Origin of the sequence: Nesterenkonia marinintestina (genome assembly GCF_025420485.1) — a bacterium.
GTDB lineage: Bacteria > Actinomycetota > Actinomycetes > Actinomycetales > Micrococcaceae > Nesterenkonia > Nesterenkonia marinintestina.
In genome coordinates, this window is record NZ_JAOEFD010000012.1 from 1 (window position 1) to 56850 (window position 56850).

Here is a 56850-nt window from a genome sequence, read left to right on the forward strand (position 1 = left end):
CAACGTGCGTTAGTGAGGATCCGGGCCTCGTCCGCGGTTGGTTCGGCTTCGAGCCAGTTGAGTTTGCGGGTGCGTTCGGCCACGTTCATCCCACCATCGACGTGCTCTGCCCGGCACACCAGTGAAGGTTCCTCGCCAGCGTTGGTGTCGGCGATCTGTTCGGTGATGCGTTCGAACATCGAGGCCGCCCACCGGGATTCTTTAATGTTCGAGGCAAACGCCACTGCCCGCTGCATCGGACGCACCGTCTTACTGCCGTTGCTGAGGCCACGGTGGGATAGCCCGTTCCAGCAGCCGACCACTTTGGCCACATCTGGGATCCTCAGCGCGCTTTCCTCGTCGGTGAGCAGACCTTGCCAGCGCTTATTGATCGCGGCTTCATCGACTGCTAACACCAACACCTTGTAATCGGTCAGCAGACCTTTTTCAACAGCTTCTCCGAAGCCCAGCCGGTGAAACTCGGGGCCATAGAGCCGCTGATCATCCATAGAGGCGACCACCACCGAATTCTCATCGGCCTTCTTCTTAGTGCTCTCATCGAAGACCCTGGGCGTGGCAGTCATATACAACCGTTTCGCCCCGGCAACGAAGGAATCGTCGTGGATCTTGGTGAACGCTGACTCATCTTCACCGGCCACGGTGGCACCGGTGGTGCGGTGGGCCTCATCGCAGATGATCAGATCAAACTCGCCGAACCCGAGCTGCTGGGCCTGGTTGAGCACATCAATTGACTGATACGTCGAGAACACCACCGTCCGGCCCTCATAGCTTTGGGCCAGGCGGCGCCGGTTGACCAACTTATCCGGATCCGTGGTTGCCGGCACGATCAGCTCAGTAGTGGAAATATCCTCGGCCGTGTTCTTCCCGACCTTCACATCTGAGCAGACCGCCAAGGCCCGGAACGGTTCATCAGCGTCTGCCTTCCACTCCCTCAAGGTCTGGTCCAACAACGCGATAGAGGGCACCATGAACAGCACGTTGCCAGTGGGTGGTGTCTGTTCCTGCATGATCTGCAGCGACGTATAGGTTTTGCCCGTGCCGCAGGCCATAATCATCTTTCCCCGGTCCGAGACCTCGAACCCGGCAGCGACCTCGGCCATGGCTGCACGTTGATACGGGAACGGCGACTTCCCCAGACCCTTATGCCGCACCACCCGATCCGGGGTCTCGATGGCGAACTCCGACCAGGCGATATCAGCCCGATCCATCTGCGGTAAATCGATGACCTGGACATCGTTGTCCTCAAGAGTCCGCTGAGCCGTGGGCCCAAGCTTCAAAGCAGTATGCGCCAGAATCCGGCGAGAGAACTCTTTCGGGTGAGCTGCAGAGATGAACGAGTCAATGCCTGCTTTATCAACGGTGGACTCAGGGTCTACAAACTTCGTCTGAATCGCTGTCAGTTCCCCGGTGAACCGGTCCCTGGCCACCAGATCCACACCGGTATCTACCCGGCCCTCACGTCCGGGATACTCGTTCCACAACCACACATCAGAGAACTCACGAGCCCACACCGGATCCACAGTCAGATACGACCGCATCAGCCGTTCAAACTTATCGCCCTGATCCCGTGTGCCATCCGAACCGTGATAATAGGTCTCCAGCAGGTGCCCCAGCGTGATCTCTTCAGTCCCCATAGAGACATTGTCTAAGACGACGGCCCAAGGGACACCATCGACACCGTCCTGTGTGTCACAAAGGAGCAAGGCGGCGGATTCGGTTTTCATAGCGACCACACCATGAACCTCACGCCCTCAGGAAGGCTGGAGGCACTCTGGAGCTACTGTGAAACGACCTCACCACGGCAGCAGTGCAACCGGAAGTCCGCGAGCTATGGTCTTGTAATGAGCAGCTCAGCATCCTCCGACACATCATTGTGGGTTCTGCCGCCCGAGTCGTACGCCCAGGTTTGGCGCTACATGACCCTCCCGAAATATTTATCCCTGCTTCAAACGGGATCACTGTATTTTGGGCGCCTGGATCTGATGGAAGATGCGTGGGAGGGCGCGCCTCATATGGGAGGGCTTGAAGCCGAAGTCCGCAACCTCGGGACGGCCCGGGACGATGTTAGAGCCGTTGCACGACAGTCACTGCTCAACTTGGCAGCGTTTCAACGTCGATCCACGTACGTCAGCTGCTGGCATATGGCAGAAGAGGAGTCCGCCGCGATGTGGTCCTTGTACCAACAGGACAACGCGGGAATCGCCATTCAGACTGATTGGCATGCACTCAACAGCTCTCTGGACCCTTGGATTCCTTTCCTGGAGGCTCAGGTTGTTTACGGATCGCATTTTGAAGGCGGCGGTAACCATTTCAATTTGCCAGCTTCCCTGTGCACGAAACGCCGGAGTTTCGCTCATGAGCGCGAGGCCCGCATCATCTATCTCGACGCACAAAAAGAGTTCAAAACAGACATGGACTACTTCAAGTATCAGGGAACGAAGATCGCTCGGCCTCGTGACCACGCTCTGGAGGCGCGATTGGCCGAACTTCCATCCGGCATTCCAATGAAAGCTGATATAGAGAGGCTCGTTGGACGCGTGGTTTTGGCTCCGTATATGCCTCCCTGGGTAGAGGAGGCTGTTCGCGAGACGACGGCCCGGTTCGGCTTCGAGTTTCCTGTAGGAAGATCAGCGTTAGATACGGATTTCCCTGGCTGGCGGTCTTAGGGCTTCGTCGTCCAGGCTCCGCTGAGGGGGGACCGCTGAGCTCTGCGTGCCATCCGCTGAGCTAGGAAAGTCATCTCGCTGGGGGACGGTTGCCATGAATACGTCTTTGCCCATGGGACCAGGACTCCAGATACAGGTCGCAGCGCAATCTGTTCAATGCGGCCTGACCTGGCCCTTTACAAGGTCGCAGGAAGATCTCCGGTGAAACTGTACGATAATTCATTGCACGATTACCCCTAGATGGACTGCATCTGAGCGCAGACAAACGAAACCAAACAGCACTATTTTGCGGATTCAATCTACGTATATTGACCCAGAACGGGCGCTGGCGTTGCACGAATGAATGCATCATATCTGGAGTCCTGGGGACCGAGCGCAATCGAGTACGTAGCTCCCACTGGCACGTTGAAGCGGCCCTCCGGGTCGAGTTCGAAGGCGCCGTTCTTCTCTTAGACAGTGGAGCGACTTCAGCCACGGTCGGTGGGGCGGGTCCATGTGTTTGAGACGGTTAGGTGCGGGGCGTTTCTATTCGAACGCGGTGCCCGTCGTCGTTCTTGACCCATAGGAGCCTGCGGTCATCTGATAAGCGAGTGGCGATGTCATCACTCTCCTGGGCACGTTCGAACACAGCATCTGGGTCCCCGTAGACGTGGAGGATTGGGCCGTTCTCAGTGGGCGGCGGCTTCGTGGCACTGGCTTGGGTGATCATCAGGTTTCCTGCCAGCCGGATGTGGCTCTCGCTGTACTCACCGGGAAGTTGGAGAACTTTCTCGTAGAAGGATCTGGTGGCGCTTAAGTCGGCTACTTTGATCTCCACGAGGGTCAGATTAGAGGGTGTCACCGTCTGGACCTCACGGGTGTCGGACGCCCTCGAGAGGGGCTGTCCTCGGCTAGCTGCGGCGGCGTCCGCCTCCAGGTCGATGGTGAGAGTCTGGCCGTCTTCAGTCGTTGCCACGATACGGCTGACCTGCTTCTTTCTCGACGCCGAAAGGAGGGAGTGGCGCTCGAGGTTGATCGTGCGTCCATCGGGCAGCACATCGGTGTTGGCGCTCTGGAAGAGCTCTTCGGACCAACCTTGCAGAGCTTTCCGGTCCACCGGCATGTCTTTGCGAGGTTGAACGGTCGCATCCGTGGAGAGAAGTTCCGCCCCCAACCACGAGATGTACTGGCTGTCTTGGACGTATTCATCCAATGAAGCCAACCAGTAGGTCCCGTGCACCGTTCCCCAGAGGCTGCCTGCCATGGAGGCGAGGGCGTCGGTATCGGCGCCGGTGAGGTAAGCGGCCTGAACCAGGCCGCTAGCGGGACTGCTCGCGTATTTGGTTGCCAGGTAGAGACTGGCCAGAGCACTGACCGTGCCTGCCCCGCTGATCGTGTTGTCGAAGGCACCCAAGACGTTCAGGACGCTGTGGTCATTCTCCGTGCTGCCGTTATCGAGGTGGGCTTTGATCGTCTGTAGGCTCGCGTCGATTTCTTCGACCGTTTCTCGCCAGCTGGTGGCGATGTCCGTCCATTCGTGGGAGTACTGATCGGCTGTGCGCTGGTGATTGAATATCCAGGTGTCGTCGACGTTTTCGAAGAGCACATCGATAGGCCGCCAGCTGGTCTCATCTGCGATGGCATCGATGAGTTCTCCGTGCTCCAGGGTGGCCGGGTCGTGGTGGGCGTAGCACAGAGCTATCGCGTGGATGAGGGCTCCGAGTATGGCCCGCGGGTGACCGTGGGTCGCGATGCTATCGCGCACCACTCGCCCGGCGAGGTTCGGGATATCCGCCACCCCACGGGTCTTCAGGACGTGGGGAACGATCCTCGTGGCTGCGCTGTTTCCACCGGCGCTGAAGTAGCCGGTGGCATGTGTTTTCTTCTTTTTGGTCTTCGCGAGGCTCCAGGGAGGTTTCCCAGCCTGCCAGCTGCGCGCAGCCCGCAGCACAGCACCCCCGCCTTCCCGCTGGTAGAGGGTCCACTGCGGCAACTCAACCTCGGTCAACCATGGGTACCAGTCGCCGTCTCTGAGGCAGGCACGGCCGACGGCAAGCAGCAATTGGGTGTGGTCGCTGTATCCTCCGGCCGAGACTGGCTCCTGGTAGCGGGCAGAACCCTCTCGTCTGCGACGTGTCCAGGACTGGAAACCCAGTACCCTACTCTCCTGCCGCCTGCGGTTGCCTCTAATGTTTCGGCTTCGGCGTGCCTGGGGCCAGCCCAAAGCATCACCCACAGCAGCTCCCAGCATAGAACCGGCAACGTGGTCACCCCGGCCACCAGGAGTCTGGACACCGCCCATCAGCCATTCCCTCTTACAACGTTCTTCACCACTAGATGGTGCCGTCGCCCGACGAAGATTCCGCCTCGATGGTGGTGCCTAGCTCTGTTCTGGCTGTGAGGCGGAACGCAGGCCATGACCGTCATTGGCCGGTACTGCGGCGGGAGACGATACGGGTAATCGTGTTCTCATTGACTCCCCAGTCTTTAGCGAGCCGATACTTCGATAGACCCTCGTCGTAGGAAACCAGTATCCGCTCATCTCGCGCTGCTCGCAGCGTGAGCAGGTGAGCCTCTGTTTCAGTGATCTGTTGTGCCAGCTGTTCGTTACCCAGACTTGAGGGGATAGTGGTTGGTCCTGTGCTGGGTGTCTCGTCAGTCAAGGGGGTCTCCTTCATGGCCGCAGGCGAGGGCTATTTGTTCATAGCCTAGATGTCACCGCCTATGTCTACGACGAAGGCGGGCTTCAGCAAAGTCACATGACTTGAGAGCTTGTGGTCCTTGGCGAGGTACGCGATTGGTGGCGGAATATACGCCTTCATCTGAGACCTAGATGTTGCTGATCGGTCTGAAAGGATCATTCTTGGGCTTTCCAGCAAGGGAGTTAGTGAGGCAGACACTAGTTTGCCTGCATTGAGCGACGCTCCGCCCGGCCTGGCTTTACAGGTTGGGACGAACACGCGCGTCGGCGAGTTCCCTACCCAGTGTCCATTGCCGATGACTGGCACCTCTTTGCTGGTGCCTGACCCAAGACTTTGAAGTCGGCAATGTCGCCTGAATCCTGGTTCTTTGATACCGCATGAATGATGAATTTGCGCCATTCAGGGGTGTCTGATGCGCCCGGGGCGAGGGCCATCGCCGCATTGAGTTCGTCTTCAACGGTCCAGTTCAGGGTCTCAAGCTCGCCGGTCGAGGGGTGACGTGAGTCCCGAGATCGGGAGGGCATTGCGGTCTCTCTTCAGGGTGGGGTCCATGTTTCAGGCTCGGCGCATTGTTCAGTTAGGGCGCGGTGAATGAGCTGTCTTTTCCAAGTCGAGGGCTCTTCAGGAAGAACGTTTGTCGCCCGGAGGTCTCCCCAGGCCATGGGGGTGTACCGAGGGCTCGCTTGCGTGAAGTGACACCAGGTCCATAGTCTTTCGGGATCGGAGAAGGAAGCCTTGAGGCTTAATCCCTGTGCCAGTAGGTCTACTTGAGCGGGGCTGGACAGAGCACGCCGTCGTGACGCGTAGTCAATCGTCGATGGATCATGGGTAAGCCGGTCAGAGGCCCTCAGGATTGCTTGGCGAAGTGTCGGCCACCCTGTTTGTTTGCAGAGGCGCTTCCAGGTGCCGGTGATCCTTGCAGCAGCATGCTTAGGTGCTCCCAGCCTCTCGGCCGCGGAGGCTACGGAGATGCTCCGGCCCACGCAGATAACGGCGATGCTGATCGCGAATTGTGCTCTTTCGTCGTCGGTGAGGTCGAAACCCGGCAGGCCAAGGGGATACCACAGTTGTGGTACCGCAGAGAATGGTGCGGGCCTTATCTTCCAGTCGAGAGCGTACTTCGGGGTGGGAGTGTTTCGGTGACGAAGTTCATGAGGTGCTCGCGGCAAGGACGAGCCGGCGCGGAACGCCAACTGGGTTGTAGGCGGAAGCCGGTTCTGGAGGCTCTGGAGACGAATGGCGTGCAGAAGAGGCTCCAGAGGGCGTGAGCGAATATTGTGCGCCGGCCCTATCGGCGCTAAACGCCCATGGACTCGTAAGAGGTCGAAGTGATCGGCCATGGCCCCAGCTTCCTCCAGCGAAGGCTGGTTCAGAACGATGAAAGCACTCTGCGGAGCTCTACCGACCTGCAGTGCAGTTACGGGGAGTCTCTTGCCCCTGGGGGTATGGAGAGCTTCGTACGTCAGAAGAGTAAGTGCCCGGCTGGCTTCGGCGTTCGTGATCTCTCGTCCGGCCCACTTCTTCGATCCGCCGTTCTCGTGGAACGTCTGGAGCGCTTCGGTTGCTCGGAGGAGGGTAGTTGTCGCAGGCTCAGCCGAGATTGCTGACAGATTTGTAAAGCAACCGGTTCGGCGACTGCGATCAAGCTGGCTAGGCTCACCAACATATTCGGTGCAAGTGGCTGGATGTCTATCTCGACGTGCCCAAGCGATGGTGCTGAACGGTCGAGATTCACAACCTGGGCAAATGTCCCTCAGGACTCGACTGTGCTGAAGGCAGACCAAAGTTAGAGGGTCCCGCCATTCCGGACGCCATATCTGATGTTCGTGGATACATTCAGGACAAAACCTTGAACCTTTCAGAAGTGGAAAGGGACGGAAAACGTCGAATCGGTGGAGAACACTCACCGGCGCTCCCATAATTCGCTGTTGGCGAGAAAATGCTTCGGCGCGTTCTGAGTCGCTTACTCCGGTGCGTTCACTAAGGTCGTTTCGTGGACGTGCCAGTCGCTGATTGACTCCCGTCGGCGAGTAGGAACGAACGTGCATGTTCAGCTCACGGAACACCCCGGCTGGCGTGACCTCATATCGGTGAGCAAGTCGGGCCCACCAACTGACTAGCGTTTCGTCCTTACGAAGCTCAACGTGTATAGGCCAGCGGTCCAGATCATGTCCTCCCGGGATCCCCCTCAGCTTGGGGGCGACCGAGTGGGTGGGGTTAGGGGCTGAAGATGCTAGTTTCGGCTGCATTGTCGACCGTCACGGCGTTGAGAATTTCGGCATCAATAGTCTCCCTGCCTGATCGAATCGCGAATTGGCATGCGCGGTCCAACAAATTCGTCAAGGATCCAATGTTTCCTTGAGTTCTGCGGAAGATCTCCTTTGCTTGCTCTACAAGCATGCCGCGCTCCTTGTTGAGGAGAAGGAGATGGTCCTCGAATCGAGCGAGGAGGTCACACCAGGCTCTCATCCCCGGTCCTGTCGAGACGGTGAATGGGTCTACGGGCACGCGGGTTGCCCTTCGCGATGTTTGAGCGAAAGAGGCATCCTCACCGTATAACCCTTCGTCAAAGAATTTCTTAGCTTTGAGTTGGACGCCGACGTAGATGAAGGTCGCCGGCATTTCGTTGGCCAGGCCTTTGAGGTGATTACTGACCTCCTGACCGCGTCGGTGCTTGAAGTCAACGAAGTGAAGATCATCGATGATGATCAACTTGGTTTGGCAGCTCCTGACACAGTCGACGGCTAGTGAGGCCAGTCTCGAGGTCGTCGCTCGGTGGGCTCCGGGGTGCCCGTAGAAGCTGAGAATCTTTTGATTGAGACCCTTCAATGTCACGCCGGAGTCGAGCGGGACGAAGGCGACGGGTATCCGTTGGTGCCCTTCCTCAGTCTTAAGGCCTGAGCGCCGGAGCGCCCTCCGATGAAAATCGCGGGCATAACGAGTGGCGATGGTCGTCTTACCTAATGCTGGGGCAGCGTCGATGACCGCTGATCCTCGAAGACGGTCACCGTCTCGATAGCTGGAGGCCATGACCTGGTCGAGAATGCTGAACCCCCGGACGAGTTGTGCTGTCTTCATCGCTGGAGGGTTGGCGTTCCACACGGCGCGGGAGTCGTTATAATCCTCGAGCTCTTCTTCGGTGAAAGCTCTGAATTCTGAAGCGGATACTGGGGGTAGCGGTTGTCGTGGTGCCGACTCAGCAAAAGCGTGCCAGCCACCCTTGGTCGCCAAATTGAAGTTGCGGATGTTGTTGGATGCAAGCCAATGACCGAACCGGTTAGTCATTCGTCGAACACTTCTATCGCTCCCTCGGGGTTGGTGATGTGGAAATCGCGAAAGACATCGAGATCAGCAAAGGGCTCCTCGCGCTGCTTCTTCGCTTTTGCCGCGTTGAAGTCCAGTACCGCAGGGGTCGATGCTGGATTGTGGTCGTTGATAGTTGCGTCGATTGGGAGGGCCGTTGCTGATCTCTTGGCGCTAAGGCGTCGGGCCAAAGACTTCTCCCGGCGAGACATCACTGTTTCCTGGCTCCAGTCGCGGAGAAGATCGTGAATAGCCTGGCCGGGGTCGACGTGTCGGTCTTCTCGAAGAGCAATTCTCTTGGTGTACTCAGCTGCTTCCTTGGAGAAGGGCCCTTCCAGCCCGGCTGCGTGCTCCCACTCCAAGGGCTCGAAGGACCCCGTTTCAAGGTCTTGGAACCATACGCGGCGGACATCGTGGGCGTCTGTAAAGATCGGCCACTTCGCTCGGTGGCGACCCGTGTATGGCGACTGGGTGTTTCGGTGCATGTTCAACGTTGGCCCGTCATAGCGGCGCCCGTTGATTTCCACGCCGTAGTGCTGGATGGTGCGCCACTCCACTTCCAGGAAAGAGAATGCTAGGTCGTCTGAGGCAGGTAGCCTGAGCCCTCCACACTTGGCCAGTCCGATTTCGAACATCTCCGCAGGTGAGAACGAAGCCCCCGGGACTTCTGGAACGCAGAGACCGCTGTGTTTGGTTCGGTGGTAGATCTGGCCCACCCACTCTCGAATTATCTGCTCCAGCTCGCTGAGGTAGTAGAACGCCTGGCTTTCCACGTTCTGGCCCCGGTTGTAGACGTCCGGTCCTTTATAGCCAGGAAGATGCTGGAGGCAACCTTGGCGCAGGGTCCTGAAAAACCTTTCAATTGTTGGTTTGTCGGTGGGCTTATAAGGGATGGAGGGTTGAACAGAAATTCCTAAGCGGGCACAGGATGAGATGACGTGGTCAGAGAGGTAGATCTTGCCGCGATCGACCATGATCGACTCGGGCAGGCACGCCGGCAAGCCTCCAGTGGGCATCTCGGATGTATCTTCGATAGTTTCTGGGCCCACCAGAACGTTTTGTGGAACTCCATGAAAAGGCCAGGCCCCATCATCGTCCTTGCGCGGCATTGGAGTAACTGCCTGATAAAGGACATTGGCCACGTCTGCTGAATTTGTTGACACGGGAGAGAGTCGCAGTCCCAAGATGCACCGTGTGAAAAGGTCCTGAGCCACCGTCAGCTCAACTGGTACCCAGCGCAACGTCACCGGTTCCATCGCGAAAACATCCAGAGGCGTGGTATCCAGGATGACGTGCTCCCCAGGCCGAGTAGCGCTGAGCCGGCCATATGGTCCGTCGGGGCGCTGTGCCACGGATCTTCGCTGCTTGGCGCTGCCGAAAGCGTGTCTGCCTTTCGAGAGCTCTTTGAGCCGCCGGTACTGCGTTGCACGGGACGGGATGAGAACTTCACCGGCGCCGTACTCATCTTCCAGGCGTTGCTTCGTCTGTTGCAGCACGACATCTGCAGTGGGAGTCGATGCCTGAACGTAGCAATTTAACACGGCTCGGCAAGCCGCTTCCCAGCGTTCGTCAACCCCTGAACTTCTTCGACCGACAGTCCTGCTATCGGCGAGGGCTGCCGGCCCGCCTTCAATGTACGACCGTATCCAGCGGCGGAGCGTTCGCCCCGAGACGCCTTGTTCCTGCGCACACTGCTGGATCCACTCGTCATCGGTGCCACTATGAGATTTTGGAGGTGCCTGGGCGAGACGCACCGCCAGGGAGCGCTCTTCGACTTTGGCGCGCTGGCTCTCGGGCAGATTCTTCAGCAGCACATCCACAGGTGCGGGCGAACCTGGGTTCTTCTCACGCTGATCCAGTTCGTCCAGAACCTTGCATGAGGCCACCAAATAGGAGGTTTGAACCCGCTTGAAGGTCTCGCCAGAGGACAGCAGCGTGCTCCCCGCCCCCAGTTCAAGGACCGTCCAGACTCCTCCATCTAGCCAGACGTTGCAGCTGACTCGAAGCTCGACCTGGTTAGAGTTCACAGCGATTACCTCACGAGACTGTTTCGGTTAAATGGCACATCAAGTTCGACTGGGTGCTCACCTGACCACACTGCTTGGAGAGCATCATGGAGGGACTCCACCGTCGTGTCCCCGGGAGATGGTGGTGATTCATGCCGCAGTGGTGCATTTGGGTACCTACGGCGCGCGAAGGCGGAAAATTTGATGTTTTCCAGAATGATGGGGTCCCCGCCGTGCCACACCTCGTAACCCCACCCGCGTGCCGAGCACAGGGCTTGAGTCCACGCGAAGACTGCGGCAGCTTTAGGGTGCCGCGCGAACTCTCGTGGTTTGACGTCCACTACGGTCAGCGTTCCGTCCGTATGGGTGAGGAGGAAGTCTGGCACGTGGCGGCGTGACGCCTCTCCATCGTTTCCCGAGAGTCGCATCGGTTGTGCGGAGATCCATGACACTGTCGGGTCGAAATCTGCGAACCACAAGCGATCCATTTCCAGTCGACTTTCGTATGGAACGTGGTCACCTGTCGTTGCAGACCAAAAGAGACCGGAATAATGCCGCTGGCGAGCATGGGCATGGAACTTCCGCACTGGAAGAGCAGTGGAGAGTCGCCCTTCGTCGACCGCGCCCAGAGTTGTCGAGATCTCTTCCCCATCTGCGGTCACATACCGGAGGTCTGCTCTGAGGTGCGCGGTGGCGGCGCTCATAGTTCCAGTATGTGACCTATGACACGTCTGTGAGACTAATGACACGCCTATGACAAGTTCTTGAGACTATGACAAGTTCGATGAGATCCGACAGGCGACACTGGGGATGGAGACCGTCACCACCGGAATAGACGGGCGCGATCCAAAGTTGAGCATGAATGACTCAAGTTTTGAACTCGGGCCATCACCCACCCGAGACGGAAAGGACACGCACCCATGGACGTCCAGCTCACCACCAAGTCGCAGGAGGCGATGTCCGCGGCCTCCGCCCACGCGAACACGACGGGCAGCCCGAGGATCGAGCCCGCCCACCTGCTCAAGGCGCTGATGGACCAGCGCGACTCCGTCGCCGTCGCCCTGCTCAAGGCCGCCGGCGCCGACGCCGAGGCCGTCTCCACCCGCGCGTCCGCACTGATCCGGCAGCTTCCCAAGACATCAGGCTCCAGCGTCTCCCAGCCCCAGCTCGCGCAGCCGACGCTCGCCGCGCTGCGCACCGCACAGGCCGAGGCCGAAGAGTTCGGCGACGAGTACATCTCCACCGAACACGTCCTGCTCGGCCTCTCCGCCGACAACGGCCCAGTCGGCCGCGCCCTGGCCGACAACGGCGCCTCCCACGACGCCCTGAAGGCCGAACTTCCCGGCATCCGTGGTGACAAGAAGGTCACCAGCCCGGACCCGGAGAACAGCTTCCAGGCCCTGGAGAAGTACGGCACCGACCTCACCGAGGTGGCCCGTTCGGGCAAGCTGGACCCCATCATCGGCCGCGACTCCGAGGTGCGCCGCGTCGTCCAGGTCCTCTCCCGCCGCACCAAGAACAACCCGGTGCTCATCGGTGAGCCCGGCGTCGGCAAGACCGCCGTCGTCGAGGGCCTCGCCCAGCGCATCGTCGCCGGCGACGTCCCCGAGTCCCTGCGCAATCGGACACTGATCTCCCTCGACCTCGGCGCCATGATCGCCGGGGCGAAGTACCGCGGCGAGTTCGAGGAGCGGCTGAAGTCCGTGCTCGACGAGATCAAGGGATCCGAGGGTGAGATCATCACCTTCATCGATGAGATCCACACCGTCGTCGGCGCGGGCGCCTCAGAGGGCTCCATGGATGCGGGCAACATGCTCAAGCCCATGCTCGCCCGCGGTGAGCTGCGTCTGATCGGGGCCACCACCCTGGACGAGTACCGCGAGAACGTCGAGACCGACGCGGCCCTGGAGCGCCGCTTCCAGCAGGTCTGGGTCGGCGAGCCCTCGGTCGAGGACACCGTGGCCATCCTGCGCGGTATCAAGGAGCGTTACGAGGCCCACCACAAGGTGGCCATCTCCGACGGCGCACTGGTCGCCGCCGCCACCCTCTCCGACCGCTACATCACCGACCGGCAGCTGCCCGACAAGGCCATCGACCTCATCGACGAGGCCGCCTCCCGGCTGCGCATGGAGATCGACTCCGCGCCGGTGGAGATCGACGAGCTGCGCCGTCAGGTCGACCGACTGACCATGCAGGAGATGGCGCTCTCCGGCGAAGCCGACGCCGGCTCTCAGGAGCGGCTCGAGACGCTGCGGGCCGACCTCGCCGACAAGAAGGAGTCGCTGGCCGCGCTCACCGCACGGTGGGAGGCCGAGAAGGGCGAGCTCAACCGTGCCGGTGACCTCCGCGTGCAGATCGACGAGCTGCGCTCGGCCGCCGAGAAGGCACAGCGCGAGGGTGACCTCGGGGAGGCCGCCCGGCTGCTCTACGGCGAGATCCCGCAGGTCGAGCGGCAGCTCGCAGAGGTCGAAGAGGAGGAGGACGCCGAGCGTGAGGCCGGAGAGCCCAAGATGGTCTCCGACGAGGTCGACGACGACGGCATCGCCGAGGTCATCTCCGCCTGGACCGGGATCCCCGCCGGACGCATGCTGCAGGGAGAGACCGAGAAGCTGCTCCAGATGGAGACGCTCATCGGCTCACGGCTGATCGGTCAGGACAAGGCTGTCACCGCAGTGGCCGACGCGGTCCGCCGGGCGCGCACCGGCGTCGCCGACCCGGACCGGCCCACCGGTTCGTTCCTCTTCCTGGGTCCGACCGGTGTCGGCAAGACCGAGCTGGCGAAGTCTCTGGCGGAGTTCCTCTTCGACGACGAGCGCTCGATGGTCCGCGTCGACATGTCCGAGTACTCCGAGAAGCACTCCGTGGCCCGGCTGGTGGGCGCCCCGCCCGGCTACGTGGGCCACGAGGAGGGCGGTCAGCTCACCGAGGCTGTGCGGCGCCGCCCCTACTCGGTGGTGCTGCTCGACGAGGTGGAGAAGGCCCACCCGGAGGTGTTCGACATCCTGCTGCAGGTCCTCGACGACGGCCGCCTGACCGACGGGCAGGGCCGGACCGTGGACTTCCGCAACGTGGTGCTCATCCTCACCTCCAACCTCGGTTCCCAGTTCCTGGTGGACCAGACCCTGGACCAGCAGGCCAAGCACAAGGCCGTGATGGATACGGTGCACGCCTCCTTCAAGCCCGAGTTCCTCAACCGGCTCGACGACGTCGTGATGTTCGACCCGCTGTCCATGGAGCAGCTCGGGTCGATCGTGGACCTGCAGATCGACTCGCTGCAGCGCCGCCTGGCCGCCCGGCGTCTGACCCTGGAGGTCTCCGACGCCGCCCGCGACTGGCTGGCGTTCACCGGGTACGACCCGGCCTTCGGCGCCCGTCCGCTGCGCCGTCTGGTCCAGCGCGAGATCGGGGACCAGCTGGCCAAGGAGCTCCTCGCCGGCACCGTGGAGGACGGGGACACCGTGCTCGTCGACCGTGAGGAGCCCCGCCTCGAACCCGGTGCGGAGGGAGACGACCTCACCGCCCCGAGCCATGGGTTGACGGTGTCCCGCGCGGAGTGAGGGGCGTCGGATCGGCTGACGAGGCTCAGATCTCGACGCCCTCGGCGCGCAGCAGCTGCCGCTTGGTCTCGGTGCCGTAGTACAGGTAGCCGCCGAGGGATCCGTCGGCTCGGATGACCCGGTGGCAGGGCACGGCGAAGGCCACCAGGTTGTTCGCGCAGGCGCTCGCCGCGGCACGGTGGGCCTGCGGGCGTCCGGCCATCTGGGCGAGCTCCGCGTAGGAGACGGTCTCCCCGGCGGGCACCTCCCGCAGCGCCGCCCATACCTTCTGCCGGTACTCGGAACCGGGCTGGGAGATCGCGACGTCGTCGAAGGCGGTGCTGTCACCTGAGGCGTAGGCGGCGACGGCCTCGGCCACCGGGCCGCGGTCGGTGGGCAGCGGGTTCATCTCTCGGTCCGCGGTCGTGGGGTCGACGTCCCAGAGGATGTCCATCAAATGCTCGAGCATCCGCCCGATGGCTGCGACTTCGGGCTCCCCGCCCTCGGCTCGGGCGAGTCCGCAGGCACGAAGCGTCTCGTCGTCGGGGGAGTGGATCGCCACCACGGTGCCCAGGTCGCCGAGGGAGGCGGAGGACCAGCGGAGTTCGGGCAGGAAGTCGGTCATCACTGGTCCTCGGTCTCCTCATCGGTGGGTTCGTCGGCAGGCTCGTCGGTGTCCTCGTCGTCTTCAGCGTCGTCGGCGTCGCCATCCTCGGTCTGGTCGTCGCCCTCGTCCTCGGCGTCCTCAGGGTCCAGGACGTAGGAGCCGGAGAAGTCGCCGCCGTCGGCGCGCTCGATGGTGCAGGTGACCCGTCGGTCACCGTCACCCCACGAGCTCTGGGTCGGATGGGACATCCGCACCTCCAGGGAGTGCTCCGACTCGTCCACCGCGTCCTGGTCCACCAGATCGGCGGCCTCGCAGGCGGCCTGGGTCTCGCGCAGCACCTCGTCGTCGCCCGGGTAGGGCCCGTCCTCGAGGGTCTCGGTGTGTAGCACCTGAGCATTGTGCTCCTGGTCGCACTCCACCACAGTCGCTCCGGCGTCCTCGGCCACCGGGTCGAAGTCGGTGAGGCAGTCGGCGGTCTCCCAGTGGCTGGGCGGCGCATCGGCCAGGATCACACCGTCGGCGCCGGGATCCTCGTCCCGCTCCCCGACGAACTCCTCGTCGTCGCGCACGAACCACATGGTCACGACGCCGACGACCACCAGCACGACCAGCCCCACGGCGATCGGCACCACCGGGATCGCGCGCAGCACCCGGCCGACGGGGCCCCGAGCGGCCTCACGGCGCGCTTCACGCTTCTTCCGCTCCTCGCGACGGGACCGCTGGCTGAGCGGGACTGCGTGGGAACCGGGGTTCTCGGCGTCTGGGCGGTCCTCCACGGTGGGCAGCTCCTGGCGGGGGTGGACGTCTTGCTGGGGCACGGTGCTCGGGCGCGGTCCGGTGGGCGCCGGTCCGACGAGGGACTCGGCGCGTCTTCGCCGTGGGCGCAATCGACGACGTGATCTCGCCACTCATGTTAACCTAGGGAGCACGAAACACGTGATGGAACAGTTGCTCCTGCGGTCGTCGCATGCCCGGCGCCGTGAGGACCGGAGAGAAGACAGAGGGGGTCTCGCTCATGGGGCGCGGCCGTCAGAAGGCGAAAGCAACGAAGCAGGCCCGGGAGATCAAGTACTTCACCCCGGACACCGACCTGACCGCACTGCAGCGTGAGCTTGCTCAGAAGCGCGACGATTCCGTCGGCGAGCCGTCTTCCTCCGACGACGGGCACGACGACTACGACGACGTCGCCGAGCGCTACGGAAGCTGAGCCCCTTGACCTCATCGGGGTCCCAGGAGACCCCTCGGGCGCAGACCCGGTACACGGACTCCCCACTGTTCACCGCCTCCGTCGCCGACGCCCACCGCGCCGCGCTGAGGTCGATCGCGCGCGTGGTGGAGGACACCGCTGAGCCCCAGTCCGCGGAGACCGCCCGCGAGGGGATCCTCGATCTCCTACGGGCCGGAGACGTGTTGTGTGTGACCGGCGCGGGAGTCTCCACCGCCTCCGGAATCCCCGACTACCGCGGCCCCCGCGGATCCCTGCATCGGCACCGTCCGATGACCTACCAGGAGTTCCAGCACGACGCCGGCGCGCGTCAGCGATACTGGGCGCGCAGCTTCGTCGGCTGGCGCCGTATGCGGGGCGCGGCACCCAACCCAGCGCACCACCTGCTCGCCGACTGGCAGCGCCGCGGGGTGCTGAGCACCCTGGTCACACAGAACGTGGACGGCCTCCACCGTGCGGCCGGCTCGGAGCCGCTGGTCGCCCTGCACGGAGACCTCGACCGCGTGATCTGCCTCGACTGCGGCTGCACCGAGGACCGCTCCGGCCTCGACCAGCGGCTCGAGGAGGCCAACCCCGGCTACGCCGAGCAGGCTTCGGCCGCGGCCGAGAACGTGAACCCCGACGGTGACGTCGAACTCGACGAGACCTGGGTGGCCCGCTTCCGCATGGTGCCCTGTCTGGTCTGCGGCTCGCTGCGGCTGAAACCCGACGTCGTCTACTTCGGCGAAGGCGTGCCGCCGGAGCGCAAGGCCGCTGTGGAGGAAGCCGTGGCCGCGGCCTCCTCGCTGCTGGTGGTCGGCTCCTCGATGGCCGTGATGAGCGGGTTCCGCATCGCACTGCAGATGGGCCGGGCGTCCAAACCGATCGGCATCATCAACGGCGGACCGTCGCGGGCGGACGCCAAGGCGCAGTGGCGCTGGCGCAGCGACATCATCGAGTCGCTGGAGACCCTGGAGAGCCGTCTGACCAGCGGGTGATTGCCTCGACGAGTCGGCGTCGCTGCTCCGGATCGAAGCTGCCCGGAAGTGCGGCCCCGTACATCCAGAGTCCGTCGGCGGCCAGCCGTGCCAGGAACGGCCGCAGATCGGCCTCCGACGCCGCCCCCTCCGCCTCCGGGAGTTCCGGGGCCCACCGCCGGTAGGCGTCGTCCCAGATCTCCCGGGCCCGGGGGTCCTCGGCAGACTCGAGTAGCAGCATCAGCTCGGCGCGGTCGGGATCGCAGGAGGCGGCGATGTAGGCCCGCAGCCGCTGACCGGCGTCGAGGTCCTCCCGTCGTGCTCCGGCGGCCTGCTCCATGGCCGACTCCCACTGCTGGGCCACGTGGGCGTGGAGCTCCAGCACCAGGTCCTCGCGGGTCGAGAAGTGGTAGAGGATCCCGCCCTTCGTCAGCCCCGTCTCCTTCGCCAGCGCCTCATAGGTGAGCAGGCGTACCCCGTCGCGCTGGACGACGGCGCGCGCGGCCTCGAGGATCTCGGTGCGGCGGGACTGTCTCATCGGGGCATCCTCAGGGTCGGGTCGGCGGTTCTCGGGGCGGTGGTTCTCGGGTCGGTGATCATCGGGTCAGTGGTTGTCCGGGTAGGCCTGGGACGGTGTGCCGGGAGTGTATCGGCGCAGCAGCAGGGCGGTCAGTGCGGCGGCCGCGGCGAGGAACACCACCACGGTGACGAGGACGATGAGGAAGGCGCCGTCGAGGGCTTCGGCGCCCGCGGCGACCACGGCAGGGTCATCGGCCTGCAGCGCCTCGGCGGGAGCCTCCGCACGGAGGTGCTCGGCGCCGGCCGGCGGGACGAACAGGTGCAGGTAGGCGAAGTTGAGCAGCGTGCCGAGCACCGCGACGCCGACCAGTCCGCCGAACTCGTAGGACACCTCCTCCAGAGAGGCGGCCATCCCCGCCCGGCGCGGGGGGACGTTGCCCATGATGGAGGTGGAGGCGACCGACATCGCCGCTCCGAGTCCGGCGCCGACGACCAGCAGACCGATGATCAGCAGCGCGAAGGAGTCCTGCCACGCGGCGAACGCCGAGACGACGGACCCTGAGGTGGAGAGTCCGATCCCTCCCGCGATCAGCACCAGAAGTCCCGTCCGGTGCAGCACCGCGCCGCCGAGCAGGGACATCGGCAGGGCGCCGACGGCCAGGGCGGAGACCAGCAGGCCGGCCTGCAGCGGGGAGAACCCCTCGACCAGCTGGTAGCGCTGGGTGCCGGCGAGCTGGATGCCCATGATCGTGAAGATGCTGATCCCCGCGGCGATCACCCCGGCGGTGAAGGCGCGGTTCCGGAAGACGGCGAAGTCGATCAGCGGTTCCTCCAGGCCGCCGCCGGGCCCGCGCATCAGCCGCAGCTGCCGACGGGCGAACAGCGTCAGCGCGACGGCGGCGACGACTCCCGCGACGATCACCGTGACCCAGCTGACCTCGGGCTCTGCCAGCGACTTCAGGGCGAGCACCGCGGCCGAGAGGCCGACCATGATCTGTGCGGAGGAGACCCAGTCCCAGCGGCGCGCGGGGTCGGCGACGTTGGCCGGACCGGCCAGGAGGATGGCCGCCGAGGCGGCGATCACGATGGGCACGTTGATCAGGAACACCGACCCCCACCAGAAGAACTCGAGCAGCAGCCCGCCCACGATGGGTCCCGCCGCCATCCCGACCAGGGAGACGGCGGCCCAGGTGGCGATGGCGACGTTGCGCTCGCGTTCGATCGGGAAGCTGATGCGGATCAGGGCGAGGGTCGCCGGCATCATCGCCGCCGCTCCGACGGCGAGTCCCACCCGCGCGGCGATGAGCACCTCGGAGGTGGGGGAGAAGGCGGCCAGCAGTGAGGCCACGCCGAAGATGACCAGTCCGTACTGGAAGATGCGCTGGTGCCCGAGACGTTCGCCGAGCGCACCGGAGCCGGGAAGCAGGCCGGCGATCACCAGCGGATACGCGTTGATGATCCACAGCGCGTCCGAGGGCGTGGCGTCGAGGTCCTCGGTCAGCCGCGGCAGGGCCGTGTAGAGGACGGTGTTGTCGAGGGTGATCAGCAGCAGCGCCGAGGACACGATGGCGAGCACGCTCCACCGCTGGGCCGGGCTGAGGTCGGCCGGAGCGGTCGTGGAGCGGCGTCGCCGTCGGGAGGTCTCGGTCATCACCCGGGAAACTGTACCAGACGTATAGTGCAGTTTGCCGTGCGGGGATCCTCGCCTCGAGGTCACCTTCGGGGCGGTCCGCTCACCGCCGGGACATGTAGACCTCGAAGGCCTTCGTCAGCAGCGGGTTGACCGGGTAGTCCCACTCGCCGTGGGTCTGGACGACGTCGGCGCCCATCGTGGTCTTGAACCGGGTCAGCCCGGCCAGCTCGTACTCCGGGTCCAACGAGGGGCTCAGCCCGCCGAGGTCGTACCACCGGCACCCGGCCGCCAGGGCGTCCTCGATCTGGCGCAGCTGCAGTGCCCGCGGGGCATATCGCTTGCGCTCCTCCGAGGACGAGGCGCCGTACACGTACCACGCGAACCCGCCCTGCCTGACGTAGATCGCCGCCGCCAGGGGAACGTCCTCCAAGTGGGCGAAGTAGAGCGTGCACTCGGTGTCCGAGGCTGCGTTGAGCTCCCGATACATCCGCTGGAAGTAGGACAGGGGCCGTCCGGTGAAGTCGTCGCGCTCTGCGGTCTCCTCGTAGAGCTTCTGCCATTCCGGCAGGTCGGCCTCGGTCCCGACGCTGATCGTCAGCTCCGACCGGGTGGACTTCCGCGTCTGGCGGCGGGAGGTCTGATCCATCCGGGCCAGCACGGCCTCGACGTCGAGAGCGTTCCCGCCGTCGTCGACCAGCGGGATCCGCGCCTGGTACTGCGGCTGCCCGGCCTCGAACTCCTCCGAGGACTTCGGAGGGTTCCAGCCGAGCCGACGAAGCTCCATGTGCAGCTCGGGGGCGTCGGCGTCCTCCTCCACCGGGGTGAGCTCATGCATGCTGGTCTCCTCACCCTTGGAGAGGCCCCGGCGGACGTCCTCGGCGGCCCAGCGCCGCACCACTCCGGGAAGGCCCATGCGGATCAGGAACGCCCCACGGGTCTTCAGGTGCTCGACCAGCATCGGCAGCAGGGTGTCGAGGGAGACCCGCTGGGCATCGAAGACCGGTCCCTCGGCCAGATACGCCAGGGACTTCGACCCCAGCACCGGCAGCTTCACCGGCAGCGGCCGGTAGAGGACCAGGGAGGCCGCGACCAGCTCATCTCCGTCGAAGGCGCCCACGGACTCTCCGCGCCAGTCGGTCTTGACCTGCGGCCACCGGGGGTTCTGCAGGAAGGACGCCGTCGGGTGGCCGGCGAGGAACGCGGCGTGCTCCGACTCGGTCAGGGTGCGGATGGTCAGCGGCTGCGCCCGCTCGGGCTGGACTCGGGTGTTCACGGTGCTGATTCTACTGATCGGCCCTCGGGCGACGACGACGGCGCGGCGAGGTTCCGCCCGCCGCGCCGTCGTCAGCCGTCGTCAGCCGTCAGCCGACGAGTCACTGCGCCGCCGGCTGAGGGGTTCCCAGACTGTGGGTCAGCACGCCGCCGTCCTCGGTGACCGTGATCCGCACCAGGGTGGGGTCGGCCCCCACTCCGTGGAGGCGGCCGTCCTCGGCGGTGACCACCAGGTCGTACTCGCCGGCCGGCAGCCCCTCGACCGTGAATCGGTCGGCCCCCGTCGCACCCGAGGCGAGCGGCTCACCCGACCCGCCCGGGCCGTACTCGTCGACGACCTCCCACCGGTGGCCGACCGTCTGCCCCCGGTACTCGTCGTCGCCTCCCACGTGCACCGCCAGACCCTCTGCGGCGTCCTCGCCGGTGATGTCGGTGGTGGTGGACAGCGGGGCGAATGACCCGTCCGGGGCGTACTCGCCGTCGGCGAAGGCGTCGTAGAACATCACGCGTTCGTCGACCCGCGAGTCGGTGACGGAGTAGACCATTCCGTCCTCCGACCCTTCGGCGGTGAACCGCAGTTCGGCCGCCTCGCCGCCGGGGCCGTCCTGCCGGGGGTCGTCGGCGCTGATCGTGAACACGTAGTCCCCGGCCGGCAGATGGTCGAGGTGCAGGGGGTCGTCGTCGACGTGTCCCGAGTCGACGACGTCGTCGCCGGAGGTCAGGCTCCAGCTGTAGCCGGAGACCTCGGCCTCGCTCCAGAGACGCCCGTCCGGCCCCAGCGGCGGCGTCCAGCTCACGGTGAGTCCGTCGGCGTCGTAGGCGATCGCCAGGTTCTGCGGGTAGGGGACGGGCTCCACGTCCAGATCCAGGTCTCCGTCCTGGACGCCCTCCCCGGCGGCCGTGCCCGTGCTCCCGGGGGCCGACCCGCCCGGTGCGTCCGCCCCGGCGTCGGGCTGCGTCGTCGAGGAGCCGCCTCCTCCTCCGGCCTCCGGGTCTGCCGGCGGCGGCGCGCATGCGACGCCGAAGATGAGTGCGGCCGACGCCGCGGTGATGATGAGGGCTTCGCCCGCCCTGTGCTGGTCGAACATCGTTCCTCCCCCGTCCGGGGTCCGTTCCGGTGCCGGAGGCACCGCCCCGTGGATGGTCGCCTGTCGGTATGAGGCGTTCGGAGAATCTCTCCGACATGAGGGAACGCTATGCCTGACCGCGAGAGACGGTCCAGGATCCGCGCCTTACGATTTGGTAACGCAAATATAGTGAAAATTGCGAATATCTGGTCGGGTGTCACCGGTGCGGTCTAGAGTCGCGGTGAGACTCAGAGAAAGGGGTCGGACATGAGGATCGACCTGACCAGTGTGTTCGTCGACGACCAGGAGAAGGCGCGCCGCTTCTACACCGAAGTCCTGGGCTTCCGAGTATTCCGAGACGTCCCGATGGGAGACGGCGTCTCCTGGTTGACCGTCGTCTCGCCCGACTCCCCGTCCGGACCCGAGCTGCTGCTGGAGCCGGCCGGCCACCCGGCGGTGAAGCCCTATCGGGATGCGCTGAACGCCGACGGCATCCCGCTGGCGCAGTTCTCGGTCGACGACGTCGCCGCCGAGCACGAACGGCTCCTCGGTCATGGGGTGCGGTTCACCCAGGAGCCGGTGGACATCGGCCCGGCCGTCTTCGCAGTGTTCGACGACACCTGCGGAAACCTGATCCAGATCATCCGGGAGAAGAGCCGGCCGGCCGCTCCGGACGGGTGAGGTTTGAGTGCGGCGCACAGCGCTCGGCCGCGGTGACGCCTCAGCCGTCTGCCGCCCGGCGCTCGCCGGCGGCGATCCGCTCATCCAGGCTCAGACGGACCGTCGGCCACTCGGCCTCGATGATCGAGAAGACCACCGTGTCCCGGGGGACGCCGGCGAACATCTGGTGGTGCCGCAGGACGCCGTCCTGCTTGGCGCCCAGACGGGCCAGCGCATCCCGCGACTGATGGTTGTGGAAGTGGGTGCGGAACTCCACCGCCAGACAGCCGAGGTCGTCGAACGCCCGCCCCAGCACCAGTCGCTTGGTGTGGGCGTTGATCCCGCTCCGTTGGGCGCTGCGCAGCAGCCAGGTCGAGCCGACCTCCACGCGAGGGGTCACCGCGTCGATGTTCATATACGTGGTCATCCCCACCGGGAGGTCGGTCGCCGCATCGAAGATCGTCCACGGCGCCATCGAACCGGCCGCCTGCAGGTCCAGTCGGCGGGTGATCTCCTCCTCGACGCGGTCCGGCGCCGGCACGATCGTGTACCAGGTACGCCACAGGTCGTCCCGACTCAGGGCCTCCGACAGTGCGGGAGCATGGTCGAGTTCGAGCTGACGGAGCACGACCCGCGCCGAGCGCAGCGTCACCGCCTCGGTGATGTCGGGCCGCGGCCGGGAGGACGTCACTGTGCGTACTCTCCGGTGAGCAGGACCCCGCCGCCGTCGACTCCCTTGGCGCCCTGGACGAAGTCGTCCCCGGCTCCGGCGACGTCATCCTCGCGGTAGGGGGCCACGGTGCCCATGATCCACGCGGTCTCGCCCGCGTCCTGCAGCAGCCGCACGGCCCGATCCGCCCGGTCGGCGGCGACCACCGCGACCATGCCCACCCCGAGGTTCAGGGTGCGTTCCAGGTCCGCCTGCGGCACCCGGCCCAGCTCGGCGACGGTGCGGAACACCTGAGGCCAGGCCCATGTGGTGCGGTCCACGGTCGCCATCAGCCCGGCGGGCAGCACCCGGGCGAGGTTCGCCGCGAGTCCGCCCCCGGTGACATGGCTGAACCCGCGCACCGGTGCCTCCGGCGAGACCCCGGCCGAGGCGGGGTCCCCGTTGAGCTCCTCCACCAGCCGGAGGCAGGGTGAGGTGTAGAGCCTGGTCGGCTCCAGCAGCTCCTCGCCCAGGGTGCGGCCGAATTCGGCGACGTCGCGGTCGTAGGTCCAGCCGGCCTGGGCCACCACGCGGCGCACGAGCGAATAGCCGTTGGAGTGGATCCCGGAGGAGGCCATGCCGACGACGACGTCGCCGGCCCGTACCCGCTCCGGACCGAGCACGGCCGAGGCGTCCACCACTCCGGTGGCGGCTCCGGCCACGTCGTACTCGTGCTCACCCAGCAGGCCGGGGTGCTCGGCGGTCTCGCCGCCGATCAGAGCGGTGCCCGTCTCGGCGCAGGCCCGTGCGATGCCGGAGACGATGCCGGCGATGCGGGTCGGCTCGACCTTCCCGCAGGCGATGTAGTCGGTCATGAACAGCGGCTTCGCCCCGGTGACGACGATGTCGTCGACGACCATCCCGACCAGGTCGAAGCCGATGGTGTCGTGGACGCCCATGGCCTGGGCGATCGCGACCTTCGTGCCGACCCCGTCGGTGGAGGTCGCCAGCAGAGGCTTCGGCAGGCGGGCGAGCTCAGAGGCGTCGAACAGGCCGGCGAAGGACCCGAACCCGCCCAGGACCTTCGACGAGTGGGTGGCCTGGACGTGGGACTTCATCAGCTCCACCGCGCGGTCGCCGGCGTCGACGTCGACACCGGCGGAGGCGTAGGTGATCGGGGTCTGCCCGACGTTCGGGGTGCTCAACGCTCGGCCTCCGCCAGGGTCTTCTCGGTCGTCTCCGCGGCCTCGGTCCGGTCGGCCGGCTGCGCCGCATCGGGGCGGTCCGTCTCCAGCAGCAGCTTTCCGCGCTGCTCCTCCGGCGGCAGCTCGATCGGGTACACCCCCGAGAAGCACGCCGTGCACAGGGTCGACCGCGGCTGCTTCGTCGCCTCGATCATCCCCTCCTCGGAGATGTAGGCCAGGGAGTCCGCACCCACCGACCGGGCGATCTCGTCCATCGTGGCCCCGTTGGCGATCAGCTCGGCGCGGGAGGCGAAGTCGATGCCGTAGAAGCACGGCCACTGCACCGGCGGCGAGGAGATCTTCACGTGGATCTCCCGCGCCCCCGCCTCACGGAGCATGCCCACGATCGCCCGCTGGGTGTTGCCGCGGACGATCGAGTCGTCGACCACGACGACCTTCCTGTCCCGGACCACATGCTCCTGGACGTTGAGCTTCAGCCGGATCCCCAGCTGACGCAGCGTCTGCGAGGGCTGGATGAAGGTCCGTCCCACATAGGCGTTCTTGATGAACCCCTGCGCGAAGGGCAGGCCGGAGGCCTCCGCGTAGCCCACCGCGGCCGGGGTGCCGGACTCGGGGACGGGGATGACGATGTCGGCGTCGTGGGTGTCCTCGCGTGCCAGCTGGCGCCCCATCTCCACCCGCGACTCGTAGACCGAGCGGCCGTTGATGTGCGCATCCGGGCGGGACAGGTACACGTACTCGAACACGCAGCGGGCGGGCTTCGTCTCTGCGAAGCTGCGGGAGCGGATCCCGGTGGAGTCGATGGCGATCAGCTCCCCGGGCTCGATCTCCCGGATGACGGTCGCCCCCACGGTGGCCAGGGCGGACTGTTCGGAGGCGACCACCCAGCCGCTGGCCAGCCGGCCGAGCACCAGGGGACGCACCCCCTGCGGATCGCGCGCCGCGTAGAGGGTGTGCTCGGACATGAAGACGAAGCAGAACGCGCCCTTCAGGGTGGGGAGCAGGGCCATGGCCTGCTCCTCGATGTCCTCACCCTCCTGCTCACGGAGCAGTGCGGTGACCAGGGCGGTGTCGGTGGTGTTGCCCTGACGCATCTCCCCGTGGCGGGTGGAGCCGTGGATCGCGGTGACCCGGTCCAGCAGCTCGGCGGAGTTGGTCAGGTTGCCGTTGTGGCCCAGGGCGACCGTGCCGTGGGGGGTGTCTCCGAGCGTGGGCTGCGCATTGGCCCAGTTGTTCCCGCCGGTGGTGGAGTAGCGGCAGTGGGCCACCGCGATGTGCCCTCCGAGGGTGGTCAGCGTGGACTCGTCGAAGACCTGGGAGACCAGGCCGACGTCCTTGTAGACCTGGATGCGGTCACCGTCGGAGGTGGCGATGCCGGCGGCCTCCTGGCCGCGGTGCTGCAGCGCATAGAGCCCGTAGTAGGAGAGCTTGGCGACCTCTTCGCCCGGGGCCCAGACTCCGAACACCCCGCATTCGTCCTGCGGGGACGGGTCCTCGTCGAGGAGCGAATGGGACAGGCGGCTGCGGTCAGCCATGCTCAGCGGTCCTCTCCGTGGTGATCGGGTCGGTCGGCGTCCCGACCCCGGTCCTCCACGCGGCGGGCGGTGACCTCGCGGCCGCGGCCGCGCGAGCGTCGCTCGAGCAGCAGCCATGCCACCGCGCCGAGGGTCAGTCCGGGCAGGGACAGCACGAAGGTCACATAGCCGATGGATGCGGCCATCGAGTAGTCCTCCGAGCGTCCGGTGCTCAGCACGACGATCACGGCGACGACGAACGCCGCTCCGACGCCCGCCGCCAGGAACGGGACGAGTCGTGGCATGGGACGCACCGTGAGCTGACGGTTCTGCTCGGGGGAGGGCATGGGCTCCAGTCTACTGCTCCGGAGGGGCCGGAAGCTCCCGCCCGGTCAGCCGTCGGTAGGCGTCGAGGTAGCGTTCGCGGGTGGCGGCGACGACCTCGTCGGGCAGCGGTGGCGGGGCGACGTCGTCCGACCGCTTCCACCCCGACTCCGGGGAGGTCAGCCAGTCACGGACGAACTGCTTGTCGAAGGAGGCCTGGGCCCGTCCCGGTTCCCACTGCTCGGCCGGCCAGAACCGGGAGGAGTCCGGGGTCAGCACCTCGTCGGCCAGGACCACGGAACCGTCGGCGTCGACCCCGAACTCCAGCTTGGTGTCGGCCAGGATCACTCCGGCCTCGCGGCATCGGGCCTCGGCGATCCCGTAGATCCGCAGGGTGGCCGCGCGCAGCGCCTCAGCCTGCTCGGGGCCGACCCGGTCGGCCAGCTCGGCGAAGCTGATGTTCTCGTCGTGGCTCCCCTGCCGGGCCTTCGAGGACGGGGTGAAGATCGGCTCGGGGAGACGGGATCCGTCGGTCAGTCCCGCAGGAAGCCTGATCCCCGTCACGCCGCCGGACTGCTGGTACTCGGCCAGGACCGATCCGGTCAGGTGGCCGCGGGCGATGCACTCGGCCTCGATCATCTCCAGGTCCCGGCAGATCACCGCACGCCCGGCCACCGGCTCAGGCACCTCGGTGGAGACCACATGGTTGACGACGCCGGCCTCGGCGAGCGTCTCGAACCACCACAGGCTCAGCTGGGTCAGCACGCGACCCTTGTCCGGGATGGGGGTGGTCAGCACATGGTCATAGGCGCTGATCCTGTCGGTGGCGACCATCAGCAGGACCTCTTCGCCCTCCCATGCGGACCCGGGAGCGGGGCGGTACAGCTCGCGGACCTTCCCCGAGGCCGCGTGCCGCCATCCGGGCAGCTGCGGGGCGACCCGGATCCGTCCGGCGACCGCCGCGGCGGCGACGTCCGTGCGGTGCTGGGCCCCGTCGAAGGCGATCCGCTCCACCCCTGCGTAGGCACGGTCGGTGGCAGCGGCCAAGGTCGGTCCCGTGCCGACGACGGCGAGCACGCGGCCCCCAGCGGTGACGATCTCGTCGTCCTCCTTGGCGGGGTTCGCCAGCGAGGTCCCGGCGTGGAGCACCGAGACTCCGTCGAGGGACTCCGCCTCCTCGGTCCCGGTGATGCGGTCGCCTTTCCGAGGTGCGTCCGGGTAGTCCTTGGCAGCCATCACCACGTCGACGGCGTAGCCGTCCGTCCAGTCGAGTCGGCGGTCGGCGCCCAGTGCGCCCGTGGAGCAGTCGTGGAGCAGTCCGCCCAGCGGGGTGTCGAGCCGCTGCAGCACGGCTTGGGTCTCGGGGTCCCCGAAGCGGGCGTTGAACTCGATCACCCGCACCCCGAGGGAGGTGACGGCGAGTCCGCAGTAGAGCACCCCCACGAAGGGCGTGCCGCGGCGGGTCATCTCCTCGAGGGTGGGTCTGGCGACGCGGTCCACCACGGTCTGCGTGAAGTCTCGGGTGACGCCGTCGTCGTGGGTCTCGGTGTAGTCGTCCAGCCAGTCCAGCGGCGTGTAGGCGCCCATGCCGCCGGTGTTGGGGCCGGCGTCGCCGTCGGAGAGGCGCTTGAAGTCCTGGGCGGGGCTCAGCGGCACCAAGTCGTGCCCGTCGGAGAGGACGAACAGGGAGACCTCGGGTCCGTCGAGGAACTCCTCGACGACGACGCTGCCGCCGGCGTCGATGCAGGCCTGCGCGTGGGCCACGGCGGCGTCCCGGTCCGAGGTGACGACGACCCCTTTGCCGGCGGCGAGCCCGTCGTCCTTGACCACATGCGGGGCGCCGAAGCGGTCCAGGGCCTCAGACGCGGTCTCGAGGTCTGCGGCGTGCACCGCGCCGGCGGTGGGAACGCCGGCGGCCTCCATGACCTCCTTGGCGAAGGCCTTCGAGGACTCCAGCCGTGCGGCCGCGCGGGACGGGCCGAAGACGGGGACCCCGGCCTCGCGGACCGCGTCGGCGACCCCGGCGGCCAGCGGCGCCTCGGGCCCGATGACCACGAGGTCGTAGCTCTGTTCGCGGACCAGGGCGACCACGGCGTCGGTGTCCTGGGCCTCGACCCTGCGGCAGACGACCTCCCGGGAGATCCCGGCGTTGCCGGGTGCGGCCTCGACGCAGGTGACGGACTCATCGCGCAGCAGGGCGCGGACGACGGCGTGCTCTCGGCCTCCGGGGCCCACCACAAGTACCTTCACGGTGGTCCAGACTACCGGGCACGACGCGGCCCTGACTCTCCCTCATCCGTTGGGCGTTCCGCGTCGCTCAGAGGACCCCTGAGGGGTCCTTCGGCGACGCGGAACGCCCAACCGACGTCAGGTGCGCACCATCCTGACCTCACGGATGCCCTCGGCGTCGTCCTCCGCATGGGTCCACGGTATCCCTCCACATAGACTGGGAGCATGAGCGCAGACCGTCAGGGACCCACCGTGCACACCGCTTCAGCCGCCGACTCTGCGGAGCTGGCCTGGGTGACCCGTGCCGGCGTCGTCGAGTCACGACACATCGGCTCGATGGTCATGGTGGCCCCCGACGGACGGGTGCTGGAGTCCTTCGGCGCCCCGGAGCGGTCGATCTTCCCCCGCTCCACGCTGAAGCCCTTCCAGGCCGTCGCCTCGCTGCGCGCCGGGGCGCTGATCTCTCCGGAGGCGGTCGCGCTGGCCTGCGGATCCCACATCGGCACGCCCCGCCACCAGGAGCTCGCCGCCTCGGTGCTCGAGGCGGAGAAGCTCGACGTGTCGCACCTGAAGTGCCCGGAAGCCTACCCGCAGAGGGAGAAGGACAGGGTCGAGCACATCGCGGCGGGCCGGGAGAAGACGAAGCTCGCCTTCAACTGCTCCGGCAAGCACGCCGCCTTCCTCGCCGCCACCCGCACCCAGGGGTGGCGGCTGGCGACCTACGCCGAGCAGCACCACCCGCTGCAGCGCATCGTGCTGCAGGTCATCGAGGAGTACTGCGAGGAGACCCCGCAGGTCGTCGGCGTCGACGGCTGCGGCGCACCGGCCCCGGCGGTGAGTCTGACCGGACTGGCCCGCGGATTCTCGAAGATCGCCTCGGCGACCTCCCGCCGCGACGCCGAGGTCCACGCCTTCACCGTGAACCAGGCGATGCTGGACTACTCCTGGGCCGTCCACGGCCGCGGTGAGGCGAACACCGTGGTCATGGAGGACCTCGGTGTGCTCGCCAAGCTCGGTGCCGAGGGCGTGCTGATCCTCGGCGCCCAAGACGGGACCACGGTGGCGGTGAAGATCCTCGACGGCTCCGGCCGGGCTGCGAACCTCGTGGCTCTCAGCCTGCTCGCCGCCCGGGAGGTCGTCGACGTGGAGGACCTCGCCCCAGTGCTGAAGAAGATCGTCCACCCCATCACCGGCGGCTCCGACGGCGCCCAGGTCGGATCGCTGCGCCTGGCCCAGGACCTCCTGGACCGGCTCTAGGGCGAGGGGGACGCAGCGGTGGCACGACGACGGATCACCCCCGCCGACGGCCGCGCTGCGGTCGAGGCCTGGGCCGTGACCGCACACCCGGACCGCCGCACCACGGCGACCGCCGTGCGTCACCTCTTGGAGGAGCTCGCCGATCGCGCCCCGGGGAACTCGGTGGAGGTGCGGGTGCCGCCCTTCGGCGTCACCCAATGCGTGGAGGGCCCGTCGCACACGCGGGGCACACCGCCGAACGTGGTGGAGGTCGATCCGGCCACCTGGTTGGGCCTCGCCGTCGGGCGGGAGTCTTGGGACTCCGCGCTCGCCGGCGGCCGGATCGCCGCCTCGGGGGTCCGCGCGGACCTCAGCGAACACCTGCCGCTGATGAGACTCACAGGCCACTCCGGCGCCTAGCTCCGCATCGTCTCCTCCCAGGCGCGGTGCAGCCGGGCGTAGTAACCGTCCCCGACGGCGAGCTCCTCGGGCGGGCCGTCCTCGATGATGCGGCCGTCGTCGACCACCAGCACGCGGTCGGCCACGGCCACGGTGGAGAGCCGGTGGGCGATGATCAGCGCCGTCCGCCGTCCCAGCAGCCGGTGCAGGCCGTGCTGGACGAGCTGCTCGCTGGGCAGATCCAGGGATGAGGTCGCCTCATCCAGGATCAGCACAGTGGGGTCGGCCAGGAACGCCCGGGCGAAGGACACCAGCTGGCGCTGCCCGGCCGAGAGGCGTCCGCCGCGCTTGTTGACGTCGGTGTCGTAGCCCTCGGGCAGCGCCTCGACGAACCGGTCGGCCCCGACCGCTCGGGCCGCGGCGGCGATCTCCTCGGCGGAGGCCTCGGGGCGTCCCAGCGCGATGTTCTCGGCGATGGTCCCGGAGAACATGAACGCCTCCTGGGTGACCATGGCGATGTGTCGGTTCCGATCCGTCTGTGCGAGCTCGCGCAGGTCGACTCCGTCGAGGCGCACCGCACCCTCGGTGACGTCGTAGAACCGTGCCAGCAGCTTCACCAGCGTCGACTTTCCGGCCCCCGTGCGTCCGACCACGGCCACCGTCTGACCGGCCGGGATGTGCAGGTCGGTACGGTGCAGCACCTCCGGCGACTCCGGGGTGTAGCGGAAGGTGACGCCCTCGAGGTCCACGCGTCCCGACCCCTCCGGCAGCGGCGTCGGCTCGGCGGGCTCGGTCACGGTCGGCTCCTCCTCGAGGAGTCCGGAGACCTTCTCCAGTGCGGCGGTGGCCGACTGGAACGCGTTGTAGAACATCGCCATCATCTCGACGGGCTGGAACACCCGGCGCGTGGCCAGCACGAGCGCCACCAGCACACCCACTTCGAGGGCGCCGTCGAGCACGCGGAACCCTCCCCACACCAGCACGGCGACCATCGTGACGTTTCCGATGGCCATCAGGGCCGGCTGCAGCACGCCGAACAGGCTCACCGAGGCGACGGTGTCCCGGCGGTAGTCCTCGGTCAGCCGCCGGTACCGCGCCGACCGCGAATGCTCCCGTCGGAACGCCTGCACCGCACGGATGCCGGTCATGGTCTCCATGAAGTGCACGATCATCCGCGCCGAGGAGATCCGGGTCCGTCGGTAGGCGACCTCGGAACGGCGCTGGTACCAGCGCACCACCATCGCGATCGGCACTGCCGCGGCGGCGAGCAGGAGTCCGGACCGCCAGTCGAGGATGACGATGGAGGCCGCGGTGAAGGACATGAACATCAGCCCGGAGACCAGTGAGTTGACCCCCTGGTCGAGGAGCTCGCGCAGCGACTCCAGATCCGAGGTCTGCCGGGAGATGACCCGCCCCGAGGTGTAGTCCTCATGGAACTCGAGGCTCAGCCGCTGGGTCTTGCGGAACACGCGGCGGCGCAGGGTGAACAGCATCTGCTGTGAGACCTCGGCGGTGGTGCGCGTGTAGACCCAGGTCAGCACCCCGGCGGCCAGCGCGCACAGCACGTAGGTCAGCCCGGGCAGCCACATGCCGGAGGCGTAGCCGTCGGTCGCCCGCGGCAGCCCCCAGTCGATGGCCCAGGCGATGATCAGAGGAGTGGCCGCCTGCGCCGCCTGGGCGACGGTCACGCACAGTGCGGTCACCAGCAGCTTCAGCCGCACTCCGACGGAGAGCTCGACGAGCAGCCGCCACGACCGTCGGCGCATGAACCGCCGCTCGGGCTTCTCCAGGTCCACCTGCTCCTCACCGGCCGTGCCGCGCAGGTGGTCGAAGCGGTGCTCGTCCGGCTCGGCCTCCCGGTGCGGGCGCCGCGGCCGTCCGCCGCGCGGCTGTCCTGCGGTCCATGGAGTCACAGCCGGTCGCCTCCCCACAGGCTCTCGGCGGTCGGCTCGGGGCTCATCACCGCACGGTAGGTCTCGCTGCGGGCCAGCAGCTCCGCATGGGTGCCGACGTCGACGATGCGTCCTTCGTGGAGCATCGCGACCCGGTCGGCCAGTGCGACGGTGGAGGGCCGGTGGGCCACCAGCAGCGTGGTGGTGTCGGTCAGCACCTCGCGCAGCCGCCCGGTGACCCGCTCCTCGGTGCGGACGTCCAGCGCGGAGAGCGGATCGTCGAGCAGCAGCACCGACGGTCGGGCCGCGATGGCGCGGGCCAGGGCCAGCCGCTGTCGCTGCCCTCCGGAGAGGCTCAGGCCCTCCTCGCCCACGGCGGTGTCCTCACGTGCGGGCAGTGCGGCGACGAACTCGGCGTCGGCGACCCGAAGGGCCTCACGGAGCCTGGCCTCGTACTCCTCGTCCGTGTCCGTCCCGCGCGGCGGATGCCGGGGGTCGTCGGGCTCCCGACCCCACCCGGTGCCCAGCAGCACGTTCTCGCGGACCGAGGCGGAGAACAGCGTGGGGTCCTCGAAGGCCACGGCCACGCGGGAGCGGAGGTCGGCGAGGTCGAAGTCCCGGACGTCGATCCCGTCGACGCGGACCGAGCCGGAGACGACGTCGTAGAGACGGGGCACCAGATTCAGCAGGGTGGAGGTCCCGCCGCCGGTCTCCGAGACCAGGGCCAGGGTCTCGCCCCGCTCCACGGTGAGGCTGAGCCCCCGGAGCAGCGGAGCGGACTCCTCCGACGACCCGGGGAAGCGGAAGACGACGTCGTCGAACTCCACCGTCCCCCGCTCCGGGGCGGTGCGGGGCTCCTCGGGGGAGACGATCTCCGGCTCGAGGTCGACCACATCGATGTGGCGGTCGATGGCCGTCTTGGACATGAAGGTCATCCCCAGCAGCATCCCGAGGCCCTCCAGCGGAGCCTTGAGCACGGCCGCCGTGGCGAAGAACGCGGCCAGGGCTCCGACGGTGAGGTCGCCCCCGGCGGCGACCTGCTGCAGGCCGATGAGCAGGCACACCCCCAGGGCCAGTTCGGGCAGCCCGATCATGATCAGCTGGAAGCGGGCCAGAGTGTGGGCCTTGGCGATCTCACGGCCCCTCAACGACTGCGCCTGCCCGACGAACGAGCCGAGGGCATACTCCTCACGGCCGAAGGCCTTGAGCACGCGGATGCCGTGCACCGACTCCTCCACCGCTGTGGCCACCTCGCCGGCCTGGTCCTGGGCCGAGCGGGAGAGCCGCATGTACTCCCGGCGGAACCGCGGACCGGCCAGCAGGAGGGGAACCGCGGCGACGACGAAGACGGACGTCAGCAGAGGTGAGAGCGAGAGCATCAGCCCGAAGCCGACGAGCAGCGAGACCGCCGAGGTCACCAGCATCACCGAGCCGAAGGCGAACCAGCGGCGGATCACGTTGAGGTCGCTGATCGCACGGGACTGCAGCTGGCCGGCTCCCCACGAGGCGTGGAACGAGGCCGGCAGATCCTGCAGCACGTCGAAGAGCCGATTCCGCATCGCGGTCTCCGCGCCGGAGGCCGGGGGGAGGATGAAGAACCGACGCAGGTAGATGAGTCCGGCCTGGGCGAGGCCCATGACCAGCATCACCCCGCCGGCGATCCACACTGCAGAGGCCGCCGCCCCGGGATCCAGGAGGGCGTCGACCAGCAGCTGCAGCACCTGGGGGATGACCAGGGCGAGCACGGCGGCGAGCACGGCGCTCACCAGTCCGGCGACCCATCGGGTGCGGATCCCCTCGAGATAGATGTCGAGCCGGGCCAGCGCCTCACGCAGGGTGCGCGCCGGGGACCCGGAGTCTCGTGGGGCGATGGACGCGGTGCGGATGGCTGAGGTGCTCCTCGATGCGGACTGTCGGCGGCGGAGTCCCATTCTACGCCTCCGGCCGATTCTGTTCACAGGTGCAACAGGGCATTCCCGGCACGGGCGGGCACGAGGTCGATGACGCAGGCTTCGGGCGGACAGTTCAGACGGAACGGGGCCCGGACGACGGTCCCGACGCCCGCCGAGACGTGCAGCGCGACGCTCCGTCCGTCGCCGGCGGTCACCGTCGAGACACCCTTGGCCTGCCGTCGGGGCAGGTCGCAGTTCGTGGTCAGGGCGACCTCTCCGGGCAGGCACACCTGACCCCCGTGGGTGTGGCCGGCCAGGACGAGGTCCGCGCCCGTGTCGGAGAACTGCGACAGCACCCGGCCCATCGGAGCGTGTGCGACACCGATGCGCAGGGCGTCGCCCTGGGCCGCGTCGGCGGGCCAGCCGGCGAACCGGTCGCGTCCGATGTGGGGGTCGTCGACGCCGGAGAGCTGCACCGGTCGCCCGCCGACCGTCATCTGCAGAGACCTGTTGGTCAGATCGCTCCACCCCGAGTCCGTCAGGTGGGCGAAGAACGAGCGCCACGGCAGCTGCGGCGGATCGGCGGCCAACCTCGACGGCCTCCACAGGTAGGCCAGCGGGTTCCTGCGCCGGGCGATGTAGTAGTCGTTCGACCCGGGGACGAACACTCCGGGGAACCGCCGCAGCGGCTCCAGGGCCTCCAGGACCTCCGGGACCGACTCCGGGTAGGCGAGGTTGTCCCCGGTGTTCACGACCAGATCCGGGTCCGTCTCGGCCAGGGAGCGCAGCCATCGAGCCTTGTGCCGCTGCCCGGGCACATAGTGGATGTCGGAGACGTGGAGGATGCGCAACGGAGGCGAGCCGGCAGGCAGCACCTCGATCTCATGGTGTCGGAGGCGGAACCGCTGGGCGGCGACGCTCCGTCCGTAGGCGACCATGCCGAGGCCGATCCCGGCCGTCGCAGTCAGGCCGATGCCGAGGATCAGCGGAGTCGACGGGGCCGCGGCGGGGCGGCCCGACGTCATGGCGTGCCGCCGTCGGCGTCTCCCTCGGGCATACCGCCTTCGCCGCCGTCCTCACCGGCGTCGTCACCGCTGCCGTCGTCGGCCTGCGCGTTCTCCGGGGTGTTGCCCCCTTCGCGCCCGTTGCCGCCCATGTAGCGGTCGGTCGAGTCCGGGTTCTGGAACGGTGAGTCGTCCGGACTGCGGAAGTCGTCGGTGCTGTAGTCGCCGGCGATCCGGTTCATGTAGTCCACCCACATCGGCATCGCGATGGTGGAGCCGTAGACCTCGTCATGGACCTGCCCGTTGATGGGTCGGTTGTTCAGGCTGGTCATGTCCGCGTAGGAGCCGACCCAGCTTGCCGTGGACAGACCCTTCGAGTAGCCGATGAACCAGGTGGAGGACTGCTCGTTGTTCGTGCCGGTCTTGCCGCCCACGGGGAAGTCGAAGCTGCTGCCGGAGTCCTGAGCGTTGTAGTCGGCGATGTTGGTCATCGTCTCGTTGAGCTGAGCGACCGAGTCAGCCTCCATGGCCTCCTCGCACTGCGGGCCCGAGACGTCGTACTCGTTGCCGTTGGCGTCGGTGACCTCCGAGATGGCCCGGGGACGGCAGTACTCGCCGTCGGCGGCGAACGCCGCGTACGCGCTGGCCTGGGTCATCGGGGAGAGGTTCTCGGAGCCGAGCACGAACGAGGGGTTCTGCGGATTCAGCTCGGCGCCGTCGCCGGCCTGCTTCACACCGAGGCGGGTGGTGAGGTCGGCGATGTCGCAGAGGTCCAGCTCGTAGGCCATGTTGACCGTGGCGGTGTTCACCGACCAGAACAGGCCGAAGTCCGCCGTCATCGGACGCTTGGAGTTGTCCATGACGTTGTTGATGGACCAGCCGCCGTCGTCGAGGACGGTGGCGGCACCGTTGGGCAGGCAGGAGGCCTGGAACTGCGACCCCTGGGCGAACTCGTCCCGGCCGGCGTCGACGATCTCGTACATGGAGTGCCCGGACTCGAGCCAGGCGGCGGCCACGTACGGCTTGAGCGTCGAGCCTCCCTGGAAGCCGTTGCCTCCGCCGAAGGCGGCGTCGACGTTGAAGTTCAGCTCCGTCCGTCCCTCACCCTCCTCGGGCGAGTACTCGGTGTTCTGCGCCATGGCCTTGATGTCGCCGCTGCCGGGCTCCACCGTGACCAGGGTCGCGGCCGCACCCGAGACGCTGCCCGGGGCCATGGTGTCCTCGACCTCGCTCTGCGCGGCGTCCTGCAGCTCCGGATCCAGGGTGGTGGTGATCTCCAGGCCGCCGCGGTTGAGCAGCTGGTCCCGGGACTCCTGATCGGGCCCGAAGGTGTCGTCGGCGAGGATCGCCCGGCGCACGTAGTCGCAGAAGTACGGCGCCGATTCGGCCGCCACGCAGCCGGAGGGCTCCGGCTGGACGTCGAGGTCCAGCGAGGAGTCGATCGCCTCGTCGTACTCCTCCTGGGAGAGGTAGTCGTTGCGGAGCATCGCGCCGAGCACCACGTCGCGGCGGGACTCTGCGCTCTCCGGGTTGTTCTCCGGGTTGTAGCCGTTCGGGTTCTGCACCATGCCGGCCAGGGTGGCCGACTGGGCGGGGTTCAGCTCGGAGGCCGGGATGCCCCAGTAGTACTGGGCGGCGGCCTCGACGCCGTAGTTGCGCCCGCCGAAGAGGACGATGTTCAGGTAGCCCTCGAGGATCTCGTCCTTGGTCATGTCCTCCTCTGCGGCGACGGCGAGCTTCATCTCGCGCAGCTTGTCCGCGTAGGTCTTCGACCCCGAGATCGTCAGGCGGTCCTCCCCACGGAGGAAGTCGGCGTTGATCATCACGTTGTTCACGTACTGCTGGGTGATCGTGGAGGCGCCCTGCTGGGAGTCTGAGGTGACGTTGTGGACCACGGCGCGGCCCAGGCCGCGGGCGTCGACTCCGCCGTGCTCGTAGAACCGCTCATCCTCGATCGCGATGATCGCGTTGGTCATGTTGTCCGAGATCTCGTCGATGTCGACCGGAGTCCGGTTCTCCGCGTAGAACGTGGCGAGTTCGTTGCCCTCCTGGTCGTATACGTGGGAGGGCACGCTCAGCGGCTCCTCGCGCAGCTCGGAGGGGAGCTCCTCGAGGATCTCGGTGCCTGCGGCGGCCGTGGCTCCCCCGGTGGCGGCCAGCGGGAAGATCAGCCCGGCCGCGAGCACCCCGCACAGCGCGCTCACGCCGAGGAAGGACATGATCTTCCCGACGGTGGTCGCGGTGTCGAAGAGGGGAGACTTGGATGACGCCATGGGCTACATCGTACCGGCCCGGGTCAACCGGAGCCCGGTGATCGCCACGGTGATGCGCACAGGCGACCGGAGCGGGGCTATGGTGGGGGCATGACTGAATCCGTGAGCCAGTGGGAGTACGCCACCATCCCGCTCATCATCCACAACACCAAGGCCATCCTCGACCAGTGGGGCGAGGACGGCTGGGAGCTCGTCACCGTGCTCCCCGGACCGGACGGAAACGCCCCGGTCGCCTACCTGAAGCGTCCGAAGGCCTGAGGAGAGCACCCAGATGACCGCCCACGAATCGTCGCGCCCGGTCGGGGCGGCAGGATCCGACGTCGAGTCCCGACTGGCCGAGCTGGGTCTGGCCGTGCCCGAGGTCGTCCCCCCGGTGGCCGCCTACCAGCCGGTGGTCGTGGCCGACGGCGTGGTGTACACCGCCGGGCAGCTCCCGCTGATCCAGGGCGAGCTGCCCCTGACCGGCAAGGTCGGTGCCGAGGTCACCGAGGAGCAGGCCGTGGAGCTCGCGCGCCAGTGCGCCCTGAACTGCCTGGCCGCGCTGAAGCACGCCGTCGGTGACCTGGACAGGATCGCCCGGATCGCCAAGGTCGGCGGCTTCGTCGCCTCCGACCCAGGGTTCTTCGGTCAGCCGAAGGTCCTCAACGGAGCCTCCGAGCTGTTCGGGCACGCGTTCGGGGACCTCGGAGCGCACGCCCGCTCGGCGGTCGGCGTCGCGGCCCTGCCGCTCAACGCCCCGGTCGAGGTCGACGTGATCGCCCACGTCGCCTGAGCCGCTCGACCACACTGACCGTCGAACCGCCTGCTGAGGGGACGATGAGCGCTGACTTCATCCCGGTGATCGTCGGGACCGACATCAACACCTACCTGACCGGCGTCTGCTTCCATGAGGAGTACGGCGTCCGTCCGTACCTGCTGGGTCGCGAGGGTATGGGCGTGACCCGGTACAGCTCGCTCTTCGAGCGCACCCGCTTCGACGCCGACATCGAGGACGCCGACGGACTGGTCGCCGCCCTGCGCTCGTACGCCGAGGAGATCCCGCATGAGGGTCGGCCGCTCGTGCTGGTCGGGACCTCGGACAAGTACGTGCGCCTGATCGTGGAGAACCGCGAGCGGCTCGAGGACCTCTACCGGATGAATGTGCCGCCGGCCGAGGTCAACGCCGCGCTGCAGGACAAGCGGCGCTTCTATGCCCTGGCCGCCGAGCACGGGCTGCCGATCCCCGAGACGCACTTCCACCAGGTGGGGGAGCCGATCACGATGCAGATCTCCCGATACCCGGTGATCATCAAGCCCAGCAACGGCATCGAGTACTTCCGCCACGAGTTCCCCGGCCGGGAGAAGGTCTACCGGGTCGACGACGAGCAGCAGCTCCACGAGGTCGTCTCCCGGATCGAGGCGGGCGGCTACCGGGACCAGCTCATCGTCCAGGACTTCATCCCCGGAGACGACACCTGCATCTGGGACTCGGTGCTCTACCTGAACTCCGCCGGACGGGGGGAGTTCGTCACCTTCGGACAGGTGGCGCTGCAGGAGCACACCGCCACCGCCGTGGGGAACTACACCGCCGTCGTCTCGAGGTACGACCGGCCGATGATGGAGCAGCTGGTCCGGTTCCTGGAGACGATCGGATACACCGGCTTCGCCAATGCGGACCTGAAGTGGGACCACCGGGACGGGCAGTACAAAGTCCTCGAGTTCAACACGCGCCAGGGCCGATCGAGCTATTACGCCACCCAGCTGGGCCACAACCTGGCCCGTCACCTCGTCGACGACGTCGTCCACGGGCGACGGGGGGAGCTCACCTACGCCGAGGGCGAGGTGCTGTTCACCGTGGTGCCGCGCTACATCCTGCGCCGCTACGTGCAGAACCCGAGGATGGCCGCCGATGTGCGGCGGCTGATCCGGTCCGGTCGGTGGTCGAACCCGCTGTGGTACCGCGGGGACTGGCACCTGAAGCGTCGGGCGTTCCTGCTCATGCGCGGCTACCGGTACGCCAAGAAGTACCGGGAGTCGACGTGGATCCGCGACGGCGACGCCGCGGTGCCTGCTCAGGCCGACTGAGGCCGACTCAGGCCCGGCCGCGGGCTCAGCGGGAGCGCTGGCGGATGCGCTGGATGTCGAGGATGACCACCGCGCGGGCCTCCAGGCGCAGCCAGCCGCGCTGGACGAACTCGGCCAGTGCCTTGTTCACGGTCTCGCGGGAGGCGCCGACCAGCTGGGCCAGCTCCTCCTGGGTGAGCTCGTGAGCGACGAGCACACCGTCCGGGGCGGGGCGGCCGAATCGGTCGGCCAGGTCCAGCAGCGCCTTGGCCACGCGGCCCGGCACGTCGGAGAAGACCAGATCGGCCAGCGACTCATTGGTGCGCGTCAGCCGCTGGGCCAGTGCCTGCAGCAGCTGCACGGAGACCTCCGGGCTGGAGGAGATGACCTGCCGGAGGCTCTCGTGCTTCAGACCGGCCAGGCGGGTCTCGGACACCGCAGTGGCGGTCGCAGTGCGGGGAGCGGGGTTGAAGAGCGCCATCTCGCCGAAGATCTCACCCGGTCCGAGCACGGCCAGCAGGTTCTCGCGGCCGTCGGGGGTGCTGCGTCCGAGCTTGATCTTGCCGGAGACGATGAAGTAGAGCTGATCGCCCTGGTCGCCCTCATGGAAGATCGAGGCGCCGCGGGACAGGTCCACCTCGGTCAGCTCACCGGTCAGCGCGGCGAAGACGTCATCGTCGACGGTCGCGAACAGCGGGGCGCGACGCAGAACTTCAAGATCCATGGTCTACCGTTAAATCCTCTCCGCGAGAACGATGGCGCTCGCTGATCTCGAAAATATCAGCTCAGATGTGATCCAGGAAACGTTCAGCCCCGTCGTGGGGGAATGTGCGATCCTGGAGCATCCCCGACCTGCGTGCCTCAGGCCGCGCATGACCTGAGAGGACGTGTCCATGGACTTCCCCGTGCTCGACGTCATCCTGGTCCTGCTCCTCATCGTCTTCTTCGTCGCCGGCGCTCGGATGGGCCTGTGGGTGACCGTCGGAAGCATCATCGGATTCGTGCTCGGGGCGGCCGCGGCGTTCTTCGCGATGCCGATCGTCGGCTCCTGGGTGGAGGACCCCATGTGGCGGGTGATCGCCGTGCTCGGCGCGGCCCTCGTCCTCGTGCTCACCGGCCAGGGGGTCGGAGCCGCCGTCGGCCGGGAGATCACCCGGCTGTTCCGCTCCCCGGCGCTGCAGACGCTGGGCGCCCTGATCGGCGGGGCGGTCAACGCGGCGGTCGCGGCGGTCGTGATCCTCGCCCTCTCCTTCTCGGTGAGCGCGCTCGGAAGCCCGACGCTGAACCAGCAGACCCAGGAGTCCAGGGTCCTCGACGGCATCAGCGCCGTCGTCCCGGACCCGGCCGAAGCATGGTTCGCGCAGCTGCGCTCGGTGGTCACACAGGTCGACATCCCGGAGCTGGCGGAGCCGCTGGTCCCGCACGCCGACTCGACGCCCGCCGACCACGACCTCACACCGGCCGCCGAGGTCTCGGCCGAGTCGGTGGCCAGGATCACCGGTGTGGCCGAGCAGTGCGATCAGACCCAGTCGGGATCCGGGTTCCTGATCTCCCCCACCCGCGTGGTGACCAACGCGCATGTGATCGCCGGAGTCGAGTCCCCGACCGTCGAGCTGCCCTCGGGGGAGCGCGCCACCGGACGTGTGGTGCACTTCGACGCCGATCGGGACCTGGCGCTGCTGGCCGTGGACGAGGTCTCCGGCGCGCCGCTCGAGGTCGGGGATCCGCTGGATCCCGGGGATGAGGCCTTCGTGATGGGGTATCCCGCCGGCGGTCCCTTCGCGGCGGGCCCCGCCGAGGTCCAGGCCCGCGGGCAGTCCTCCCTCAACGACATCTACGGCGGCACCGCCGCCGCCCATGAGATCTACCAGCTCAGCGCCGACGTGCGACAGGGCAACTCGGGTGGGCCGGTCGTGGACCCCGACGGCGACGTCGTCGGGGTGGTCTTCGCCAAGGCGATGGAGGGCGACGACGTCGGGTTCGCGCTGACCGCCGACGAGGCCGGCGAGGTGCTCACCGCACCCGGGGCGTTCGGCGAGACGGTGACGCCGGGGGAGTGCGTGACCCGCTGACCGTCGCGCTCAGAGGTCAGTCCGCGCACAGCCGGTCGGCCAGCAGGTCGATCGCGTAGCGATAGCCGCTGATCCCGGCACCGGCGAAGACGGCGACCGCGTGCGGTGAGACGTAGGAGTGGTGCCTGAAGGCCTCCCGGGCGTGGACGTTGGACAGGTGCACCTCGACCACGGGCAGCCCCACCGCCCTCAGTGCGTCGGCGACGGCGACGGAGGTGTGGGTGTAGGCGGCGGGGTTGATGACTATCGCGTCGGCGGTGTCCGCGGCGGCCTGGATCGCGTCGACGAGCACGCCCTCGTGGTTGGACTGCATCACCTCGACCTCGACGCCGTGCGCCGCGCCGCTGCGGCGGCACAGGGCGACGAGGTCGTCGTAGGTGTCCGCACCGTAGACGCCCGGCTCGCGGCTCCCCAGCAGGTTGAGGTTGGGGCCGTTGACCACCAGCACCCGTCGCTGCGCCTGCGCCATGTCCGGTCCTCCTCGCTCTGGGCGTCCTCCCGACTCACCCTATCGGGGGAGCGGCAGGTGGCCGTCCCGGGCGTCAGGACTGGCCGTGCTTGGCCCGCATGTCCTCGGCGATCTGCTGCATCACGGTCGGGTCCGCCAGGGTCGAGGCGTCGCCCGCCTCGCGGCCCTCGGCGACGTCCTTGAGCAGGCGGCGCATGATCTTGCCGGACCGGGTCTTCGGCAGCTCCGGGACCACCAGCACGTTGCGCGGCTTCGCGATCGCGCCGATGTCCTTGCCCACGTGGTCGCGCAGCTCCTTCTCCGTCTCGTCGGAGTCGGCGTCCTCGGCCTCGCCGGTGAGGATGACGAACGCGACCACGGCCTCACCGGTGGTGGCGTCCTTCGCGCCGACGACGGCGGCCTCGGCGACCTTCGGATGCGCCACCAGGGAGGACTCGATCTCAGTGGTGGACAGTCGGTGCCCGGAGACGTTCATGACGTCGTCGACACGGCCCATCAGCCAGATGTCGCCGTCGTCGTCGGTCCGCGCACCGTCTCCGGCGAAGTACATGTCGCCGAAGCGGGACCAGTACGTGTCCTTGTAGCGCTCCGGGTCCCTCCAGATGCCGCGCAGCATCGCCGGCCACGGCTCCAGCACGACCAGGAGGCCGGCCTCACCGTCCTCGAGCCGCTTGCCCATCTCGTCGACGACGCCGATGTCGATCCCCGGCACCGCCTTCTGGGCGGATCCCGGCTTCAGATGCGTCACGCCGGGCAGCGGGGTGATCATGTGCGCACCGGTCTCGGTCTGCCACCAGGTGTCGACGATCGGGGCCGGGTGCTCCTTCGGGTCGTTGCCCGGCCCGTCGTTGGCGCCGATGACCTCGCGGTACCACATCCACGCCTCGGGGTTGATGGCCTCGCCCACGGTGCCGAGCACGCGCAGGCTGGAGAGGTCGTACTCATCGGGGATCTCGCGGCCCCACTTCATGCACGTCCGGATCAGCGTGGGTGCGGTGTAGAACTGGGTGACGCCATAGCGCTGCACCATCTCCCAGAGCCTCCCCTTGTGCGGGGAGTCCGGGGTGCCCTCGTAGACGACCTGGGTCGCCCCGTTCACCATCGGACCGTAGACGATGTAGGAGTGGCCGGTGACCCAGCCGACGTCGGCGGTGCACCAGAAGACGTCCGACTCCGGCTTGAGGTCGAAGCTGTCCCGGTGGGTGACGGCCGTCTGGGTGAGGTAGCCGCCGGTGGTGTGCAGGATGCCCTTCGGCCTGCCGGTGGTGCCGGAGGTGTAGAGGATGAACAGCGGGTGCTCGGAGTCGTGGGCCTCGTAGGCGTGCTCGGCCGACTGCTGGGGTACCAGGTCGTGCCACCACGTGTCGATGTCGTTGACCGGGACGTCCTCGCCGTTGCGCTGCACGACGACGACGTTCTCCACGGTGTGGCCCGGCTCCGACAGCGCCTCGTCGACCTGAGGCTTCAGCGGTGAGGGCTTGCCGCGGCGGTAGGAACCGTCGGCGGTGACCACGAGCTTGGCCTCTGCGTCGTCGATGCGGGAGCGCAGCGCGTCGGAGGAGAAGCCGCCGAAGACCACAGAGTGGACTGCGCCGATCCGGGCGCAGGCGAGCATGGTCACGATGGTCTCGGGGATCATGGGCATGTACACGGCCACCCGGTCGCCCTTGGCCACGCCGAGGGACTCGAAGGCGTTGGCCGCCCGGGCCACCTCGTCGGCCATGTCCTGGTAGGTCAGGGTGCGGGTGTCGCCGGGCTCACCCTCGAAGTGGATCGCCACCCGGTCGCCGTGGCCGGCCTCGACGTGACGGTCCACCGCGTTGTAGGCGGCGTTGACCTTCCCCCCGACGAACCACTTGGCGAACGGAGCCTCCGACCAGTCGAGGGTCTCCTCGAAGTCGGCGTCCCAGCTGAGCACCTGCCGCGCCTGATCCGCCCAGTAGCCCAGCCGGTCGGCGTCGGCGGCCGCGTAGCGCTCGGAGGTGGCGACGGCGTCGGCCGCGAACTCCTCGCTGGGAGGGAAGGTCCGGTCCTCCCTCATCATGGAGTCGAGCTTGTTGTCGGACGCGGGAGTGGGGGTCATTCGTGTCCTCCTCGAGGTGCTCGGGCGGCGGTGACCGCGGGGTGCTCACCGCCCCTGTGTCTGGGCTCACACTATCTCGGCGGCGCGGCCCGTGGCGAGTCGGAGACGGGCACCCCGATAGCATGACGGCCATGATGATCGAGGAGACTCCGCTGGCCCGCACACGCCGTGCGCGCAAGATCGACAGGGTCCTCGGCGAGACGTACCCCTACGCCGTGGCCGAGCTCGACTTCGAGGACGCCTTCGAGCTGCTGGTGGCCACGGTGCTCTCCGCCCAGACGACCGACGTGCGGGTCAACCTGGCCACGCCGGAGCTCTTCCGCCGCTGGCCCGACGCCCATGCGATGGCTGTCGCCGACGAGCGTGAGCTCTCCGAGGTCATCCGTCCGACCGGCTTCTACCGCTCCAAGGCGCGCTCGCTGCTGGGGCTGGCGCACGTCCTGTCCGAGGAGCACGACGGTGAGGTCCCGAACACCCTGGAGGAGCTGGTGCGGCTGCCGGGAGTGGGCCGCAAGACGGCATTCGTCGTGCTCGGCAACGCCTTCGGCCGCCCGGGTCTGACGGTGGACACCCACTTCGGACGGCTGGCCCGGAGGCTGGGCCTCACCGCGCAGGAGGATCCGGTGAAGGTGGAGCGTGACGTCGCCGAGCTGTTCGAGCCGAAGCAGTGGACGATGCTCTCCCACCGTCTGATCTTCCACGGCCGACGGGTCTGCCACGCGAAGCGCCCCGCCTGCGGCGCCTGTCCCGTCGCACGGTGGTGCCCCTCCTACGGGACCGGGGAGACGGATCCGGAGCAGGCACGGACGCTGCTGAAGTATGAGCTGGCGCCCGGGCGGGAGGAGCTGCTCGAGAAGATGCGGGCGGGTCGGACGAGGCGTCAGCTGCGCGAGGAAGGGTACAGCCTCAGTGCCTGAGGTGGAGTCGACCGGCGGCCGTGACGAGGCGGAGGTCCGACCCCTGCCCCGGGACTCCGACGGACTGGCTGAGGCGCTGGGTGCGGTGCGCCGTCGGGCCGGCGAGTACCTCAGCGAGCACCCCGACCCCGCGGGACGCGGCGGGTGGTGGGCCCCGGAGCCGATCACCGGGGCCGCGGAGCGGGTGCCGGCACGGCTGCGCATGGGCCCCACGGACCGCCGCGCCGCGGTGCTCGCACTGTTCTCCCTCGACGACGAGGCGACCGGCCCGTCGGTGCTGCTGACCGAGCGGGCCGCGCATCTGGGCTCCCACCCCGGGCAGATCTCCTTCCCCGGCGGTCGGGTGGATCCCGACGACGCCGACGAGACCGCCGCGGCGGTGCGGGAGGCCCACGAGGAGGTCGCCCTGGACCCCGGGCGGCTGCAGGTGCTCGGTCCGCTGCCGCCCGCACCGATCCCGGTCAGCGGGTTCATGGTCACCCCGGTGCTGGCGGTGTCCGGCGAGGTGGGTCGGCTGGTCCCGGAGGCCGGCGAGGTGGCGCGCATCCTGCGTCTGCCGCTGGCGGTGCTCCGCGATCCGGAGAACCGGCGGATGTCGGCGCTGCGGCGGGAAGGGGTGGTGGTGCGCAGCCCGGCCTTCGTCGTCGACGACACCCTGGTGTGGGGCTTCACCGCTCTGCTTCTGGATCGGCTCATCAGTCGGAGCGGGTGGGAGCTTCCCTGGGACGCGACCCATGAGGTGGATCCCCGCCGGTGGCAGGACGTGCCCTGAGTCGGCGGGCGCCGGACTCCTCCCCAACCCAGGACCGTCGGCCCTCCGCCGGATCCGCACTCCACACCGTGCCCGTCGGCGGTGGGCCCGAACACGTCCGCGGACGAAGGTGGGGGTCATGCGGACCCCAGGCCTCCAGGACGACGACCACGGCAGCTTCGCCCTGGTCACCGGCGACCTCGCCCTGAGCGACGAGATCGCGGTCCTCGCCGCGGTGGTGGGAGGACGGCTGCGACTCTTCGCCCGATGGGAGGAGATCTCCGCCGTCGATCCGGCCGGTCGGACCTGGGCGGCGGTGCTCTGCGGCCCCGACGCTCCTCCGGTCGGGGGACCGACGCCCGTATCGGCGGTCTCGTCGTCGGTCGCGGCGGCGGCACCCACCCCGATCCTGATGGTCGGACTGGGCGAGGCCGCGCGGGAACAGCTGTGGAGTGCGGCCGCCGAGGGGTCCGACGTCACAGCGGTCCCGCTGCCCGAGGGTGAGACCTGGCTGCGTGAGCATCTCGGGGTGCGGCTGACCGATCAGATGCCCGGGCGTGCGGCCGCGTTCCTCGGGGCCTGCGGCGGAGCCGGCACTACGACGACCGCCTACCTCACAGCGGCGGAGGCCGCCGCCTGGGGTCTGCGCACGCTCCTGCTCGACGCCGATCCCGCACCCGGCGGAGGACTGCGGGCCGCGCTCGAGCCGACGGGCGCTGTGCGGGGCCGCGGCTCCTCCGGTGCTCCGAGCGCCCGCGGCCCCCGGACGGGACGGCTGAACTGGGACGACCTGGCAGCTGCGGAGGGCGACATCTCGGCGGCGCAGCTGCAGACCGCGGCGGCGCCGCTGGACGGATTCGGTCTGATCACCGGGGGCGCCGAAGCTCCGGCGGCCTCCACGGTCGAGGCAGTGCTGATGGCGGCCCGCCGTGCCGCCGACGTCGTCGTGGTGGACTTGGGCCGTCGTCGGGACCTGATCGGACTGGGACGGGGCCGCTGGGACCTGGGCGTCCTCGTCGCCTCGCCGGATCGTCGCGGCGTGCAGGGCGCAGGCGGCCTCGCGGAGAGGCTCGACGCCGGCGTCTGGCGGACTGCGGTCTGCGGAGGAGCCCGTCGCGAACCGCCGCCGAAGGGTCTCGCAGCACATTCCGGTCTCGAGGTCGTCGCCGTGCTTCCGGAGCTGCGGTGGCTCCGCCGGGCGGAGTGCCTCCGAGACGCCTACGACGTGCTGCGCACCCGATCGGGCTCGCGCGCCGTGGGTGCGCTGGTGGAGCGGATCGCTCCGACCGAGGCGTCCGGGGCGGGTGGTCCTCATGGCTGAGCCGCGCCTGCGTGCCGACGTGCCGGAGCTCACGCTGCGGCGTCTGCGGGAGGAGCTCACCGCATCGACGGAGCCGATCACCGCGGCCCGCATCGCGGAGACCGTCCGCAGCTGCGGAATGGCGCTGGGCTCTGAGACGACGCAGCAGCTGGTGCGCAGCCTGCGCGACGAGCTCGTCGGACTCGGCCCCCTCCAACGGTTCGTGGAGTCTCCGGGGATCACCGACGTCCTGGTGGATCCGCGGCGGAGGCTGTGGACCGACGGCGCCGAGGGGCTGAGGGACACCGGCGTCCGGCTGCGCGACGAGGAGCAGGTGCGTGGTCTGGCGCGGCGGCTGATCTCCGCCTCGGGCGGCCGGCTGGACGAGGGGAGTCCGTGCGCCGACGGACGCCTCGGCGACTGCCGCATCCACGCCGTCATACCACCGGTGGCGGTCGGCGGCACCATGATCTCGGTCCGCGTCTCTCGAAGCTCCAGCGCATCCCTCGAGGACCTCGCCGAGCGGTGGGAGGCGGCGGACCTCTGGCTCGACCTCATCGCAGGCGTGGTGGACGCACGACTGAACGTGCTCATCAGCGGCGCCACCGGGAGCGGGAAGACGAGCCTGCTGGCCGCCATGCTGGCCCGCTGCGCCCCGGAGGAGCGTCTGGTGATCGTGGAGGACACCGCCGAGCTGCGTCCGGACCATCCGCATACGGTGCACCTGCAGGGGCGGCAGGGGAATGTGGAGGGGGCCGGCCGCATCGAGATGGGCCATCTGGTCCGGCAGACGCTGCGCATGCGGCCCGATCGGCTGATCGTGGGGGAGTGCCGCGGGGCCGAGCTCAGGGACTTCCTCACAGCGATGAACACGGGACACCAGGGAGCCGGGGGCACGGTGCACGCGAACTCCCCGGAGGGTGTGCCGGCAAGGCTGATCGCGATGGGTGCCCTGGCCGGACTCACGCCGGAGGCGGTGGCCCTCCAGGCCTCGGCGGCGGTCGACCTCGTCGTCCACGTGGCCCGGCGGGGCGATCGTCGCATGCCCGTCGCCGCGTCCATGGTCGGCCATGACGAGGGTCGGCTCACCACCGTCCCCGTGCTGCACCGGGACCAGGAGGGCCGGTACTGCCGCGGACCCGGTTGGGAGCCGCTGAGCGCCCGGCTTCGAGGACGCGCCGCCGGAGAGCCGCGACACCGGGAGCAGGCGTGACGGCGGGTGTGATCCTGGCTTTCCTGGGGCTGTCGGCGGCCGTCGGTCTCCTGGCGGCGGCCGAGCGCGGGACGGGGTGGGCCGCCGACACGTCCTCGCCGCGTGTCCTCCGAGCCGCACGGCGGATCCGAGACCGCCGTGGATCACGGTTGGATGCGGAGGCCGTGCGACGCGACTCGGCGCAGCTGCTGCGGCAGCTCTCCGCACTGCTGCAGGCCGGACGGGGCGTCGACCAGGCCTGGGGAGACCTCCATGCGCACTGGTCGCAGCGTCGGCCCGATCATCCGATCGTAAGGCTGTGCGCCCACGCCGCCGCCGGCGATCGCACCGGCCGGGGCGGGGAAGAGGGCCTGCGCAGCTTCCTGCGTGCTCAGGAGGAGCACCCGGTCCGCCCCGTCGCCGACCTGGCGTTCGGTTCCGGGCCGGTCCGGGGCGTCGTCGATGGGGGCAGGGATGCCTCGGAGGACCGGGAGGAGGAGCGCCTGATGACCCGTTCAGCGGCTCAGGAGCTGAACCGCACAGTGCATCGGCTCACGGGGGTCGCGACTCTGTCCGCCCGGACCGGGGCTCCCCTGTCACGGCTGGTGGAGCAGATCGCGGGCGCGGCCGACGACGCGGCCGAACTCCATGCCCAGGTGCGCACGGCGGCGGCCGGGCCCCGCCTGACCCAGACCATCCTGTCGCTGCTGCCGGTCGGAGGGGCGGTGATAGGTCAGCTGATCGGTGCCGACGCCGCCGCAGCCCTGTTCGGCACCGCACTGGGCCGAGGCTGTCTCCTGGTCGGCGGGCTGCTGATGTCCCTGGGCTGGTGGTGGAGCGCCAGGATGATCACCCGGGTGGTGGAGCATGTCTGAGCCCCGTGCGAACGGATTCCGGCGGCGTCGGGAGGACGGCGCTCGGACGGAGGACTGCGACGTCGACGCCGCCATGCTCCTGGACCTCACCGGTGCGCTGCTCAGCGCCGGCGTCGGCGTGGAGGCCGCATTGGAACGGCTCGCCGCCACCGTCCCCGGCGCCGAACCACTGGCGGGGGTCCATCGGTCCTTGGCCGCGGGCGCCGACTGGGCCACGGCCTGGTCCGGCCTCGACGTCGAGGGCCGGTCCGCTCAGCAGCTGGGGGCGTTCGCCGATCAGCTGGCCTTCGCCCATTCCACCGGTGCGCCCACCGCCGAGCTGCTCGAGGTGGGCGCCCGGCAGCTGCGGACCGAGCGGCGTCACGGGGCCGAACGGGCCGCCGCTCAGCTGGGGGTGAAGATGGTGCTGCCGCTGGGGGCCTGCTATCTGCCGGCATTCGTGCTCATCGGCGTGGTGCCGGTCGCCCTGGGCCTGCTGCCGGGAGCACTCGACATGTGAGACTCCGACGCGTGCTCCGTGCCGCATCTCGTCCCCTCCGGACTACGCCGTCGGTTCGGGCCACCCCACCAGGGCTGCGATCTCCGCCGCCGCGGCGCCCGGACCGTCGACGTCGCGCAGCTCGGCGGCCATCGCCGCGGCCCGTCCGCGCATCCGGTCATCGGTCAGCGCCTCTGAGACCAGCACCGACCAATCGGCACGGCGGGCCCGCCGCGGACCCACGAGCCGAGCCGACCCGTAGTCGACGCAGCGCTGCACGTTGAACCGCTGCTCCATCTGCAGGGGTATCCCGATGAACGGCCAACCCTGCGTGCTCGAATTCTGCACCGTGCCCTCACCGCCGTGGGTCACCGCCAGGTCGACCGCATCCCCCAACCGATCTGCCGGGAGCCAGTCGGTGACGTGGACGTTCTCCGGAAGCCCGGCGACGTCGTCATCGCGGAGGTGGGCGCGCACCGGGGCGAGCACCTGACACGGCGCATCGCCGAGCCCGCGCAGCACCGAGAGGACCAGGTCACGACCTCCCGACGAGCCGACCGCGAAGTACACCAGAGGCTCTGCGGCCGCGGCCAGCTCGTCGACGAGGGCAGGCACTCGGCCGGGCAGCGACGCGAAGACCGGTCCGACCACCCGGTACGAGGCGGGCAGGTCGACACCCGCCGGCAGCAGATGCTCGGCGGTGGTGATCAGATTCAGATCGGCGTCCAGAGCGTGGAGCGCCGTCGTCGGCAGTCGGACTCCGTGGAAGCGGGCCACCCGTGGGAAGGACCGCGGCACCAGCGGGATCTTAGGACCCGCGGTGCGTGCGATTCCGGCCAGGACCTCATCGACCAGTGCGGCTCCGCGTGTGCTCCGCGGCATCAGCCCGGTGCGGCGCATGGCCGTGACATGGGCGACCGAATACGCGAACGGCTTCACGAAGACCAGGGGCACGCACTCGGCGCGTGCGGAGATCAGCTGGCTCAGGGTCGTGCCGATGACCACCGCCGAGGCGCCCAGCTCACGGATCAGGGCCCGTTCGGAGGTGACCCGTCGGCCCAACATCTCTTCGCTGAACGGGTGGCGGACTCCGCGCCCCTGATCCAGGGCCAGCAGCTGATCCGCCTCCCGATCGGTGAGCTCCGGGTCCAGCAGGGTCAGCTCGAAGCCGGCATCGGTGATCACCGAGGCGTATCTGTGCGAGTAGCCCATGAAGTGACACCGCACACCGTCCGGCATGCGTCGAGCGACTTCGATACCCCGTGTGACCTCCGCCAGGTTGAACGTCTCCGGTGCGAAGAGCACCGTACGATCAGGGTCTTCAGCCTGGTCGGTCATCGCCGCACCGGCTCAGTCCGGCCGCAGGGGAGAGCCCGTCACGTCGAATCCGCGCCCGTCCATCTGCCCGGTGAGCAGCGGCATGGCCTCCGCGATCGCGGCGCGCACCGACGGCAGCTGAAGCGACTCCCGGTGTGCCTCCGCCGATTCCCACAGTTCCGCGACGCACACCGTGTCAGGTCGCTCCGGGTCGGCCCCGACCTCATAGGACAGGCACCCGGCCTCGGCCATATCCGGATTCGACCGGGTCAGGATCGCGACGACCTCATCCAGGTGTCCGGCCCGGACCTCCAGAGAGCCCATATGCGCGTAGGTCATGGTCGAAGCGTACGACCGGTCCTCGCGGAACAGAAGATCTCCCGGCCGCGATCGCATCACCCGTCGGACGCCTCCGGAGGACCCGCCCGTGAGAGGGCCCGTGCGGGAAGGTCCGGGGCCGGCACGGCGTCAGGGACGAAGGCGATGCGCTCGCCGACGTCGACGACGACCTCCACCGTCAGCTCCGTGTCGTACTCCCCGCCGGCCTCACAGCTGACCACCTGCGCTCCGCCGCGTCGGGCCGTATCCTCGGCGACTGAACAGGGGCTTCCCGGCGCTATGCCCCTGGCGGAATCGGCCGCCGCCACGGCTGAGAGATCGGCCGCACGGGCCGCCTGTTCGGCCGCGCCGTGGGCCGCACCGAGCACGTGGACCAGGCCCAGCAGGACCATCAGCACCGAGGTCAGCGCGAGCGCGAGGACCGTCCCGGAGCCCTCGTCGAGGGGGTCTCCGATGCGGAGGCGGGGTCGCAGCGTCATCGTTCATCGACCTCCGTCGGGTCGGATCCGCTCGGTGCGCACCGCGGCCTCGGCCGACTGTGCGGCCGACAGCTCCACCACGCCCAGGAGCCGGACCGGGCGGGTCCCGGTCACCCGGACGTACTCGCCGTCCTCGACGACGTCGAAGCTCGCCCCGTCGGTGAGTCCGCGCTGGGCGATTCGCAGCGCCTGCTGCGGCTCCTCGCCTCTGGCGATCTCACGCGCCGCAGCACGGACGCCCTCCTCGAGGGAGACCTGCCCGGCGGCGTGGACGCCCAGTCCGAGCACCAGGGCCAGCACCATCAGCACCGCCGGCAGTGCGAGCGCGAACTCCGCACTGACCGAGCCGGTCTCCGAGGTCTGCCGCTCCGCCCGGACCGGACGTCCCACCTGACCGGACATTCCGGTCAGGAGCCCGCGCTGAGTGCCGTCTCGACCAGGGAGGACAGCATCGACTGCACCTCACCGGAGGAGAGCACGGCCACCAGCAGGCCGGCGAAGCCGACGGCGGCGAGCATGACGATGCCGTACTCGGCGGTCGCCAGACCCTCCTCCTCGCGGTGCAGGTCCGTCGGCCTCGGCAGGGATCGATCGACCATGGCAGGCTCCTTCATCTCGGTGGTCCGCCCCGCAGACGCGGGACGGACCACCGAGCCTGCCCGGATGGCACCACCCCGGGAACCCTGGGTCGCGGCACTGTGGAGTGCGGCTCAGGAACCCCGTCGGGGGCCGGTGCTGTGGAGGAGCCGACTCAGCGGCGCATGACCTTCCGGGCGAGCATGTTGCCGACGATCTGCACCAGCTGGACCAGGATGATGATGACCACCACGGCCAGCCAGATCACCTCGGTGCGGAACCGCTGGTAGCCCTCCACGATGGCGAAGTTCCCGAGCCCGCCGCCGCCGATGATCCCTGCCATCGCGGACATGTCCGCCAGGGCGATGATCACGAACGTGAACCCGAGGATCAGCGGGCCCAGCGCCTCGGGCAGGATCACGGTGAGGATGATCCGGAACCGACCGGCTCCCATGGCTCGGGCCGCCTCGATGACGCCGGGGTCGATGGCGAACAGGTTCTGCTCCACGATGCGACCGATGGCGAAGGTCGAGGCCCAGATCATGCCGAAGATGACCGCCTGGTTGCCGATCCCCGTGCCGATCACCTGGATGGTCAGCGGCTGGATCGCCGCGACCAGGATGACGAACGGGATGGGACGGATCAGGTTGACCACGAAGTTCGTCAGCAGCCACATCGGCCGGTTCGCCAGAACCCCGCCGGAACGGGTCGTGTACAGGGTGACGCCGAGCAGCAGACCGATGAATCCGCCGATCAGGAAGCTGCCGGCCACCAGGTAGAGCGTCTCCCATGTGGCGGTGAGCAGCTCCGGACCGTAGTAGCCCCAGTCCAGCTCCCGGTAGGCGTCGACGATGCCGATCATGCCTGAACCTCCCTGACCTGACCGACGCCGCGCAGCTCGACGACGAAGCCCTCCACCGCATCGGCCGCGCCCTCGACGGCGAGTGTGAGCAGCCCGTAGGACGAGGACTTGGTGGTGCTCAGTCCGCCGTGGACGATCTCGAAGCTCACCCCGTGGTTCGCCGCAGACCCCAGCACTCGGCCGACTCCGCCGGCGTCGGCCAGCGAGACCGTCACCAGCCGTCCCGCCGTGTGCCGCCGGATCCGCGCGAGGTCGTCCGCATCGGGCCGGTCCTTCAGCGCGGTGGCCACGAAGCTGCCCTCCCCGTCCCCGGGATCGGAGAACAGGTCGTGGGCGGTGCCCGTCTCGATGATCCGCCCCGAATCCATCACTGCGACGCGGTCGGCGATCGAGCGGATGACCTCCATCTCATGGGTGATCGCCACGATGGTGATCCCCAGCTCCTCATTGGCTCGGCGCAGCAGGCGCAGCACCTCCGTGGTGGTGGCCGGGTCCAGGGCGGAGGTCGACTCGTCGGCGAGCAGGATGTCGGGCTCGGCGGCCAGGGCGCGGGCGATGCCGACCCGCTGCTTCTGGCCGCCGGAGAGCTGCTCCGGATAGTGGCCCGCCTTGTCGGACAGGCCGACGAACTCCAGCAGCTCGGTCACTCGGGCGTCCCGCTCGGAGCGGGACCAGCCGGCCACCTTCAGCGGGTAGGCCACGTTGCCGGCCACGTTCCGCGAGGTGAACAGGTTGAACTGCTGGAACACCATGCCGATCCGTGCCCGCAGCTTCGGCAGCCGCCGCTCCGAGAGGCGTGAGACCTCCAGGCCGAGCACGGTCACCGTTCCGGAGGTCGGCTTCTCCAGCCCGTTGATCATCCGGATCAGGGTGGACTTGCCGGCGCCGGAGAAGCCGATCACGCCGAAGACCTCACCGCGGTCGACGCCGAAGCTGACATCGTCGACCGCGGTGACCGCCGCGGCACCCTTCCCGTAGACGCGGGAGACCCCGCTGAACTCGATGAGCCGATCCGTCGACGCCTCGGCGGTCACCGTCCGGGTCACCGGTCGTCCTCGCCGCTGAGGAAGTCCTCGTACTCCTCGGAGGCGTCCCGGATCTCCTCGGAGGAGGCGTCCACCGGCACGGAGGTGTCGCCGGAGACCTCCTGGGCGGACTCGAGGATGCGCTCGTCGTGGTAGAGCTCGAACAGCTCGAGCAGCCGCTCGTCCTCGGCGTCCTCGGACCGGACCACGAAGCCGTTGGAGTACGGGAAGGCCTCGGCGTCCTCCGGGTCGTCCTGGGTGAGCGCGTCCTCCTGCGGGTTCAGCCCCGCGTCGTTGGCGAAGCTGTTGTTGATCACCGCCCCCTCGACCGACTGCAGCGCGTTGACGGTCTGCGCGGCGTCGATGGGCTCGACCTCGATCAGGGAGGCTCCCTCATCGATGTCGGCCGGGCGCGGCTGCGGGACGTCCTCGGTCAGTTCGAGCAGGTCCGCCGAGGCGAGCATCAGGATGGCGCGGGCCTGGTTGATCTCATCGTTGGGGATGGCCACGGTGTCGCCGTCCTGGAGGTCCTCCACCTCGTCGTACTCCTCGGAGTACAGCGGCAGCGGTACGGCCTCGGTGGTGGCGACCATGGTCAGGTCGTCGTCGTTGTTGACGTTGTAGTCGGCCAGGTAGGCGATGTGCTGGAACCAGTTGGCGTCGAGGTCGCCGTTGGCCAGGGCCGGGTTCGGCTGGTTGAAGTCGCCGAAGTTGACGATCTCCACGTCGATCCCGAGCTCCTCCCGGGCCAGCTCCGCGAACTCCTGGTTGGTCTCGTCCTGGTTCGTCACGCCGATGCGGACGGTCTCGTCGTCGCCTGGGTCTCCGTCGCCGTTCCCGCCGTCGCCGCAGGAGGCGAGTCCCAGGGTCAGGGCGGTCAGGGTGGCGACGACGGCGGTGCGGCGGCGGGCGGCTGCGGGGCGTCCGATGATGGGCATGGGTGTGCTCCTTCAGGGGTGGGCGCACCGAGGTGGGCGTCCTGGTCGGGGTGGCGACGAGGACGCGGCGATGCGCGGCCGGATGCCGACGGACCGGTGGCTCCGTCGGCGGGATGAGTGGGATGACGGTGAGGGGAGGCGCGGCCTCCCTGCGGGTGATCCTTCCTACGCTGCTCTTGCCCGCTCCATACAGGGCCGGTCGAGATCCGAGGGAGGCCGTCGTCCTCCCTGACCGGACCCCGTCCACCGGGCCAGCAGCGGGCCGCTTCGTGATCCGAGACCACCCGTGAACATGGGGTTGGTGAGCGACCGGGACCGGATCGTCCTGGGGTGTGCCCCAAAGGTCGCTGCTCGTGAAGCTGGTTCCACTCTAGACGAGGGTCGTGCTCCCGCCCGCTTCTGTGACGCTGAGGCCCTCGTCTCAGACGCCGACCTGCACCTCGCCGCCCCGCGCCTGAAGCAGCGCCTCGAGCACGTGCAGCGCCGCGGTCTTCTCCAGCGGAGCGTTCCGGTTCCCACACTTCGGAGACTGCACGCACGAGGGGCAGCCGGTCGCACACGGGCAACCGCGGATCGTGGCCGCCGTCGTACGGATCCACTCCTCGGCCGCCTCGAAGCCCCGTTCGGCGAACCCGGCGCCTCCCGGGTGCCCGTCGTAGACGAACACCGTGGGCAGCCCGGTGTCTCGGTGCAGGGCCGTGGAGACCCCGCCGATGTCCCAGCGGTCCGAGGAGGCGATCAGCGGGAGCAGTCCGATCATCGCGTGTTCGGCGGCGTGCAGCGCCCCGGGGACCTGCTCGGGCACCACGCCGACCTCGGCGAGCAGCGTCTCGGGCGCGGTGAACCAGAACGCCCGCGTCTGCAGCACCGAAGGCGCCAGCTCCAACGGCTCGTCGGAGAGGACCTCTCCGGTCCCCAGCGCCCGGCGCTGGAATCCGACGACGGTGCCGGTCACCTCCACCTGTCCGGTGTGCAGGCGGAACCGCCCACGGTCGATGCGCCGGTGCTCTGCGAGCACGCGGATCGTGGTGGTCTCACGCGCCTGGGTGTAGTAGGGCGGCGAGGATCGGACCACCAGCACGACCTGGTGCTCCTCGTCGAGCTCCTCCACCTCATAGCTGCGTCCCTGGTGGACGTAGACCGCCCCGGGATGGGCCTGGGGCCGCACCTGGGACGCCCCGACGTCGCCGATGACCTGCCCGTCCTCGGCGGAGACGATCGTGAAGGGACCTCCTCCGTCCGAGCGCAGTCGGACCCAGTCCGTCGCAGAGACGCCGTCGAGGGCGAAGAACCACCCGCGCGGCCGCCGCCGCAGATGACCCTGATCGGTGAGGGCGTCGATCAGGGGGCGGCCCGACTCGAAGAGCTCGGCGTCGGGCAGGGTCAGGGGGACCTCCTGGGCCGCGGCCAGCAGGTGCGGGGCGGCCACGTGGGGGTTGCTCGGATCGATGACCGCGTCCTCCACAGCGGCGTCGAAGATGGCCTCGGGATGGTCGAGCAGGAAGGCGTCGAGCGGGTCGTCCCCGGCGACGAAGAACGCCGCGCCCCGCCGCCCGGACCGACCGGCCCGCCCCAGCTGCTGGAAGAACGAGGCACGCGTGCCCGGCCAGCCGGAGATGATCACCGCATCCAGACCGGCGATGTCGATCCCCAGCTCCAGCGCCGGGGTGGAGGCCACGCCCAGCAGGGTGCCGGCCCGCAGCGCCTCCTCGAGCCCGCGGCGCTCCTCCTTCAGGTAGCCGGACCGGTACGCGGCGACCCGCCCGGCCAGCTCCGGGTCGATCTCGGCCAGCGAGTCCGCCGCGATCCGGGCGATGGTCTCCGCTCCGCGTCGGGAGCGGATGAACGCCAGCGTCCGGTCCCCGGCGACCACCAGGTCGGTCAGCAGGTCGGCGGCCTCCACGCTCAGCGAGCGACGGGTCGGGGCTCCGTGGTCCCCCACCCGGTCGGAGACGCCGGACTCCCACAGGTACACGTCGACCGGGGCATGCGGGGAGCCGTCCTCGGTGACCGTCCACACCTGCTCCCGGTCGACGCCGATGAGCCGGGCGAAGGAGCGTCCCGGGTCCCCGGAGGTGGCCGACGCCCCGGCGAAGACCGGTGAGGCCCCGTAGTGGGCGCAGATGCGGCGCAGGCGTCGCAGCAGCAGAGCGATGTTCGACCCGTAGACCCCGCGGCACGAGTGCACCTCGTCGACGACGACGCAGCGCAGCCGGGCCAGGAACCGGGCCCAGGCCCGATGGTTGGGGAGGATGCCCACGTTGAGCATGTCCGGGTTGGTGAGCACGACGTCGGCGTGACGGCGCACCCACCGCCGGGTCTCCGTGTCGGTGTCCCCGTCGTAGGCCGCCGGTCGCAGCCGCCCGTGGCCGGGCAGCTCTCCCAC

51 protein-coding genes (1 of these 51 only partly in view) are annotated in these 56850 nt (G+C 68.4%); 17 read left to right on the forward strand and 34 right to left on the reverse strand.

Translation table 11 applies throughout. The features are described from left to right. Positions 1 to 1634, reverse strand: a 1634-nt coding sequence (locus N7E59_RS09610; RefSeq protein ID WP_261624716.1) for a restriction endonuclease, incomplete at its 3' end; no start/stop codon positions are given. Positions 1635 to 1841: 207 nt separating this feature from the next. Between N7E59_RS09610 and N7E59_RS09615 the strand changes: the two genes are divergently transcribed. Then, entirely contained in the window at positions 1842 to 2666 is an 825-nt protein-coding gene (locus N7E59_RS09615) for a DUF2971 domain-containing protein (protein WP_261624717.1), read from the forward strand. A 508-nt stretch (positions 2667 to 3174) separates the two neighbouring features. Here N7E59_RS09615 and N7E59_RS09620 read toward each other — a convergent pair. From N7E59_RS09620 to N7E59_RS09640, 6 genes are all read right to left on the reverse strand, one after another. Continuing rightward, positions 3175 to 4947: an ADP-ribosylglycohydrolase family protein gene (locus N7E59_RS09620; RefSeq protein ID WP_315943013.1), complete on the reverse strand. Its 1773-nt coding sequence runs from the start codon at positions 4945 to 4947 to the stop codon at positions 3175 to 3177. 121 nt (positions 4948 to 5068) lie between these two features. Further along, positions 5069 to 5323, reverse strand: a complete 255-nt coding sequence (locus N7E59_RS09625) for a hypothetical protein (RefSeq protein WP_261624718.1) — start codon at positions 5321 to 5323, stop codon at positions 5069 to 5071. 560 nt (positions 5324 to 5883) lie between these two features. Further along, the gene (locus N7E59_RS11905; protein ID WP_390905039.1) at positions 5884 to 7596 is read right to left on the reverse strand and encodes a TniQ family protein; all 1713 of its coding nucleotides are present in this window, start codon (positions 7594 to 7596) and stop codon (positions 5884 to 5886) included. Then, positions 7565 to 8632: a TniB family NTP-binding protein gene (locus tag N7E59_RS09630; protein WP_261624719.1), complete on the reverse strand. Its 1068-nt coding sequence runs from the start codon at positions 8630 to 8632 to the stop codon at positions 7565 to 7567. The genes N7E59_RS11905 and N7E59_RS09630 overlap by 32 nt, the downstream gene beginning before the upstream one ends. Next, positions 8629 to 10677, reverse strand: coding sequence for a helix-turn-helix domain-containing protein (locus N7E59_RS09635; RefSeq protein ID WP_261624720.1), 2049 nt, complete (start codon positions 10675 to 10677; stop codon positions 8629 to 8631). Before N7E59_RS09635 ends, N7E59_RS09630 begins: the two co-directional genes overlap by 4 nt. Positions 10678 to 10682: 5 nt before the next feature. Next, entirely contained in the window at positions 10683 to 11360 is a 678-nt protein-coding gene (locus N7E59_RS09640; RefSeq protein ID WP_261624721.1) for a TnsA-like heteromeric transposase endonuclease subunit, read from the reverse strand. Positions 11361 to 11576: 216 nt separating this feature from the next. Between N7E59_RS09640 and clpB the strand changes: the two genes are divergently transcribed. Beyond that, positions 11577 to 14213 (forward strand): ATP-dependent chaperone ClpB, encoded by a 2637-nt coding sequence (gene clpB, locus N7E59_RS09645; RefSeq protein WP_261624722.1) that lies wholly within the window; start codon positions 11577 to 11579, stop codon positions 14211 to 14213. 25 nt (positions 14214 to 14238) lie between these two features. Here the strand turns inward: clpB and N7E59_RS09650 are convergent, their stop codons facing one another. Further along, entirely contained in the window at positions 14239 to 14817 is a 579-nt protein-coding gene (locus N7E59_RS09650; protein ID WP_261624723.1) for a methylated-DNA--[protein]-cysteine S-methyltransferase, read from the reverse strand. After that, positions 14817 to 15575: a septum formation family protein gene (locus N7E59_RS09655; protein ID WP_261624724.1), complete on the reverse strand. Its 759-nt coding sequence runs from the start codon at positions 15573 to 15575 to the stop codon at positions 14817 to 14819. The genes N7E59_RS09650 and N7E59_RS09655 overlap by 1 nt, the downstream gene beginning before the upstream one ends. A 239-nt stretch (positions 15576 to 15814) precedes the next feature. Here N7E59_RS09655 and N7E59_RS09660 point away from each other — a divergent pair, with 239 nt between their 5' ends. Next, positions 15815 to 16006 carry a DUF3073 domain-containing protein gene (locus tag N7E59_RS09660; RefSeq protein ID WP_261624778.1) on the forward strand — a complete coding sequence of 64 codons (192 nt, stop codon included), beginning with the start codon at positions 15815 to 15817 and terminating at the stop codon, positions 16004 to 16006. A 65-nt stretch (positions 16007 to 16071) separates the two neighbouring features. Beyond that, complete coding sequence (locus N7E59_RS09665) at positions 16072 to 17001, forward strand: Sir2 family NAD-dependent protein deacetylase (protein ID WP_261624779.1); 930 nt, start codon at positions 16072 to 16074, stop codon at positions 16999 to 17001. Here N7E59_RS09665 and N7E59_RS09670 read toward each other — a convergent pair. The 4 genes from N7E59_RS09670 to N7E59_RS09685 all read right to left on the reverse strand — a co-directional run bounded on the left by N7E59_RS09670 (position 16955) and on the right by N7E59_RS09685 (position 21492). Then, positions 16955 to 17518, reverse strand: coding sequence for a TetR/AcrR family transcriptional regulator (locus tag N7E59_RS09670; RefSeq protein ID WP_261624725.1), 564 nt, complete (start codon positions 17516 to 17518; stop codon positions 16955 to 16957). The genes N7E59_RS09665 and N7E59_RS09670 overlap by 47 nt on opposite strands. A gap of 66 nt (positions 17519 to 17584) precedes the next feature. Next, entirely contained in the window at positions 17585 to 19150 is a 1566-nt protein-coding gene (locus tag N7E59_RS09675; RefSeq protein ID WP_261624726.1) for an MFS transporter, read from the reverse strand. An 82-nt stretch (positions 19151 to 19232) separates the two neighbouring features. Beyond that, the gene (locus tag N7E59_RS09680) at positions 19233 to 20405 is read right to left on the reverse strand and encodes a lipid II:glycine glycyltransferase FemX (RefSeq protein ID WP_261624727.1); all 1173 of its coding nucleotides are present in this window, start codon (positions 20403 to 20405) and stop codon (positions 19233 to 19235) included. 100 nt (positions 20406 to 20505) lie between these two features. Beyond that, positions 20506 to 21492: a fibronectin type III domain-containing protein gene (locus tag N7E59_RS09685; RefSeq protein WP_261624728.1), complete on the reverse strand. Its 987-nt coding sequence runs from the start codon at positions 21490 to 21492 to the stop codon at positions 20506 to 20508. Positions 21493 to 21738: 246 nt separating this feature from the next. Between N7E59_RS09685 and N7E59_RS09690 the strand changes: the two genes are divergently transcribed. Further along, complete coding sequence (locus N7E59_RS09690; RefSeq protein ID WP_261624729.1) at positions 21739 to 22152, forward strand: VOC family protein; 414 nt, start codon at positions 21739 to 21741, stop codon at positions 22150 to 22152. A 40-nt stretch (positions 22153 to 22192) separates the two neighbouring features. Here the strand turns inward: N7E59_RS09690 and N7E59_RS09695 are convergent, their stop codons facing one another. Genes N7E59_RS09695 through purD form a run of 5 tightly spaced genes read right to left on the reverse strand, consistent with a single transcriptional unit; the run spans position 22193 to position 28073 of the window. Then, positions 22193 to 22822 carry a GNAT family N-acetyltransferase gene (locus N7E59_RS09695; RefSeq protein ID WP_315943014.1) on the reverse strand — a complete coding sequence of 210 codons (630 nt, stop codon included), beginning with the start codon at positions 22820 to 22822 and terminating at the stop codon, positions 22193 to 22195. After that, complete coding sequence (purM, locus tag N7E59_RS09700) at positions 22819 to 23985, reverse strand: phosphoribosylformylglycinamidine cyclo-ligase (RefSeq protein WP_261624730.1); 1167 nt, start codon at positions 23983 to 23985, stop codon at positions 22819 to 22821. The genes N7E59_RS09695 and purM overlap by 4 nt, the downstream gene beginning before the upstream one ends. Beyond that, a complete protein-coding gene (gene purF, locus N7E59_RS09705; protein ID WP_261624731.1) occupies positions 23982 to 25520 on the reverse strand; it encodes an amidophosphoribosyltransferase in 1539 nt (512 codons plus the stop codon). Before purF ends, purM begins: the two co-directional genes overlap by 4 nt. Before the next feature lie 2 nt (positions 25521 to 25522). Then, positions 25523 to 25846, reverse strand: a complete 324-nt coding sequence (locus N7E59_RS09710; RefSeq protein WP_261624732.1) for a hypothetical protein — start codon at positions 25844 to 25846, stop codon at positions 25523 to 25525. Positions 25847 to 25856: 10 nt separating this feature from the next. Next, positions 25857 to 28073 carry a phosphoribosylamine--glycine ligase gene (gene purD, locus N7E59_RS09715; RefSeq protein ID WP_261624733.1) on the reverse strand — a complete coding sequence of 739 codons (2217 nt, stop codon included), beginning with the start codon at positions 28071 to 28073 and terminating at the stop codon, positions 25857 to 25859. 204 nt (positions 28074 to 28277) lie between these two features. Here purD and N7E59_RS09720 point away from each other — a divergent pair, with 204 nt between their 5' ends. Then, a complete protein-coding gene (locus N7E59_RS09720; protein ID WP_261624734.1) occupies positions 28278 to 29309 on the forward strand; it encodes an asparaginase in 1032 nt (343 codons plus the stop codon). 18 nt (positions 29310 to 29327) lie between these two features. Beyond that, positions 29328 to 29708, forward strand: coding sequence for a sterol carrier family protein (locus N7E59_RS09725; RefSeq protein WP_261624735.1), 381 nt, complete (start codon positions 29328 to 29330; stop codon positions 29706 to 29708). Here the strand turns inward: N7E59_RS09725 and N7E59_RS09730 are convergent. From N7E59_RS09730 to N7E59_RS09745, 4 genes are all read right to left on the reverse strand, one after another. Continuing rightward, entirely contained in the window at positions 29705 to 31510 is a 1806-nt protein-coding gene (locus tag N7E59_RS09730; RefSeq protein WP_261624781.1) for an ABC transporter ATP-binding protein, read from the reverse strand. The two genes, N7E59_RS09725 and N7E59_RS09730, sit on opposite strands and share 4 nt — an antisense overlap. A gap of 86 nt (positions 31511 to 31596) precedes the next feature. Further along, entirely contained in the window at positions 31597 to 33510 is a 1914-nt protein-coding gene (locus tag N7E59_RS09735; protein ID WP_261624736.1) for an ABC transporter ATP-binding protein, read from the reverse strand. Positions 33511 to 33533: 23 nt separating this feature from the next. Next, positions 33534 to 34496, reverse strand: coding sequence for a metallophosphoesterase (locus N7E59_RS09740; RefSeq protein WP_261624737.1), 963 nt, complete (start codon positions 34494 to 34496; stop codon positions 33534 to 33536). Beyond that, a complete protein-coding gene (locus N7E59_RS09745) occupies positions 34493 to 36748 on the reverse strand; it encodes a transglycosylase domain-containing protein (protein ID WP_261624738.1) in 2256 nt (751 codons plus the stop codon). The genes N7E59_RS09740 and N7E59_RS09745 overlap by 4 nt, the downstream gene beginning before the upstream one ends. A gap of 90 nt (positions 36749 to 36838) precedes the next feature. On the opposite strand from N7E59_RS09745, the gene N7E59_RS09750 reads away from it, so the two are divergent. Genes N7E59_RS09750 through N7E59_RS09760 form a run of 3 tightly spaced genes read left to right on the forward strand, consistent with a single transcriptional unit; the run spans position 36839 to position 38812 of the window. After that, complete coding sequence (locus N7E59_RS09750; protein WP_261624739.1) at positions 36839 to 37006, forward strand: DUF4177 domain-containing protein; 168 nt, start codon at positions 36839 to 36841, stop codon at positions 37004 to 37006. Between the two features lie 13 nt (positions 37007 to 37019). After that, positions 37020 to 37520 (forward strand): RidA family protein, encoded by a 501-nt coding sequence (locus N7E59_RS09755; RefSeq protein WP_261624740.1) that lies wholly within the window; start codon positions 37020 to 37022, stop codon positions 37518 to 37520. Between the two features lie 44 nt (positions 37521 to 37564). Beyond that, the gene (locus N7E59_RS09760) at positions 37565 to 38812 is read left to right on the forward strand and encodes a carboxylate--amine ligase (protein ID WP_261624741.1); all 1248 of its coding nucleotides are present in this window, start codon (positions 37565 to 37567) and stop codon (positions 38810 to 38812) included. Positions 38813 to 38837: 25 nt separating this feature from the next. On the opposite strand, the gene N7E59_RS09765 is transcribed toward N7E59_RS09760, so the two are convergent. Then, entirely contained in the window at positions 38838 to 39515 is a 678-nt protein-coding gene (locus N7E59_RS09765; RefSeq protein ID WP_261624742.1) for a Crp/Fnr family transcriptional regulator, read from the reverse strand. A 169-nt stretch (positions 39516 to 39684) separates the two neighbouring features. Here N7E59_RS09765 and N7E59_RS09770 point away from each other — a divergent pair, with 169 nt between their 5' ends. Next, entirely contained in the window at positions 39685 to 40863 is a 1179-nt protein-coding gene (locus N7E59_RS09770; protein WP_261624743.1) for a MarP family serine protease, read from the forward strand. A 16-nt stretch (positions 40864 to 40879) separates the two neighbouring features. Here N7E59_RS09770 and aroQ read toward each other — a convergent pair whose 3' ends face one another. Beyond that, positions 40880 to 41332, reverse strand: a complete 453-nt coding sequence (gene aroQ / locus N7E59_RS09775) for a type II 3-dehydroquinate dehydratase (RefSeq protein ID WP_261624744.1) — start codon at positions 41330 to 41332, stop codon at positions 40880 to 40882. A gap of 73 nt (positions 41333 to 41405) precedes the next feature. Continuing rightward, positions 41406 to 43415, reverse strand: a complete 2010-nt coding sequence (gene acs, locus N7E59_RS09780; RefSeq protein ID WP_261624745.1) for an acetate--CoA ligase — start codon at positions 43413 to 43415, stop codon at positions 41406 to 41408. Between the two features lie 122 nt (positions 43416 to 43537). On the opposite strand from acs, the gene nth reads away from it, so the two are divergent. The 6 genes from nth to N7E59_RS09810 all read left to right on the forward strand — a co-directional run bounded on the left by nth (position 43538) and on the right by N7E59_RS09810 (position 48949). Continuing rightward, entirely contained in the window at positions 43538 to 44332 is a 795-nt protein-coding gene (nth, locus tag N7E59_RS09785; protein WP_261624746.1) for an endonuclease III, read from the forward strand. Beyond that, the gene (locus tag N7E59_RS09790) at positions 44325 to 45104 is read left to right on the forward strand and encodes an NUDIX hydrolase (RefSeq protein ID WP_261624747.1); all 780 of its coding nucleotides are present in this window, start codon (positions 44325 to 44327) and stop codon (positions 45102 to 45104) included. The genes nth and N7E59_RS09790 overlap by 8 nt, the downstream gene beginning before the upstream one ends. A gap of 118 nt (positions 45105 to 45222) precedes the next feature. After that, complete coding sequence (locus N7E59_RS09795) at positions 45223 to 46404, forward strand: hypothetical protein (RefSeq protein WP_261624748.1); 1182 nt, start codon at positions 45223 to 45225, stop codon at positions 46402 to 46404. Further along, the gene (locus tag N7E59_RS09800) at positions 46397 to 47596 is read left to right on the forward strand and encodes a TadA family conjugal transfer-associated ATPase (RefSeq protein ID WP_261624749.1); all 1200 of its coding nucleotides are present in this window, start codon (positions 46397 to 46399) and stop codon (positions 47594 to 47596) included. The genes N7E59_RS09795 and N7E59_RS09800 overlap by 8 nt, the downstream gene beginning before the upstream one ends. Before the next feature lie 8 nt (positions 47597 to 47604). Beyond that, entirely contained in the window at positions 47605 to 48450 is an 846-nt protein-coding gene (locus N7E59_RS09805; protein WP_261624750.1) for a type II secretion system F family protein, read from the forward strand. After that, the gene (locus N7E59_RS09810; protein WP_261624751.1) at positions 48443 to 48949 is read left to right on the forward strand and encodes a type II secretion system F family protein; all 507 of its coding nucleotides are present in this window, start codon (positions 48443 to 48445) and stop codon (positions 48947 to 48949) included. Before N7E59_RS09805 ends, N7E59_RS09810 begins: the two co-directional genes overlap by 8 nt. A gap of 42 nt (positions 48950 to 48991) precedes the next feature. Here the strand turns inward: N7E59_RS09810 and N7E59_RS09815 are convergent, their stop codons facing one another. The 9 genes from N7E59_RS09815 to N7E59_RS09855 form a co-directional block, all read right to left on the reverse strand. Further along, positions 48992 to 50266, reverse strand: coding sequence for a glycosyltransferase (locus N7E59_RS09815; protein WP_261624752.1), 1275 nt, complete (start codon positions 50264 to 50266; stop codon positions 48992 to 48994). A gap of 12 nt (positions 50267 to 50278) precedes the next feature. Beyond that, positions 50279 to 50584 (reverse strand): putative quinol monooxygenase, encoded by a 306-nt coding sequence (locus tag N7E59_RS09820; RefSeq protein WP_261624753.1) that lies wholly within the window; start codon positions 50582 to 50584, stop codon positions 50279 to 50281. 56 nt (positions 50585 to 50640) lie between these two features. Next, positions 50641 to 51063 (reverse strand): Rv3654c family TadE-like protein, encoded by a 423-nt coding sequence (locus tag N7E59_RS09825; RefSeq protein ID WP_261624754.1) that lies wholly within the window; start codon positions 51061 to 51063, stop codon positions 50641 to 50643. Positions 51064 to 51066: 3 nt separating this feature from the next. Next, positions 51067 to 51453 (reverse strand): TadE family protein, encoded by a 387-nt coding sequence (locus N7E59_RS09830; RefSeq protein WP_261624755.1) that lies wholly within the window; start codon positions 51451 to 51453, stop codon positions 51067 to 51069. A gap of 17 nt (positions 51454 to 51470) precedes the next feature. Then, the gene (locus N7E59_RS09835; RefSeq protein WP_261624756.1) at positions 51471 to 51662 is read right to left on the reverse strand and encodes a DUF4244 domain-containing protein; all 192 of its coding nucleotides are present in this window, start codon (positions 51660 to 51662) and stop codon (positions 51471 to 51473) included. 152 nt (positions 51663 to 51814) lie between these two features. Next, complete coding sequence (locus N7E59_RS09840; protein WP_261624757.1) at positions 51815 to 52501, reverse strand: methionine ABC transporter permease; 687 nt, start codon at positions 52499 to 52501, stop codon at positions 51815 to 51817. Continuing rightward, on the reverse strand, positions 52498 to 53547 hold the full coding sequence (locus N7E59_RS09845) for a methionine ABC transporter ATP-binding protein (RefSeq protein ID WP_261624758.1): 1050 nt from the start codon (positions 53545 to 53547) through the stop codon (positions 52498 to 52500). The genes N7E59_RS09840 and N7E59_RS09845 overlap by 4 nt, the downstream gene beginning before the upstream one ends. Next, positions 53544 to 54464, reverse strand: coding sequence for a MetQ/NlpA family ABC transporter substrate-binding protein (locus N7E59_RS09850; protein WP_261624759.1), 921 nt, complete (start codon positions 54462 to 54464; stop codon positions 53544 to 53546). Before N7E59_RS09850 ends, N7E59_RS09845 begins: the two co-directional genes overlap by 4 nt. A 421-nt stretch (positions 54465 to 54885) precedes the next feature. Continuing rightward, positions 54886 to 56850: the 3' portion of a DEAD/DEAH box helicase gene (locus tag N7E59_RS09855; protein ID WP_390905041.1), read on the reverse strand. The gene runs 360 nt beyond the window's last position; only the last 1965 of its 2325 coding nucleotides appear in the window; its start codon lies beyond the right edge, outside the window — the gene reads right to left on this strand; it ends in the stop codon at positions 54886 to 54888.

Excerpts from the sequence above, each read along its gene's own strand:
- N7E59_RS09620 (WP_315943013.1), bottom strand. The coding sequence starts at position 4,947 with ATGGGCGGTGTCCAGACTCCTGGTGGCCGGGGTGACCACGTTGCCGGT.
- N7E59_RS09630 (WP_261624719.1), bottom strand. The coding sequence starts at position 8,632 with ATGACTAACCGGTTCGGTCATTGGCTTGCATCCAACAACATCCGCAAC.
- N7E59_RS09815 (WP_261624752.1), bottom strand. The coding sequence starts at position 50,266 with ATGACCGACCAGGCTGAAGACCCTGATCGTACGGTGCTCTTCGCACCG.
- N7E59_RS09765 (WP_261624742.1), bottom strand. The coding sequence starts at position 39,515 with ATGGATCTTGAAGTTCTGCGTCGCGCCCCGCTGTTCGCGACCGTCGAC.
- aroQ (WP_261624744.1), bottom strand. The coding sequence starts at position 41,332 with ATGGCGCAGGCGCAGCGACGGGTGCTGGTGGTCAACGGCCCCAACCTC.
- N7E59_RS09810 (WP_261624751.1), top strand. The coding sequence starts at position 48,443 with ATGTCTGAGCCCCGTGCGAACGGATTCCGGCGGCGTCGGGAGGACGGC.
- N7E59_RS09625 (WP_261624718.1), bottom strand. The coding sequence starts at position 5,323 with ATGAAGGAGACCCCCTTGACTGACGAGACACCCAGCACAGGACCAACC.
- N7E59_RS09835 (WP_261624756.1), bottom strand. The coding sequence starts at position 51,662 with ATGGTCGATCGATCCCTGCCGAGGCCGACGGACCTGCACCGCGAGGAG.
- N7E59_RS09770 (WP_261624743.1), top strand. The coding sequence starts at position 39,685 with ATGGACTTCCCCGTGCTCGACGTCATCCTGGTCCTGCTCCTCATCGTC.
- N7E59_RS09685 (WP_261624728.1), bottom strand. The coding sequence starts at position 21,492 with ATGTTCGACCAGCACAGGGCGGGCGAAGCCCTCATCATCACCGCGGCG.
- N7E59_RS09850 (WP_261624759.1), bottom strand. The coding sequence starts at position 54,464 with ATGCCCATCATCGGACGCCCCGCAGCCGCCCGCCGCCGCACCGCCGTC.
- acs (WP_261624745.1), bottom strand. The coding sequence starts at position 43,415 with ATGACCCCCACTCCCGCGTCCGACAACAAGCTCGACTCCATGATGAGG.
- N7E59_RS09710 (WP_261624732.1), bottom strand. The coding sequence starts at position 25,846 with ATGCCCTCCCCCGAGCAGAACCGTCAGCTCACGGTGCGTCCCATGCCA.
- N7E59_RS09755 (WP_261624740.1), top strand. The coding sequence starts at position 37,020 with ATGACCGCCCACGAATCGTCGCGCCCGGTCGGGGCGGCAGGATCCGAC.
- N7E59_RS09675 (WP_261624726.1), bottom strand. The coding sequence starts at position 19,150 with ATGACCGAGACCTCCCGACGGCGACGCCGCTCCACGACCGCTCCGGCC.
- N7E59_RS09825 (WP_261624754.1), bottom strand. The coding sequence starts at position 51,063 with ATGACGCTGCGACCCCGCCTCCGCATCGGAGACCCCCTCGACGAGGGC.
- purF (WP_261624731.1), bottom strand. The coding sequence starts at position 25,520 with ATGGCTGACCGCAGCCGCCTGTCCCATTCGCTCCTCGACGAGGACCCG.
- nth (WP_261624746.1), top strand. The coding sequence starts at position 43,538 with ATGACGGCCATGATGATCGAGGAGACTCCGCTGGCCCGCACACGCCGT.
- N7E59_RS09640 (WP_261624721.1), bottom strand. The coding sequence starts at position 11,360 with ATGAGCGCCGCCACCGCGCACCTCAGAGCAGACCTCCGGTATGTGACC.
- N7E59_RS09660 (WP_261624778.1), top strand. The coding sequence starts at position 15,815 with ATGGGGCGCGGCCGTCAGAAGGCGAAAGCAACGAAGCAGGCCCGGGAG.
- N7E59_RS09690 (WP_261624729.1), top strand. The coding sequence starts at position 21,739 with ATGAGGATCGACCTGACCAGTGTGTTCGTCGACGACCAGGAGAAGGCG.
- N7E59_RS09720 (WP_261624734.1), top strand. The coding sequence starts at position 28,278 with ATGAGCGCAGACCGTCAGGGACCCACCGTGCACACCGCTTCAGCCGCC.
- N7E59_RS09760 (WP_261624741.1), top strand. The coding sequence starts at position 37,565 with ATGAGCGCTGACTTCATCCCGGTGATCGTCGGGACCGACATCAACACC.
- N7E59_RS09735 (WP_261624736.1), bottom strand. The coding sequence starts at position 33,510 with ATGGGACTCCGCCGCCGACAGTCCGCATCGAGGAGCACCTCAGCCATC.
- N7E59_RS11905 (WP_390905039.1), bottom strand. The coding sequence starts at position 7,596 with ATGCAGCCGAAACTAGCATCTTCAGCCCCTAACCCCACCCACTCGGTC.
- N7E59_RS09750 (WP_261624739.1), top strand. The coding sequence starts at position 36,839 with ATGACTGAATCCGTGAGCCAGTGGGAGTACGCCACCATCCCGCTCATC.
- N7E59_RS09820 (WP_261624753.1), bottom strand. The coding sequence starts at position 50,584 with ATGACCTACGCGCATATGGGCTCTCTGGAGGTCCGGGCCGGACACCTG.
- N7E59_RS09745 (WP_261624738.1), bottom strand. The coding sequence starts at position 36,748 with ATGGCGTCATCCAAGTCTCCCCTCTTCGACACCGCGACCACCGTCGGG.
- N7E59_RS09650 (WP_261624723.1), bottom strand. The coding sequence starts at position 14,817 with ATGACCGACTTCCTGCCCGAACTCCGCTGGTCCTCCGCCTCCCTCGGC.
- N7E59_RS09670 (WP_261624725.1), bottom strand. The coding sequence starts at position 17,518 with ATGAGACAGTCCCGCCGCACCGAGATCCTCGAGGCCGCGCGCGCCGTC.
- N7E59_RS09800 (WP_261624749.1), top strand. The coding sequence starts at position 46,397 with ATGGCTGAGCCGCGCCTGCGTGCCGACGTGCCGGAGCTCACGCTGCGG.
- N7E59_RS09840 (WP_261624757.1), bottom strand. The coding sequence starts at position 52,501 with ATGATCGGCATCGTCGACGCCTACCGGGAGCTGGACTGGGGCTACTAC.
- N7E59_RS09795 (WP_261624748.1), top strand. The coding sequence starts at position 45,223 with ATGCGGACCCCAGGCCTCCAGGACGACGACCACGGCAGCTTCGCCCTG.
- clpB (WP_261624722.1), top strand. The coding sequence starts at position 11,577 with ATGGACGTCCAGCTCACCACCAAGTCGCAGGAGGCGATGTCCGCGGCC.
- N7E59_RS09615 (WP_261624717.1), top strand. The coding sequence starts at position 1,842 with ATGAGCAGCTCAGCATCCTCCGACACATCATTGTGGGTTCTGCCGCCC.
- N7E59_RS09740 (WP_261624737.1), bottom strand. The coding sequence starts at position 34,496 with ATGACGTCGGGCCGCCCCGCCGCGGCCCCGTCGACTCCGCTGATCCTC.